This is a genomic window from Dehalobacter sp. DCM (assembly GCF_024972775.1).
Taxonomy (GTDB): domain Bacteria; phylum Bacillota; class Desulfitobacteriia; order Desulfitobacteriales; family Syntrophobotulaceae; genus Dehalobacter.
Window position 1 is genome coordinate 47,501 of record NZ_CP092282.1, and the last position, 57,671, is coordinate 105,171.

The window sequence follows — 57,671 nt, forward strand, 5'->3', positions numbered from 1 at the left end:
GGACGCAAGTGGCCCTGGATTCTGCCGACGTCATTCTGACCCAATCAGATCCGGGAGATATCGAATCCTTCATTGAATTGTCCCGAAATACCACCCGTAAGATGAAGCAAAATCTTGTCTGGGGAGCGGGTTATAACTTTATTGCTATCCCGATAGCCGCTGGTATTTTGGCTCCTATCGGAATAACTTTGAGCCCTGCGCTTGGAGCAGTATTCATGTCCCTCTCCACTGTTATCGTTGCGATCAATGCAATGCTTTTGAGATTAGACCCGAAATAAAACGAAGCAGGAACAAAAAAACACTGGCTGGTGTGCTGTACAAGGATATACGTACACCCACGGATTTCTGAGAAAAAACAGGACTCCATCATTTTAATCTGGACCTGATTTCAAGGACAATATCGGATAGTAATTCTTAACACAATTTTACCCGCAGCTCTTTTTATTGAGTTGCGGGTTTTCTGCTTGTAAAGATTTCATTGTGGTTAGAAACCAAATGGTTTATAATATTTTCTAATAAGGCATGGAGGGACTATTATGAAAAACTCGGACATGATACGACAGCTATGTGAACAAATGAATATCAGTGTCTCCGAATTGGCTAGACGATTAGGTCAGTCGCCACAGAACTTCGGGAAGAAGCTGAAGCGTGAAACGATTACCTTAGAAGAACTTAAGACCATAGCAGATGTGATGGATGTAAAGTTTGAACAGGCTTTCATTCTGCCTGATGGGAAAGAAATAAAAACAGGAAATGAGTAAAGGCGGCGGTCTACTATGATGATCAGCCCGGAAGGATATTATGAAGAGTATCTCAAAGGAAAAACAAAAGAGCAGATTATGACCGCTATACGTGGGCTTAAGCAGGAAATAGGCCGTCTTAAAAATACGATGGAAAGCCCAGACTATGGCCAAGAAGAAATTGTGCATCCGAGTGAAGATACGCGCCTTCACTGGACTCGTGAGTATTTGGAAAGAGCTAAGCAAGGTTATGCTGAGGTTGGTGGAACTTATACTTTATCAAAATCAGAAGAAAAGGCTGCTGACTTTGATTCAAACATGGATTTCATCAGCAAGATTATTTTTAGCATTGGCGGTTACTTTGGTGGTTATCGCAGCTATGTAATAGAGCTATCAGATGGATTGAGAGCATATACAAAGTTATGGGAAGATGAAGAACCACTTGTTCTGCTTGATGAAGATGATGAACCTTTCACAAAGGAAACCTTTATAGCTGCTCTGGCTGACCTTCACATTGGTGAGTGGCGCAGAAGATATTCAACACTGCGTTTTGGTTACACAGTATGTGATGGCACGCAGTGGGAGTTAGAATTTGAATATTATAATGGCCACAAGACGGTAAAGTTTGACGGTGATAACTCATACCCGTATAACTTCGATAAGTTTCAGATGCTATTTGGCATTGATGATACGGAGGAGGATGATGAGTAAAATCGATTATGTAAAGGAGGTTCAAAATTGGATAAAAACAAATTGAAAGCGTTATCATTTGATGAGCTGCGCACTTTGTATAGGAACTTTCTACATAGCCAAGACATTTCAAAATTAACGATCGATACTGCTTATAGTGACACCTTCTACCTATGGAGAAAAGGCAGCAAAGACCTTTTCTGGGATACAGTGACGGATACTGATTTTGAAAATGTGGCAAAGAGTGAACTAATAAAGACTCTTTCCGAGCACTCGACTGGAAACGTTAAGTCACTAGCGAGTAATTACTTGTCCCATTTAAAACGATTTCGTTTATTTTTGTCATCAAATGGGACAATGGAATCCGTTGAGATTAAAAAACCAATTAAAGTAAAGCAAATAAATATGAGTCGAGAAATAATAATTAATAAAATGTATGTTGGAGGCTATCTGTTAGAGGGCGATAATATAGGCCATGAAATCATCAATCTCTATAAGGCGGATGATGGAAAAAACTATATCTATCTCAATTCACAAGGAACAATAGACTTATCTCATGGAAAAAATAGAATAACTGTTTTGATGGTGAGAAAATTTGCAACGAAAACATATAAAGTGCTGGCCAAGGCAGATGGGGTTATGATTCTTGATTTTGCGGACAGCAGACTACCGCGAAAAGAGAGATATAAAGGGCAAGTTGCATTAGGACTGACATATGGCGGAATAAGCCTTGTAGATCTATTTAATGAGAATTCTTTTCGCGGTAGTCTAGAAGATGAAAAAAATGCTTACGCAACGTTTATTGCAGATAAGGTTATAAAGCCGAAAATGCAGATATATATTACAGATGATGCGTCAGCAAGTGGTGACAACACCTTTTTCGTTCGTACATATAAAGGATTTGGCAAACAAACATTAAGGGAATTCTATAACGAAAATGAAAAGCCGGATTCTTTCGTTGATTTGAATAAGATAATTGAGAACAAAGAGTTATGGGAAGAGGCAAACACGACACAAGCAATTTCTGAATTACCTGAACCTCAAAAAGATCCATACTTCAATTTCATGAAAATAATCAAACATGAGGACAATGAACTCGCTTTTTCGAACATGTTTGCTTACTTTTTCAATCTCAATAGAGATGCCTTTTCTCTTTTTGCTAACGATGTTCTGCATATCGAGATGCAAGCAGATTTCACTATTGAGAGAGAAAAGAAAAACATTGACCTGCTTGTATCAGATATAAATAATGTCGTCGTAATAGAAAATAAAATAAAATCGAGCATCAATGGTATTAATGACCGTCACGATATCTACAGTGATCAAGTACAATCACAACTAAAAAAATACTTTCAATTTGTTACCTCTGATGATGATTATTGCTCGAAAACAGCAAGTTGCTTTATATTTTCACCCAATTACAATCGCATTGAACTGAGCAAATTTTCGTGCGGTGAAAAATATACTGTTATTTATTATAGAGAAATTTATAATTTCTTCATTGAACATAGAAAACTGTTTGATGATGTGCCTTATTTTAATGACTTCATTAATGCAATGTACAAGCACACAAAGGACTATGATAATGAGTTAGAGGAAGAGATGCAAAGAAGATTTCAAAATACGATTTACAATGCAAAGAATCGGTAGAAATAAGTGGAGGGATAAAATGAATAAAATAACCATCGAGTTTTTTCATGACGTCATATGCAGTTTTTGTTTTCCAATGTCCTATCGGATGCGGCAGCTCCAAAAACTGATGCCGGAAATAGAAATCGTGCATCGCTCCTATGCCTTAGTGAAATCGGAACGCGATTTCGACGCGATGTTTGGTTCAAGAGCAGCAGCCAAGGCTGAGATTATGAGTCATTGGGAACATGCAAATCATAATGATGACCACCATCGGTTCAACATCTCCGGAATGCGCCAGACAGACTTTTTGTTTCCGTCTTCTATGAAAGGCCTTATTGCATGCAAAGCGGCATACTTCGTAGCGGGCGATGCTGGGTATTGGGATGTTTTTGACGCGCTGCAAAATGCCTTGTTTGTACAAAATCAAAATATTGAGGAAAACGAGATTATCGAGGACTGTGTCAGAGAAAGTGGTATAGACTTTGAGTCCTGGGTGCACCATTACAATAGCATAGAGACAAAAGATGCAGTAGAGAGTGACTTTCTTCTTGTAAAACAATATAACATTCAAGGGGTCCCGGCACTCGTCATAAATGGGAATCAGCAGATTAGCGGCGCACAACCCTTATCTAAAATTATCCAAGTCATAGAGGAAATTACAAAAGGAAAAGAACAGCCGACATCTGACGGAGCTTCCTGTCGCTTGGTGGACGGAAAAATCGAATGTGAATGATCCATTTGAAAAGTATTGATATGTTCTCACGAACAGACAAAACCATTGCTATGTTCCCTCGTCCCTAGAAAGAGCAAAAAAGGTCGTTGACCTGTTTCCACTAACGTAAGATACCAAAATTGGCAACTGACATCATAAAAAATGACTCGGGCCATCCAGAACATGGAAACATGTCTATGTTCTTTTAGATTGTTATCCAGATCAACAAGTTGCTTGGACACCCGATTTGGCTAGTTGGCTATATTATCGATTTTATTGGTTATTCATATTCTATAGAACCCGCTCTATTTTTTTATCTTCTGGGCATGAGGCTCCCATAATAAGATCGACGTTGTTTTTTATGATTACAGATTGTTTCATAATGCTCTTCATAGACCTATAGTCTGCTGATAGCGATTTTTTCGCACTCGAGCACTTCCGGTATTCTAATTGAAGATTTTTCATGGCAGGTATTTGCTTTGCTGAGAGCAAACTGAATGCTTGTTTCGCAGATTGATGAAGCAAAATATCCTCTGTGTTTGCTTCATAAAACCTTCCTGAAAATCCGGACTCTCGATATGCTGTATATATCTCCTTCGTTTTCGCATAGTTAATGATATGCTTCTTCAACTCAGTAATCTCCGCCATTCGTTTTTCAAGATCCTTGATCTGCTGTGACAGCTCGTGATAACGATCCGTCGCAGCTTTTGTTTTTTCAACGAGTTTTTCATAGTCGGTGATGTTATTCTCCGTCAGAAAATTGATGGTCTGAGCCATCTGTTTCAGATTGAAAACTTTTGCCCAGCGCTCGTAGCCAGGACCTTTACCAGCTTGAAGTCTGGCCTGGATATCCACCAGAAGATTAATCTTGTCTGGATTTTTTCGATAAGGTCTTTTGACTTTTGGAGTGTGGACGGTCTTTCCGAGTATCGCTGATCTCAACTCTTCCTCAGAATATCCTTCTCCGAGGGATCGCAATCTTGTGAATTTCTGCTGACCAATAGCTTTAAAAGCGAGATGCTGCCCCTGTTTCACTTCATAACCATTCACCACCATCAGCTTCAGGAAGGTGTCAAAATCAGCTGGCTTTTGAACCATGACAGCATCGATGGTTTGTCTCAGCTTCTCCTGCCAGGATAGTGGTTTCTTATCGCCCAGCCACTTGCCGTAATGGGATGGTCCTTGCTTTGGCGCTTCAATGATAGAGAGCCCGTTCTCAAGGCAGAGTTTGTCGCTGATTTTCCGGATCACTTCACTGGAGCCAAGGAAATTTCTGAATTTTTGCGTATGGTCGATGGATGTAGAATTGAAAATGATGTGATTGTGGATATGGGCATGATCGGTATGTGTGGCGACAATAAATTGATACTTGCCTTTGGTAAAGCTCATGGCCAGCTCATAGCCGATCTCCTGTGCCCTCTCTGGGGTGATCTCACCTGGCTTGAAGGACTGCCGGATCTGATAGAGCACGATGTCGCTCTTCTTCTCTTCACTGCGTCCAATGTAGGTCTCATATTCTTTTTTGCAAAGCAGCATCTCTCCAGCAGCGGTTTCCGGTTCACAGCCATAGGCTTTGACGAGCTGTCCGCTGTTGGTTTTTTCTGGATTGATGGCATAGGAAAGGCGCTCATGCACCGTATGGGCCACGGTCTGACCTTTGATAACGTGCATGGGGATTAATCTCGTGGTTGCCACAGCGGACACCTCCTTCCAAAAGAAAAAGGCGCAGCAGATTGCTCCACCGCGCCCTTCACAGGATTATACTTTATCTTCTTAAATAGCTTTCAGGGAATCATTAAATACGCCAAGCAGTTCTACCAGGAATGCTGCGATCAGCGGCAGTCCGAAGGGACTGATCAGCCAGGCCAGGCCCATCAATTTCAGACCTTCCGGGACATCCTGCAGCAGGACTATGGTTCCTAGTGCGATGGCAAAGCAGACAAAAGCCACGATCCCCAGCACCATGGTAGACAGCTGACACAGCAAACGGCAGGCTGCAACAAGGATTGTTAAAGCCAGTGTGATTGGGAATAAGAACAACTTCATGAGAAATCTCATGCTGCACACCTCCGATCATTAGAGAATTTTCTTCTACCCTGATCGTAGCAAGGAATCCAAATATCGTCCATGTTGTCGAAAAAATTTTTAATCTATGGTGGAAAGGCGGGTCATGATCTGGTCCGCCTTTTCCCATACGCTCTTCAAACTGCTCTGGACATCCTCAATATCGGCTTCATAGATGCGTCCGGTCTCATGAGCCCGCTTGGCGTATTGATTCAGATTGTTGCTGCTTCTTCGAAGGAGCGATACCAGTTCAGAAATATCGGAGAGGTCCAGGCGGACTACATAGCCGTCAATGGCCATCTTCCTGATGTAAGCCCCCATGTTTTTTGTCCCTAACTGGCGCATCTTTTCTTCGATCAGCGCTTTTTCACGCTCATTGACCATGATAATAATGGGGATCTGACGCTTTCTGTTTGCCAAATTATCACCTCCACAAGTACCCACCACCCTTCTGCAGCAGATGCTCTGCTTTAGTCGTCTTCTTCTTTGTAGTCGGGAACCAGGATCAACTCTCCATATTCCTGATCACTCATGGCCGTCAGCTTCTTCAAGGCACTTTGGATAAGTTCGGAGAGTTCCGCGTCGTCAGGGGCAAGCTCCAGGTCGATTTTTTCAAGTCCTGCAATCAGACCGGACCGGGTGCCGGTATCATAAATACACATGAGGTTAAGCTCTTCAATACTGAATCTATCCATCTTTATCTCTCCATTTCTGCAGTTTTGTGAGGCGGCGTTTTGCTGAGCTCTGGTTTTTCAGAAGACTTTTTCAGCCGCTGCTTTACCGATTCCTTCTGTGGCTTTTTCTCTTCACGACCTTCGACAGCCTCTCTGGTCTTATCCGAATCTTTGGTAGGGACGTTATTGATCAGTCCATCAAATTGATTGTCATTTTGCTCCACCGTATCCTCGATGCTCCGCAAGGAGTTGATGGGTTTGATGAACTCCGGCACTTCCTTGAAGCCGATGGCATCCACATAATGAGCCGTGTAGTCACCGTGTTGCTTCAAGACAATGACATCGCTCATGGATAGGCTATGCCCTGTGAAGTCCTTGGGTCGGTCTTCATTGAACTTTTCATAGATGTCGTTCAGCGTCCCGTTTGTGTCCGAAGCCGCCTCAAAATGACCGGTATAGGTCAGATCATAATTCTTATAGTCCACAGTCAGACCAAGCTTCTGCAGGTGATACAGGCTCTCAAATTGATGGTTTCGCAGATTCTCATCGTTTCTCAGCTGATAGACGGCATAGGTGTCATCCGGACCTGTGAGGAATTCCACCTCCTGCAGGCGAGGAGAAGGATTCTCATCAGTCTCCGTCTTTTCGTTTTGCTTTTCTATGTCAGCTGCAGAAATCCCGCGCTCCTGGGTGATTTCCTTAAAATGGCGGTCGATGTCATCGATTAGCTCTGCTGAAGTCTTGCTGATGGTCTCCAGGGAAGCCTTCAGTTCAGGCAGATCCTTGTCCTTGCTCCAGGCAGCGATGTAACCAAAGCTGTTTTCGTCGGTTGCAATGCCATAATAGGCGCATACTGCAAAGGAAACACTTTCTGCCTCCACTTCTTCAGTTCTTCGATCCTTGGGTTTATCCGGTGCTTTCTCATCTTCTCTGTGATTCTTTTCCTGGTCAGGCTTCAGATTATGAAGCTTGGCGTGGGCGATCTCATGGATAGCCGCAGAGACTGTCTGGATCTCGCTCATGTCTTCCCGAATGGCAATCTTTTGCCTGTCCTGGCTAAAATAGCCGTCGGTGCTGGCAGACATGGCTTCAAAGAAGATGGGAACCGGGGAGGATCGCTTCAGAGCCTCCATGAAGACATCATATTGCTTGACATCGCCCGTCAAAGTACTCGCCAGCTGGGGAAGGGGCTTCCCGTCTGTCTGGGAGACATCAAAGACAGAGACGACCCGGAAACGGGGGATCTTGATCTCCACTTCCTCCGTCAGTGTCTTGCCAGTGACATCCCGCAGGGGTTTCTGAGTAACAGGATCAAGCTTTTCAACTTCCTTTTTCGTTTTGACAGGGGCTGGGGCAATGATGCGGATGCCTTTTTCACCCTTCAGGACATTGCGCTGGAACTGATCCTGCCAGCGATTATATCCAGCCACTAGTGTGGCATCTGGTTTTTGCATGGCAATCAGGATCGTATTATTCAGGGAATAATGATGGAACCTTGACATGGTACGCAGGTAGTCTTGGTATTTGTCGCCGCTGAAGAAATCACGGATGCCTTGTTCCAGTTTGTCCGTGATTTCCTTGAGGCCATCCTTGATGTTTTTCCCGGATGTCGCCTGAGCTGAGGATTCCCTGACAGCTTCCTTTTGGCCGTAAGCTGCGGGTGCTTCCAGCACGCCGTGGGCCTGGAAGGAGTAGTGATCCTGCTGATTGATCCCATTGATGATCAGGTGGTCCAGCACCTGGATGCCCAAAAGATTGCCCGTTTCCTTCAGTCTTTTCGTCACGGTGAGGTCTTCGGCGCTTGGCGTCAGATCACCGGATGGGTGGTTATGACAAAGGATTACCGCATTAGCCTTATTGACGATGGCATTTCGGAAGACCTCTCTGGGATGGACAATGGAACTGTTGATGGTCCCCAGGGATACGACCTCATGGTCGATGACGCGGTTTTTGGTATTGAGGAAGGCCACGACAAAGGCTTCTTTGTCATGGACCTGATCCATCACCGAGCGAAAGAAGGCCGCTGCCGCATCTGGTGAATTAATGACCGGGTTTTTCGAGTTGATACCGCTGCTCATGCGGTAAAGATCCAGAAAGGCCTGATGCTTTTCCCGCTGAGCTGGCGTGCTTAAAAGCTGTGTGGCATTCTCCACCAAAGCGCCGATGCCTTTTCTCTGGGCGTATTCAAGCGCGTCATCCTCCTTGACGCCGATGATACGGGCAAAGGCCTGGACATAGCGAAGTTCATCCGTGTTGTTCATCGCTATCCACCTCCAGCTCGGCCATCATCTCAACTAAGAGAAACAGATCTCCCAGTTTGTCGGCATCTTCCGGCGTTGAAACGTATTCTTCCGGATTCTCCCAGATCTCCAGCAGATTATCCGTGCTCACCTCAATGCCGAGGAGAGCCCTGATCCGTTCTTTGACATTCATGATTTTTCCATCCTTTCCTTGGATTTTGTCGATGTTTTGTGCTTATCCTTGGTTTCACCGGGCGAGAATTCCAGCCTGAAATTGACGTACTTGCCGCCGGTATCCTCCATGATGATTCGGGCATCATAGGTCTTTTGCGTCTTGGGCGAATACAGGTTTTTCATCAGGATGCTGCCTTCCTGAAGAAGAGCAGCAGCTACCTCGCGAGTCAGGACTTTTTTCTTGTCCTTGAAGAAACGATTCTCTTTCCACAGAGCGAATGTACAGGTTTTGTTCTGGCAGAAAAAGCGACGTTCCCCTTCCAGCACCTGATCTCCGCAACGGGGGCAGGAACCGATGCTTTCCGGATTTAAGGCCAGCTCGCCGGGGGCTTCAGAGACCGCCCGATAGGTTCCGACCAGATCTTTCAGGTGCTGAGAGATCTCCGTCATGAAGATTTCAGGAGAGAGCTGTCCCTTTTCGATGCGCTTCAGCTTTTCCTCCCATTCCGCCGTCATCTGTGGGGATTTGATCTGCTCCGGCAGGATCGTGGCCAGAGCAATTCCCTTATGGGTGGGCTGCAAGGTCTTGAGCTTTTTGTCGCCGTGGCGTTCCACTAGCTCAGTCTTGATCAGCTTTTCCAGGATGCCTGCCCGTGTGGCCGGAGTCCCCAGACCTTTTCGCTCAGCATCCTCTGGAAGGTCCTCCAGGCCAGCATTCTCCATGGCAGAGAGCAGCGTATCCTCGGTAAACAGCTTGGGCGGGGTGGTTTTTCCCTCCTCCAGCCGGACGGAAACCGAATCAAAGTGCTGATCCTTTTCCAGTCTGGGCAGCGGGGTTTCTGCTTTCTTTTCCGTTTTTCGAGTGGTAATCGTGCTGCGATAATGCTCCTCCACAGACTTCCAGCCCGACTGCAGGATCGTCTTTCCCTTGGCGGTGAATTGTTGGCCAGAGCAGTCCAGCGCAACCGTCGTTTCAGAATAGCGATGAGCTTCTCCAGCAGCTGTGATGAGGCGGATAGCCAGTAGCTTTAAGAGCTCCTGCTCGCCCTTGGGCAGACTCTCCAGGATATTTTCCTTCAGTGCATGGGTCGGGATGATGGCGTGATGGTCGCTGACCTTGGAATCATTCAGCAATTGCTTTAGATCCGTCGAATATCCCTTCGTCAATTTCTCTGGCAAAAGGAAAAGTGCTGACTGAATGACGTCTGCAGTGGACTGCGCCATGTCAGCCGTCAGGTAGCGGCTGTCGGTTCGGGGATAGGTGATGAGCTTTTTTTCATAGAGGCTTTGGGCATAATCTAGCGTTTGCTGGGCCGTGTAGCCAAGAAGTCGGTTGGCTTCCCGCTGCAGGGTGGTCAGATCATAGAGCTTAGGCGGTTTTTCCGCCTTCTCCTGGGTCCTTACTTCAGTGACTGCGGCGGACTTTCCATGGCATTGAGCCAGGAGTTTTTCAGCCTCGGCCTTGATCTTCAGCTTTTCACTGGCTGCCTCAAAACCGGGGAGTTTCAGTACAACGGTGTAGAATGGCTCGGATCTGAAATCCTGAATGGCGGACCAGCGATCCACGATCATGGACAGCGTGGGAGACATGACGCGTCCAACATTAAGGGTCTGACGATACAAAACAGAAAAGAGTCTCGTTGCGTTGATTCCAATCAGCCAATCCGCCTGTGCCCGACAGAGGGCAGATTGATAGAGCGGATCATATTCCTGGCTGGGCTTTAGTTTCTTGAAACCTTCGCTGATGGCCTGATCCTCCATGGAGCTAATCCATAGGCGCTTCACCGGTTTCTGACATCCCGCCTGGCGATAGACCAGACGGAAGATCAGTTCCCCTTCACGTCCGGCATCCGTGGCGCAGATGATCTCCGTCACTCGGGCTTCACCCAGCAGGCTTTTCAGGATTTTGAATTGCTTTTGCTTGTCCTTGGGTATCTGGTATTTCCATGGCTCCGGAAGGATCGGCAGATCCTCGAAGCGCCATTTGCCAAAGCGCTCGTCGTAGACATCTGCCGGTGAGAGTTCCACAAGATGGCCGACGCACCAGGAAACCAGGACATCCGTTCCTTCCAGATAGCCGTCCTTTCGGTTGTTTGCTCCCAGCACAGAGGCAATAGACTGGGCCACACTTGGTTTTTCTGCGATCACCAGTCTCATTTGTCCACCTTCCTTTTCTTGTGGGGGAGGATCAGCTCACGGTAACAGACACCAGTACAGCAGTTTCCCTGCAGGTAGCTGCAGCCATGGCAGGGATGGGTCTTGGGCAAGACAGGAGAGAGCTTCTCCTGCCGCTGCCGGGGCTTTTGCTTCATCAGTCGTTCAAAGGGACTGTCCGTAAAATGCGTCATTCGTCATCACGCTCCGATTCGAAAGCTTCCTGATCCTCTTCAACTAGCAGTTTTTCTTCATAGTCGTCATCATCAAAGCTGTACTCATCCAGATGGCTGCTTCCCTTGACGCTTGGCTTGGGCTTTCTCAGCTTGAAGTACCACAGTCCGCCGCCGCCCAGAAGAATCAGAAGGACCACGACGATCGGTAAAGGATTCATGATTTTTGCAGGTACGGGTTCCTCGACTTCCGTTTCTGGCTCCGGTGTAGGTTCGGGTTCCGGCTCGGGAACGGTTGGAACGGCACCTTCACCCGGCAGTGGCTCCAGGGTGCCGTCTTCCTCCATCAGGGCTCTGAGGTCTGCTTCATCCACCATGTTCAGAAAGTAGACGTTATTTTCCTTGCCGGCCCGGTCGATAATCAGATAAAAGGTGTTGCCCGCTTTGGTCTTGACCGTAATGAACTGCTTGTCCTCGGTCTGTTCGCCTTCCAGGTCATCCACAATGGTCAGATTGCCTTCCGGAGTCAGGGGCACAGCTGCTTCCGGTTCAGTTTCTTTGACGGGCTCCGAGGCTGCGGGCTCGGCAGTCGGCATCAGAGCTTCCTCTATCGGATCAGAGCTTGCAGTGATCGCCTTGGATTCATCGGTCTGAGCATAGGCCGGGACTGAAAGAATGGAAATGCAAAGCAGCATGACCAGCAGTAGGGCTGAAGCACGAGGCCATTTTTTACTCATTTTCATTGGTGTTATCCTCCTGTGTTTTAAAGTAATCGGGCGCTCCGCCTGTTTCGCGAAACGCCCTGATGAATGCGGCCAGCTCTTCCGGAGTCGCGGAGACACTGCGGACCATTTCCACGATCTCGGTCTTCTCCAGCTCGTCTTTTTGTGCCTTAAGCTCGATGAGTCTGGCTTCGAGGCTTTTAATTCGATGGGTGATCTTATCGATCTCCTCCGTCAGTTTTTGGATCTTTGGATTCATGGTTACCTCCTTGGCAAACGCCCGAAGGCGTAAAAATGGGATTGGAAATACGAGGTGTTCATGGAGGCGTACTGGATCGGGTTTCCGGCGTGGATCATCATGCCGTCGCCCACGTAGATGGCCACATGGGAAACCGGACCGATACTGTCGTAAGTGCCGGTGAAAAACACAATGTCGCCTGGCTTGGCCTCCGAGGGTGGGATGATGGCGCACTGGTCAAAGATCCCCTGGGCAGTGGTCCTTGATAGTGGATAGACGCCCGAATTTTTGAACACCCAGCAGACAAAGCCTGAGCAGTCAAAGGACGTCGATGGCGTGGAGCCTCCCCAAACATAGGGATAACCCAGATACTTTTCAGCTTCCTTGATCAGGGCCGCGAAAGTGGGATCTGACAGCGCTTCCGGCGGGATGTCATAGTCCGTATAAGCGCCATTGGTGCCGCCGACGGCTGGCGGGGTGTAGGGGTCAGTCCCCTCGATGAAGAAATAGGGATTGAGATACTGGCCATTTAAAGTCAGTTCCAGGTGCAGATGGCTGCCCGTACTGGCACCGGTGCTTCCGGCCTTGGCGATAGCCTGTCCCCGCAGGACGCTCTGTCCTTCTGTTACCAGAATGCTGGAGCAGTGGGCATAGGTGCTACGATAGCCATCCGTGTCCGCAATGACCACATAGTTGCCATAGCCGCTGGCATCGTAGCCGACACGGACCACTTCGCCGTCATGGATGGACTGGATCGGAGTTCCCAAAGGCACACCCAAATCCAATCCACGGTGGATCTGCAACCGGTCTGTGATGGGATGGACACGCCAGCCGTAAAGGCTAGTGACATGGCTCGGCCAATTGAAGGTAAAGGGATTACCAAAATACTGTTTGTTGCCCTTGGTATCCATGTACACGAGATACATTTCCCGTTGGTCAGCGCTCATGCGGGGATAGACCACCGAATACAGGGACTGGCTGCTCAGGTTGATGTTCAGGATGTAGAAATTATAGGGGACCTCCACCTCATAGCTTTCGCGAATGATCTGGACCTCTCCGGTTTCCGGATCAGTCACGGTATAGGTCCGGTAACGGGTTTCGGTGCGGTATCGCACCTCGACGGTCTCTGTGATGCTTAAGCTGTACATGGAGGAAAAGAGAGATCTCAGCTCAGTTTCGACCTCCGCGTAGGTAAAATCTTCGAATCTTGCTGTCAGATAAGCGATCAGCTCATGAGGATCATGGCCGATGGGATCAACGGTGTAGCGGTATTCATCAAAGCCGGGATAATCCCGTTCGATGTTGAGCAGGTCATACTGCAGCTCTGCCTCCAGCCTTGTGTACTCCAGATCAGCGGCAGTGATGTCCTCATCGGATGCGGTGTAGGAAGTCGTGAGAAAGGCGTTGAGTCCGCCTACGGCCATCTGGGAGCAGCTGGCAAAGGTATTCAGGATCAGCATGACAACAAAGAAGATGCCGATAATCCCCAGAAAAACCTTGCTGTGCCGGGCAACGAAAGCGGTCGCCTTCTCCAGCGCTTCCTTCGCTTTCTTCGCGGTCTTCACGGTGGTTTGGGCCGTCTTCTGAACGGTTCCCGTACCTCTTCCGGCTTTAGCCGCAGCGTATTCCTTCTTGATGGCTTGTTTTTGCTGCCAACGGGACAAGGGATTGGTCGAGAAGAGCGGCTGCTCCCTGGCTGCCTGTTTTTGAAGCAGGCTGACATTGGCCTGGTCCAGCTTTTTCTCCGCCTTCAGGGATTTTCGCTCCGCTTTCAGCGCATGGGAGCGGTGAGCATTTTGGGCGGTCCGGACAGTGCCTTCAGCGGTTCCTTCCAGGCGGTGGGCAGCCTCCACGCCGACATTGTCATCTTCGGATCTTGCAATCTGCCGGTGGACCTCCGCAGCGGGCAAGGCTGTCGCAGCGGACTTGAAAGCTGAGGGTGTTTTCTTCACCTGAAGCTCTTCAAACTGCAGTTTCACTGGCTTTTTCATGGGACCAAAGGAAATGCTCTTCTCGTGGGTTCCCAGCGATTCTGTCTTGGACTTTTTTTCAGCTTTCTCCAGCCTGGTCGCGGCCTTGTCTGCCTTCTGCGTGGCTTTTTGAAGCTCCGGGGTGCTGCGTTCCTCTGTGAACCGAAGCCGGGTTATGGTTCGCTTGGCTTTCCTGGCGCTCATCTCACACCCCCTTGACCTCAGCTGGCTTCGTCGTCATGATGCGGTAAAGCTCGGTATCCTTCGGGAAACGGTCTGCAAAGGGCAGGATCACATTCCCATAGAACAACAGGCCTTCACCTTCACCGGAATGGGTAACATAGGACAGCTGGTGGGGAGAGATGTTGAGCTGCTTGGCCAGGATTTGGCGGTCCCCGCCTGCCTGGTTCAGCATGTAGACGAAGTCGCTGTTTTCAAAGATGTTTTCGATTTCCCGGGAAGACAGCAGGTCTTTGACGTTCTGGGTGATGCCCGTCGGAATGCCGCCCCACTTTCTGAATCGCTTCCAGATCTCGACCGAGTAGGCGGCGGTCTGCTCTTCCTTGAGCAGCAGATGGAATTCATCGATGTAGTAGCGGGTGCTTCGGCCTTCCGCCCGGTTGGTGGTCACGCGACCCCAGACCTGGTCCTGGACGATGAGCATGCCCAGCTTCTTCAGCTGCTTGCCCAGTTCCTTGATATCAAAGCAGACCAGGCGGTTCTGGATATCCACATTGGTTCGGTGGTTAAAGACGTTGAGCGAGCCGGTGACGTAGATCTCCAGCGCCGTCGCGATCAGCCGAGCTTCCTTCTCCGGCTGCTCCAGTAGGATTCGGTGCAGATCTCCAAGGATAGGGACATTCTCCGGCTTTGGCTCATTGAGATAAGCCTGATACACCATGCGAACACAACGGTCGATGACGGTCTTTTCGATGGGTTGGAGGCCCTCTCTGCCGCCGACGATGAGCTCACAAAGGGAAAGAATAAAGTCAGACTTCAGGGACAGTGGGCTCTCATCCTCGGAATAGTTCAAGTTGATGTCCATGGGATTGATGTAATGTCCGCTGGTGGGTGAGATCTTGATGACCTGGCCCTGCAGGCGCTCCACCAGAGGATAATATTCGCCCTCGGGATCGCAGATGGTGATGTCGTCCTGAGTAATGAGAAAGGCATTGGCGATCTCACGCTTGGCAGAAAAGGATTTGCCGCTGCCAGGGGTGCCCAGGATCAGTCCGTTGGGATTCTTCAGGGCTTTCCGGTCCACCATGATCAGGTTGTTAGACAATGAATTAAGCCCGTAATAGAGAGGCTCGCCTTCGCGCTGGAACAGTTCCTGGGTGGTGAAAGGCACAAAGATGGCGGTGCTGGATGTGGTCAGGCCCCGCTGGATCTCGATCTGATTGTGACCAAGGGGCAGGGATGAGTTAAGACCGGATTCCTGCTGGAAGTCCAGCCGGACCAGCTGACAATTGTATTTCTGGGCAATGCCCTGAGCCTGAAAGATGTTGTTGTCCAGTGTCTGTTTGCCGTCGGCAGTATTCATGATCAGAAAGGTCACCAGGAACATGCGTTCATTGTGGCTCTGCAGATCCTGTAGCAGCTTCTTGGCTTCGCCACCGTAGGTGGCCAGGTCTGACGGGATAATGTCCATGTCATAGCCGGAACGGACAGCCTTTTTCTGTTCTTCGATCTTCATCCGGTCCAGATCGGTGATCTTGCGCTTGATGGTCTTGATAGCAGAGGTTTGATCGATGGACTGGATATGGAGGGTCACCACCAGGCTGTTGTCCATGGACAGAAAATCCGCCAGCATGCGGTCGTTGAGCTCGGGGGCGAGGATCTGCAGGAAGGAAACGGAGCAATGCTTTCTGCCCATCCGAAAGTTCCTGCTCTCAGAAAAATCAAAGGATGAGGGTGCAATGTAATCCTTGGTGGAAAGGCCCGATAGGGGCAGCCAGTCCCAGTCAAAGAGAAAGCGCTCCTGACCGTCCAGATGGTAAATACTGTGCAAAAGCTTCAGTCGATCTTTTCCACTCAAAGGATCTGCTGCGACGCCGAGGCGCTTGAAGCTGTTCAGGAGATCATTCTCGATACGTTCCAGCCGGGGCTTGGCCGTGCGAAGATTCTCCGCTTCGATGCCAAAGGTGATGAACTTGGTCTTGGACAGGCCGTTGTTGCCCTTGGCCAGCTGGCCTCGGAGCATATTGGCATATTCTTCACGGATGTCATCAAAATCATCGTTCTGGTTAGGAATCAGGATGGACTGCTCGAATTCCTCGATGCTGGCGCTCAGATTCAGGAAAGAGAACTGAAAGCGGATGGAGCTGTCAAAGTAGTTGAGGAAATCACACCAGCCGTCAAAGATGGCCGTCTTGTCCTCGTTCTGCGCCAGCTGGTAGTTAATGTCCTGAAACTGAATGGTCTTGGTATATAAGGCATCTGTTGCCTGGCAGATGCCGTCGGGATGCATGCGCAGGTAAGGGATCGTCTGCTGGGCCGTTGCCGGAACCTTGCTGTCACGCTTGGCTCTGGCGATGGCGCTTTCAATGCGATTTCTTTCCTCGCGGCTGAGTTTTCTTTGGATGGTTTTCTGGTTGGACAATCGCTTTTACCTCCTTGTCCAGATTGGTTTGTCGCTCTACGGCGGCATAGAAGTTGTCGGTCCGGTAGGGCCGCTTCTTCGGTCGGATGAATCGGCTCTGAATGAGCTGATAGAGGATTTTTTCCAGGGGCTGACCATTACGTTCGTACATGGCCAGCAGGAAAAACGGCAGCATGGACAGCACCATGAGCAGCGCTGCTGTGCTGACACTCATGTGGGGCTTGGCAAGAAAAAACAGCGGGACGCCCAGAAGAGCTCCGCTGCCAAATGAAATCAGTTGTCGCTTGGTGAGATTGAGCATCACCTTGGTTTTGATCTTGGTCAGATCCTTGGGTACAGGGACATAGGCCACAGGCTTTCCTCCTTTCGTTTAGTGGGCATTGAAGATGGATTTGGCAAGACTTCCGGTCTTGAACAGGGTGAAACAGAGTAGAACAGTATAGCCGAGGGTGGTCCATACGGCCTTGATGATGTCGGTTTCCGTAGCGATGTTCTGCACCAGTACGGCATAAATGCCGACGCAGACCATGATGAGGAAGGCCTGGAAGGCCAGGGCCAAAAGAGAGCGAAGATAATTCTGTCCCATACCGCCCCATTCCCGGTTGACCATGGTGGCCATGGGGATGGGCCCTACCGACGTGACCAGATAGATCTCGATCATGCGGCCATAGATGACCAGGAAAATACAGATACTCAGGGCTTGCATGGTAAAGCCAATGAACAGGCTCTGAAACCAGAGTCCGAAGAGCGGACCCAGTTCCATGGCGCTCAGCCTTGTCTGAAGGTCTGCCACTGTAGTGGCAAGATCCACTGAAGCGTCCGCTGATATGACACCGGAAGCGCTGTTAACTACCGATTGCGCCATATCGAAGATGCCCATGACGATGTCAAAGGTGTGGGTTACCAGAAGAACGGCCACGAAGGTTTTGAAGATCCATTTGAAAAAGATCCAGGTATCGATGTCATGAAGATTATTCCGGTCGATGACCATTTGGATGAGCTCGTAGGTCATCACAAAGGCAAGGATCACACCCGCGATGGGGATGATGACGCTTTCGGAGAGGCTGCGGATCATGGAAAAGACGCCGGCATTCCATGCTGCCGGCGTCAATCCCACTTGACCTGCGATTTCGCCAACCTGTTGGTTGACGTTATCAAACATCCCCGACAAATTTGTGATGATGCCTTCTACAAGCATCGTCTTCAGCCATTCGGTGATTTTGTCGAGTATGCTTTCCATCGCTTTCTACCCGATTAACCGAACAGACCGGAAAGCAGTGGCACTAGGACGATGCCGATGAGAGCGACACCGCCGCCCGCCATGAGCTGCTTCATGCCCTGGGATTTGGCACCGGGGTTGTCGTTGCCGTAGCCTTCGAGAAGGTTGATGACGCCCCAGATGGCAAGACCTGCACCGAGAGCGACGACGAGGGTTTGAAGTACATCTACTGCACTGTTAAAGAATTCCATTGATTGACCTCCATTATTTTAAATTTTGAGATGAAAAAAGCCGCTCATTCGGCGGCTTCGGGTTCGACGGACAGATCCATGTGGTAGACCTCATAGATCTCATCCGGCTTTGGCTTGAGACGGGTGGACAGGTACTTCTCGATGTTGAAGGCATTGCGCGGGTCCGCATCGGAGAGATACTTGTAGTTGGGGTGTTTCGTGATGTCGTACTTGCTCGAGAGAAAAGGCCGTACCCCGCGCAGCTGCAAAATACACTTGCCGCCGTCCAGCACGGCCAGTTCGTCGATGCTCATCAGCTCCTTTCCGAGTTTCTGGTAGTTCAGACTGTGGGAAACCTCACGGCCTCGGCTTTCCCCGGTGTTGAAGGTGTCGATGGTCTCCTTACCAAGGGTTTCAGAAAGCTCTTTTAATGTGGTGCGCTCCTTACCGCCCAGAAAGATCGTGCTATCCATATTGCCGATGATGGTATCGCAGTGATCCTTATAGAGAGCTTTCAGCTGGGATTGGGCCTGCAGCACCAGACAGGCCGAGATCTCCCGGCTTCGGATGGTGGCTACCAGCTTTTCCAGCTTGGGAATTTGACCGATATTCGCCGCCTCATCAATGAGACAGCGCACATGCACAGGCAGACGTCCGCCATAGACGTCATCTGCCTTGTCGCACAGCAGATTGAAGAGCTGTGTGTAGGCCATGGAAACCAGGAAGTTGAAGGTGTCGTCTGTATCGCTGATGATGATGAACAGCGCCGTTTTCCGGTCACCCAAGGCATCCAGTTCCATTTCGTCATAGGCCGTCAGGTCTCTGAGCTCCTTGATGTCAAAGGGCGCGAGACGTGCCCCGCAGCTGATGAGAATGGATTTGGCGGTCTTACCGGCAGCCAACTTGTATTTCTTGTACTGCCGGACTGCAAAATGCTCCGAGTCACGTTCTTCCAAAGCGGCGAACATCAGATCCACCGGGTTCTGAAAGTCCTCGTCATCCTCGCGGACCTCTGAGGCATTGATGAGCTCGATAAGGGTTGTAAAGTTTCGCTCGCTTTCTGGAGCCTCATAGTGGATGTAGCCCATGAGCGCGGTATAGAGCAGGGTCTCCGCCTTGACCCAGAAATCATCTCCGGCTTTGCCTTCACCCTTGGTGTTGGCAATGAGGGCCGTCACCAGCTTGAGGATGTCTTTTTCGCTCTTGATGTAGGCAAAGGGGTTGTAGTGCATGGATTTGTTGAAGTTGATGGTATTGAGGATCTTGATCTTGTAGCCTTCCCGCAGGAGAAGCTGTCCGCATTCCACCACGACACTGCCCTTAGGGTCTGTGACCACATAGCTGGAATGGCACTGTATGAGATTAGGCTTCAGCCAAAACCGCGTCTTGCCAGATCCGGAACCACCCACCACCATGACGTTTTTGTTGCGTGCCAGGCGAGGGTCCTTGGGCCGGTTGTTCATGGTCAGGAGCTCAGTTTCCGTGAGGATAACGTTGTTGCGAAAGGATGGATCAATGAAGGGCTTGATGTCCTCAGGCTTGCCCCAGCGGGCTGAGCCGTATTCGATGTTTTTGCGGTACTTTTTGGCGTTCCTGCCTTTCACATGGACTGCCACCTTGATGGCGACAGCGATCCCAATGCCCGGGATCAGGTCCTGCTGGAGCAGGCTCGGCCAAGGTGACTTGAAAGCAAAAGCAAAGCCGTCCATGAGATGCAGCACTTTTTGTGAGACATCCAGTCCAGGAGAAGATCGCCAGGCCTCTCCAAGCTTTGAAGTAGCGAGAGCAATCAGAACATAGGGGAGGTTTATAAGGAGCAGTCGCTTGATTTTTCCTGTCATCGCGTCAACTCCTTGTCTTTGTTTTTCACCCGGTCCATGACCTTGGCCTGGACCAGAGCCTTGAATTTGGCAAGCTGCTCCAGGATGGAAGGTTGCTTGTCCCTCTTGAGGACCTTCGCCGTATATTCTGTGAAGGCTGCGGTGAGGGCATCGGCATCCCGGGCCTTGAAGAAGACCAGATATTTGGGCTTCTCTCCGGTGGTGTCCTTCTTGAGGGCGTAGTCTACGCCGTACTTTCTGGCGACTTGCTCAAAGGACTTGATGTTCTTGTCCGTAATCTCAATGTTGGAGACTCCGGCATTCTGACCGATGAGTTCCTTCACGGTCTGCTTGCCATGGGGGATCTGCGGCGGACTGTCCCGGCTCTTCTTCATTTCAGCCAAAAGCTTGATGAGTGCGGCCTTCAATACACGACCGGTCATTCGTGTGGTACTGACAGCCAGGGCGACGGTCCTGTTTTCCACCTCTTCCTGCATGAAAAATTCCTCCTTTCATGGTTTGGTGAATTCAATTTACAAAACTACGTATCTTTAGCATGAAATAAGTAAACTCGTAAGCTCTGTAAGATTTAGAGCTCAGGTTCCGTGGACTTCTGTTTCGGTTTGGCTACATACAGATCGTCCTTGGGCTTGATAGGGATGGCGACGATGCGGCTGCCCATCTTCATGAAGATCTCAGGATCTGCAAATTTCTCGCGGTACTTCTCGGCCAGCTCAGGCGTCAAGGAATCAAAATCCTCTTCACCAAGCCCGCAGACGATGAAGGTCCCGGCGATGATGTCGTAGTCCTCAAGTTTTCGGTTAAGGGGGAGTCCGATGAGCTTGCCTTCTTCATGACAGACAATGGCAACCGGGTCATCATAGGGATAGACGGCTTCGATGTAACCGCCGACAACCTGCTGCAGAGAGTTCAGGTCACCGGCGATACTGGCCATACGCGGCGATTTTTCAGGTTCAACAATCAATACATCCATAGATTTTTTCTCCTTTTCTGTTTTTGAAATTGCACGAAACATTCCTTTTAAGCCATGTTTTGTGCATAATCAGGAATTATGCTATTTGGGGGTCTTCTGACCGTGGCTTTTAACCGTCAGGATGCCGCTTAAGGTTGTTGACGGGATGCGATATCGCTCAGCGATGGCAATGTCGTTTTTCACGGCTTCGTCGATCCGAGAGCCGCAGACCACAAGGACGTTGGAGCGTCTGAGGTAATCAAGCTCAATGTCCTGTCTGTCCTTATGCTCCTGGGGAATACCGTCATCTATGAAGGTTGAAAGCATCAGGATCGGACAGATGGGATTGTAGCCAGCGTCGAAAACCTTCCGGCTGTATTTGGCGGCAATCTCCGTATTCTCAGTTGGATCAACGCCCCATGAAGCGGTGATATAGGCGAGAGGTCTTTTCATTTTGAGTAACTCCTTTCAGAAAAGATGAACTTTTGAATCAGGTTCTTATGGCTGGGTGAAACTTTGAAATTTGATTATCGTGCTAATTTGATTTGCGAAACTTGCATGAAAGTAAACCCTATCTTATTTGCCGGGCTTAATAAGGCTCCCCAGATCCTCGTAAAAGTGGGAACCTGCTCCGTAAAGATCATGTTTAACCAGTGCTGTATAATAGCTATCGATGGTGGATGGGGCATTGAATAACGTTGTTAGGAGGTATTTCTTGATATTCCGAATGAAGGTGGTGTTTTTATCCAGGCATTCAAAGACATATTCGATGTGAGTGCTGTCGATGCGCTGCAACCGTTCCTTGACCAATGATGCAGGGTAATCATCCCCGGCAACGGTGATATAGTCTCGCTTGGAACAGAGGGTCTCCACCATCAGGTCCACGATTTCATCCAGCCGATCCTTGTCATAACGCTGAACAATAAACTCGTATTCGATTTTCTCCTGGATGGTCTCCTTGATGGAATGAGCGTCCAATCCAATCTCATCCTTCTCGATCGTGGCTTCTCTTGATGGATCAGGGATTGATCGATGTTTACTTAATCCCTTAGTCATTAATGGATCTTTATTTGTTTTCTTAGTATTTAATTGCGTTGGATTTTCCAACGTAGGTTTCTCCAACACTGGAATATCCAAGATTGGATTTTCCAACATAGGTTTATCCAATGCAGGATTCTCCAATATAGTCTCCAGGTTTTCTGTAGAATTTGTCGCCAGATGAGGCTTTTCATAAATCGTGTAGTCCGTACCCTTGAGGTGACCAAACTCATTTCTCTCTCTGACTCGGACGATGTATCCAGCCCGTTCCAGTTCACGAACCGCTTCCCGAATGGCATCGATGCTCTCCCGGTTGATCATGGAAAGTCCCTTGAGGGTGTAATCCCAGTCTTCCGGGAGTGACAGCATCTGAGATAGTAGCCCTTTGGACTTCAGCGACAGATCCTTGTTTTTCAGATGATGATTCGCCATAACGGTGTAATCCCTCGTTTTCTCAACTCGAAATACAGCCATCTGCATCCCTCCCTTCGTCCGGTTGAATAAAAAAAGCGCTTCGCATTGAAGCACTTCGGAGAGGAATTACCTTTCCTGTGATTGCTGGCGCTTCCGCGACCAGCCTTCCAGCAGCTTGATGATGGTTTCCTCCATCTGCTGGGGTGTATAAGACTTCGGAAAATACTTCTTGAGTTTCTCGCCGGTGAGGGTAACCTTCTCCGGCTCGCCTTTTTTCTCTTCGGACATGATGGCGGTCATGACATCTAAGGTCAGTTTGCCGTCTTGACTGTACTTTTTCAATCGCTGGGCTTGAGACAGGGAAGGGGTAGATTGCTCCATGTCCATGGCTTCCATCAGCTGGACCTGTTCATGGGGTTTCAGGTAGGAAAGCTCAACAGCCGGATTGAAGGCTATCTTTTTAGCATCAACCATATCCAATAGCTCAGGTACGAGCTCTGTGAGGCGGATAAAGCGTTGGACTTGCTTATAGCTTTCGCCGGTTTGATCACCAATAATTTCAGTGGAACGTTTGCCTGAATAAGTAGGGACAACTTGTCCCACATTTTCTTTTGGCGGTCGACCAAGCTGCCTATCAAGAGCTTCCAACTTCAACTTGTAAGCGAAGGCGCGCTCACTGGGCAGTATGTTCTCACGTTGAATGTTGCTGTCAACCATGATAATGGTGGCAGCGTCATCGTCGAGATTCCGGACAATGCAAGGAAGAGTCTCCTTACCGGCCAGCTCACTGGCGCGCTTGCGCCGGTGGCCGGAGATCAACTCATATCCACCTTCTTCACGGGGACGGGCGATGACCGGTACCAGGACGCCGTGCTTGGTGATGCTCTCAGCGGTCTCCAGCATTGATTCATCATCTATCACCTTGAAGGGGTGATTCTTGAATGGATGAAGCTGTGTAAGAGGAATGTCGATGACCTTTTCCTGTGAGGCTTCGATCCTTGTTTCTTCAGTCTGAAAGATCTCATCGTAAGAGGTCAGATTTAGATTTCTGCCGCTGGGTTTCAAGCTTCATCACCTCCTTCGTCAGATTTCTGTAGGCTTCTGCTACTTTACCCTTGGGATCATGGGCAAAGATGCTTTTCCCATAGGAAGCAGTTTCTGCCGCCCTCACGGAGTGGGGGATGGACGAGTCGAACACCTTCAGCTTGGTTCCATAGGTTTCCCGCAAAAGGGTACTTATTTCCCTGGCGTCATTCGTCCGGTTATCTACCATAGTCAGCAGGATGCCATCGATCTTCAATTTGGGATTGATTTGCTTGCGGACTTTGTTGACGGTTTGAAGCAGCTGCTCCAGACCTTTAGCGGACAAATACTGGGCTTGGACAGGAATCAGGACACTGTCTGCTGCAGCCAGAGTATTGACCGTCAGCATGCCAAGGGAAGGCATACAGTCAAGCAGGATGAAGTCGTAGCCAGATTTGATACCGTCAAGATAATCTTTTAGGATCTTTTCCCGGCTCATCACATTGACCAGCGAGACCTCAAGTCCAGACAATTCAATGTTAGCTGGCATCAGATCCACACCTTCAGGATGATGCAGGATGCCTTCCTGGGGAGAAAGCGCGGTTTCATTCATGGTCTTACCTAGAACAGAGGATAGTGTCACGGGCAGTTGATCCGGCTGAGAATGACCCAAGCTGATCGTCAGGCTGCCCTGGGGATCGCAATCCACAAGCAAAACCTTCTTGCCTTCGGTGGCCAATCCGATGCCCAGATTGGTGCAGGTGGTGGTCTTGCCGACTCCGCCCTTCTGATTGGCGATGGCTATTACATTGGTACTCAAATATTTTTACCTCCTTCTTTTCAAATTTTCCGAATTTACGTTTGACATAAAATCCATATCTCCCAGAAATATGTATGAATTATCTACATATTTTGATAAGATTTATGTGTAAACCAACTTATTATTTGTGTTTAGTTAAATACCTGATTTAGGCCTACTATTACGAGGTCTGATCAGTAAGTCCATTAAATAATGAGGATTTAACATTTTGGGAGGGATATTTATGAATTATTTTGTATTTAACATAACTGAAAGCTGTGAACGTGATACAACAATTAATGATAAGAAAATCTCAAACCTGGATAAGATAATTGATTCAATTCTTGGTCACAGCGGAAACGGGCTTCCAGGAGAAATTCAACACTTCAAAATATCTGACGATGATGAATCCAATAAAATAAAACTTCTTAGAGACAAATATTTAGACTTACATAAAGTGGACTCCTCATATGAAACATTTATAAGCGGTCTCGCAAATGACTTATTAAAAGCAGAGTTAGTTGAAGAGAAAGATGGTTCTAAAAGAAGGCACAAAAGAATCACTCCAGGGATTCTGATAATAAAACATGAAAAAGGAAAGCTAACTTTACTAAAACTTGAAGAGACAAGCAGCATTGATAAGCTCACATACGAACTGAAAAGTGCATTTATGACCGATAGACGATACTATAAGGCTGCCATAATTTTAAACAAAACGATTAATGTTATAGACAAAAATCGAAAAGTAGCAAATTACTGGGCATATGACTTCTTGCATTTGGAAAGAGAAAGGGATGACAAGGAAAATACAAAATATCTAGTTGCTAAAATTAAATCAGATGAGTTAGTGGCTAGGGAGATCACTGATAGCACTTTACGAAAAATAATATCCGATTTGATGCGTGAGAAAATCTTAACAGAATCACGTTTCGAGCCAGATGAATGGTTGGAGGAGATTAATAATTCGATCAAATCGGAAGATCTATCTTTCAAGAAAATTGAAGACATATTTTCTACGGAGGCTTTGGATTTTCTAGATGAATCTTTTGAAATTGACAAAAAATTCGCCCGACAACAATTCAAAACTGTAATAGAGATAAGTCCGGATTTAAAAATAGAAGCGATAAATATAGAAGTTGCAATCAGAGCTCAAAAGATATCATTTGATGATGGTTACATACAAATACAAGTGCCTGAAGAATACAGGGCAAATATTCGTCAGCTGTTTAAATAAATGAGGTGATAAATTGAAATGTTCATGGTCAACTTCCGAACTTAATTTACAACTGGATGAGCAAGTGTCTGATGATCTTATTATGCATTTAAATGGATGCAATCCATTTTGCAATGGGGAAAATATAACAGCCTTAAGAACCCATATAGATAGAGGCGATGCTTTTTCGATATATCCATCAGCAAGTAATTTATTTATTTGTGATGAGCAATTCATTAAAAGTTGTACACATCCAGTTGCACTGTTCAAGTATTACGAGAAAAAAATCGGCAATGGGAAAATTCCTATTACCATAGGCAAGCGGGATGATATTCTTGATATTGAGCCTGTGACATACTCAGATGATTTAGGGCATACCTATCAAGAATTATTGGATACAGTGATTCTTGATGTTGGGTCTTTAAAAAAAACTGCAGTAACAACACCCCCAGATATTTTTTATTACCTGTCAAATCATAATGGTAATAGTAATCCCTTTTGCAGATTTCTTTCAGAATTTCTAAGTTTAATGGCGATTTCAGACAGAGTGATTGCATCAGACGAAAACCTAAATAAATTTGAGTTTCAAATATTCACAAAAGACAATGTAAAAAAATTTAGATTTACTTGGCAAGATGTCGAGTCTATGAATAATAATTTTTGGTATTCGTGCTACAAATGGATCACATCAGATGGGCAAAAATCCGTTGATGCAAAATTAAAGCGTAATATTGTAAGAGAAGCGATAGCCAAACACTATTCCGAGGATAGCGTTAAATCTTTTAACGAAGAAAGTAAATCAGAGTTAATTCAAATTTTCGATAATATTCTTAGGTTGATTGTTTCAGGGAGAACTACAGAATATTTCGAGACACAAAAGACTCTTAAGGCTGAGTATATTGATATTTACTCAAAAAACTTTGAGTCCTTCTCCAACGTTATAAATGCAATTTTGGCTTTGATAGTGGCTTTAGTTGCTGGCATGTATGGAGTCTTGTTTGCGCAGGGAGAAGTTTTTGATGTTTTCAGCCCCAATAAGTCAGTTGGAATACTTTTAATCCTAATGTTGGTAGCTGAAATCTTCGTTTTAATTTCTTCAATTGCCAAGTTCATCAGTCATAACTCTTATATAAAGAAGCTAAGAAATATTAATTCAGACAAGTTGATGATTTCGGACGAAGACCAGGAATACCTAAAAAATAATAGAACAGGTTTAGTGACATTCGTTTACATTACATTGACCGTCATAATTGCTCTAACAATAGGGGGAATATGTTGGTTTATGCGTTCGTGATTTTTTAGTTATCATCATAAAGTGCCTTATGAATACACCATTTAGTGAGATAAACTGACCCGATTCAAAACGCCTGTCAGGAATGAGGTCAGAAAGCAGCTGTAAAAAATGCTGGGCCTCTGCTCCATGACAATATGGCAGTCGATTTCTTCAGGCATCTGGCTCCCCATGATTTCGTGCATCATCCCGAGAAACACAGCAAATTGCTCATCACCCGTGATGGAATGCATGTAGAACAGGGTATCGACGAATTCGCCGAGGCTATCCAGATCATCAAAGGATTCAGATACCGCCTCGGCAAAAGCTTCACCTTGCTGCTCAGCCAATTGGTAGACTTGATTGTAACGTTGATTAAAGGTTTTTTTCATGGCGACCTCCTTAAATTTTGGCAAAATAAAACCGCCACGTTTTGTGACGGCCTTTTCTTGGTTTGCTATTCAATTCCTTGTTTCCTAGTCGATTTTAGATTTCAAGCCCTGAAAGTAGGGACTCAACATAAATTCCAGGAGAGATGGCTTTGGGATCAGATACCTGTTTCCCATATTGAAACATTGCATCAGATCCTTGGTACACCATTTAGCAACCGAATTTCGATGATAGCCAGTGATCTCGGATGCTTCGATGACGGAAAGAACGTCGGGGTAATAGGCCATCCTATGAGAATAGACCGTTGCCAACTTAGCTCTTTCTTCTTCCGTTAACACTTTTAGTTCCCGATTGTATCCCTTGTACGTAGGTCCTCGTTTATACCATCCAATTGGAGCCATATAGCTCTCAGGAGATATATCCCGGCCTTCAAGATACTCGATTACGTCGGTCATCTTGAGTTTGTACTTTCTGGTTTTCTTTCCGTTGTTGACACAGGGGACCAAGCCATTATCCAGAAGATGCTTTGCAGTCTTTTTACTGATGTTGCAGATCCGGTAGAATTGGTCCTTGGTAATAACAGCCGGATATTCCTTGAGCAGATAATCGTATTTACTGTTTATTTTCTTCATTGAATCACCTTTTCCTTAATTGGATTGTCAACGGCAGGTGATGCTGAAGCTCTATATTAAACAGTTAGAAAAGCCCTTTGTTCTCTCCTAAATCTCTCTTGTTCTCTCCAAATTCTCTCCTTTTTCCAAAAAAAGCGCCAAAATCGGGGTTCATTCGAACTATTGATTTGTCAAGGCCTTTCGGTATTCGGGTCCAGAAAACGCTGAAATTAGTGGGTTTGTAGATACTTCCATGTGCTTTTATCTTCTTCTAATTTCCACCATAGTGTGCATAAGACAAACGACTCGAAATCGTTCGGTCGGCTTAAAACCGGCTCGTGAGTTCGAATCTCACCGCCTCCGCCAGCCTACAATGCTGTCAGTCCATAGGATTATGAACTGACAGCTTATTTATTTTACATTAGCACTGGTTCAGGTAACTGTAACTGTGGCGCTATTGGTTCAGGTGGTAACTGAGAGAGAGAAGTTTTGTCAATCCACGTCATGGCATTGGCCGACGCCAATTTAGAGTTAAACTCCAGATGGGCGTATGTATTGGCCGTAATTGCAAAGTCACTGTGTCCCAGCCATTCTTGAATTTGTTTTAGCGGTACGCCGCAAGCCAACAGCAAACTGGCACATGAATGGCGCAGGTCGTGAAAACGCATTCTGCGAAATTCATGTTCAACCATAAAAACAGGAAACTCGCGTGTCAGGTAATCGGGCTTTATACGATTGCCAAGCTGATCCACATAGATGTAAATACCTTCGGCTTTGTTGTAGGATTTTCCGCAGAGCTTCTTATAATACTGCTGTTCCTCCCGGATAGCCAACAGCTTTGCCCGAAATGTCGGCACAAGCGGCAATGTACGATAGCTGGACTTTGACTTCGTTGTGTCGGCCGCCACTACAATCCTTTTTCCATTAATCGTCGCCATCGTTACGGTATGCTCGATGGTGATCGTATTGGCTTCAAAGTCGATAGCCTCCCACTTCAATCCTACAATTTCGCTGCGGCGCAGCCCATAAAATGCACCCAGGATGACTCCTAATTCCAGTTTATGACCCTTTACTGCTTCAAAAAGTTCAACAACCTCGGATTGTTTGAGAAATTTTCCGACAAAGCGTTCCTTTTTGGGCCTTTTCACTTTATCCATAACAGAATAGAGGATAAAGTCTCTTTCAACCGCATATTTGAGCGCCTTGCTGATGTTCGCATGATACTTGTGAACCGAAGTTGCCTTTACACGTTTGAGCTGTTCGGCGTAAAAGTCATTGATATCCAAAGCAGTCAGGTCTTGCAGGTAAATACCCTTTTCACGGAAATACGGTGCAATTACAGTTTTTACATTCATGCAATAGCCGCCATAGGTAGTCAGTTTGATGTCCGGCCTGATCACGTCAAGCCACTGCTCCATGAAGTCAGCAAATAATATCTTACGATCTTCATCTGGATTTTCTGGCTGCTCTTCTTTTTCTTGCTGAGCTTGCATCAACATTTCTTCGTATTCTTGCCGGGTTTTCTGGAGCATTGTTTCAGCCCGCTTCTTGTTTCCTTTCACCGGCAAACCAGTGGATACGCTTTTACGGTTACGTCCGCCATTACAATCTGCCCAACTCAATGCCATCTGGTAAATGCCTCGTTTTTCTTCCAGATGCCCCGCAACCTTAATAATAAGCTCATTATTTTGTAGATGATCTGTTTTCACAATAAAATCCTCCATTTCTAACAGATAGATTTCACCTACCATTGACACTTATAGTTTAGTAAGAAAAATCTATCGCGTCTATATGTGTTGCACTTTTATTGATTGTTTTTTGATATATCCGGGATTCCAAAGGCTCTCATATATTTCATAACCGTAACCTTTAGTATCCGAAATTCACGCCCTACCTTTAAGCATGGCAAGGTTCCGTTATTTATGAGCTTATAGACAGTCTTTGTGCTTATTCCTAACAGCTTGCTGACCTGCTTTACATCAAGAACGTCGGGATATTCCTTGAATACCAAACGGTAGATTTCATGAGTGCTGACTTCCACCTGATTCACCTCCGGATACTTATTTATTACCTGCATTAACATCACAAGAATAGGCTGGCTCCAGCTTTAAAAAGCGAAAGCCAGCCCATGGTTTCTAATGTTAATTCCACCGCATTTGCCACGCGTCCCCGGTGCGGGAATACTCCAGGCTGCCGGTGGCTCCGGCATCATAGCTCCGCTTGTACCGCCCTTTGCCAGAGTAGCGCATACAGCAGAAACTCCCCCCAAGTCTTTAGGGGGCCGTGAGGAAGTATCATTATGCCCATGCTTGTTGTCGCGTACTGGCTTGCCACAGCCAGATTAAAGGCATCGTTTATCGCTCCTGCATATGCTATCGTCGCGCCGATCCCTTAATCGCTTGCTCTTTTGGAGCAGCATGGAGAACGTACCTGAAATACTGTATATTCAGTTTTCAAAGTTCAAGGGCCGGAACCTGTTTGCCGGCCTGTAAAAGCTCATCGTTGGCCGATGGGCTTTTACAGATAGGCAACACAAATAGCCCGTAAAGCGGGAGCATGGAAAGGGACATGCCCCCGTACAGGCTATGGTTATGCTACTTTAAAAGCAAGGATTTTGGTAATAAGCTTGGTTTCCAGCCTGCGCCTAAGTTCCTCATCAACACATAAATGAGGGTTGCCGTTTTCATCGTAAAGCCGCTTGGTAGACAAGGCGGCTATGTAACCCTCATAATGTTTCAGCACGGCATTGATAGCGTCAATATTGCCGTCAGCCGCCATTCTGATGACGGGGAAAGGAAGCAGGCTGGTATTTTGAGATTTATGTTTATTCATCAGCTTTTCCCTCCAATAATTTTTTAAGCTGCCTGAGCGAGCTTGTCCGTTGGTATTGGACTGTGCGCCGTACCATGTTCAGTTTTTCTCCAATCTCCTGATCTGTCATATCAAGAAAATAGGATAGCAGGATAATATCGCGTTTTTGTTCCGACAAAGCTGCCAAAGCTGTGCCGATCAAATCGTCCTTTACCGCAATGTCGTATCCCAACACACTGAAATGGTTACTATCGGTGGAATATTCATCCATAACGTAAAGCTGATCCAATTCCTGCGGAGACAGTTCCGAAAAAGATATTTCATATTGCAAACGCCGTTGGGCTTCACGCACACAATCACGGTATTCTTCTCGCAATATCTTTTTGCAGAAGCTGTCAAACTGGTGCCGGATAGTTTTCCTTTGGGAAGAAGATAGCTCCATTGAGTTCACCTCCTTCCGTACCCGCAAGGCGGTGTTCTTTTCCCTTTCACTCACTATCCCGTTTGAAAAACGGATTTTGGCAAACTTCAAGGTAAAAATTTGAATTTTATTTTTTGAACTGTGGTCTTTGGGTAGCCTGCTCCAATTTTGAGGGCTTGTCCGTGCCTGATGGTCAGGTACGATAGCATCTTTGCTTGTATATACTTTCATAACCTTTTCCTCCGATCTGTTTTTGCATAAACAGTGCAGAGGGAGGCGAGCGTCCACCAAAAAGTGATAAAAATCTTCTATATTTGACATTAAAAAAGCGCACCCGCTTTAAATCAGGTACGCTTGCAAGGAAAGCCATGAATAATGGCAAATTATTTATGTTAATGTAAAATCGTGTCGATATAAAAAACGCCGCAATCCTATAATGGATCGCAGCGTCTTGACAGCTTTTAATTTTTCGTTTTCGTATTTGATTTTGCCTTAACTTTAATAGTAAAATATATATCATTCCGTAACCTCCCCAATGGGGAATCGGAATGACATTATTACCATAATTCCCCATATGTCACAATGGGGATTATATCGTAGAAACTTGTCAAAAACTTATAAATAACTTGTCAAATACCTATAAAATACCGCAAGTTTAGACAGAAAAAATAGCTTGTTTGTCGTAATCAAGCCGTTTTTAAAGTTTATTCCAAAACCATGTCGATAAAGTAACCTACATCCCGCACGGTTTTGATGTATTCAAATGTATCAGGGAGAGAACGAGTTCAAGATGTGCCTGGAGATAGGCGCGAAAGAGAAAGACATTTTTAAGTGCGGTTGACAATGCACCTTAGCCCTACTACTTGGCATACTCCCACTTGAGCTTTAGCTGCGTTTCAATATTGGTTGGCGATTTATGAATAACGTTTTTATTGAGAATAAAGATTTTGCATAGATATGGTTTAAAAATGCATCCATATCTATTTATTATTTGACAGATATCTGTTATAATAATTTTTGTAATTTTGTATAAGGAGCGCATGTGATGTCAATACATTGCAGATTATCCGTGCTGATGGGCGAAAAAAGATACAAAATAAAAGATGTGCATGAGAAAACAGGGCTTGCCAGAACGACAATCTCAAACCTATACCATGACAAGATGGAGCGGGTTGATTATGAAACTCTCAATAAGCTTTGTGAATTGTTCGAATGCAGCGTCGGAGATATATTAAAATACGATAAAGACTAATATTTAATATTTAATTCACTTTGCTGTCCATCTTATGGTACAGTAAGCCTGATAAAATAGAGGAAGTAAGGGGGTGTTTTGTTATGTGGTGCAAGAGTTGTAGCAGGGAAACTAATAGTGAAACCTGCGAGATTTGCGGTAACGCCACTGAGCAGGATACTCCTATTATGATTTATTGGTGCAACAACTGCAAGACACCGATCATAAAATCAGCAAGCAGAATCGACAAAAACATCTGTCCTTTATGCGGAAAAGGAACCTCTTATTTATGTGCTGATTTGCGCCCAGTATTTCCTGAAGAGCGGTTGCTGATTGAAATGTTAACCGCAAAACCGTTTGAATACATAAACAAGACCGTTTGGGCGGCAGATAACCGTTATTACATTGACGGTGAATCGAAGATGATCCCAATCAGTGCGTATAAAAAGCGCTCTGCCAACAAAATTATGGAGCTGCTTGAAAAGTACAAAGATCAAAACAGCTATGACGTTTTTAATCAAACTATAGATAAGTTTATCAAAGCCAATACAGAAAGACTGCATTACATTTTTGATGAAGCCACAGAGTTTATCAGGGATACCGCCAAAGCATACCCAAGTGAGAATATAGTAATCTCATTTTCAGGGGGCAAGGATTCAACCGTTACCGCCGATTTAACCGTGCGAGCTTTGAGTAATCCTAACTTAGTACATATATTTGGCGATACTACGCTCGAATTCCCCTTGACAATCGAGTATGCTAAGAGATTTAGAGAAAACAATCCAAAAGCGATATTTAAGACAGCAAAAAACAAGGAGCAGGACTTTTATGAAGTTTGCGAGGACATTGGCCCCCCTGCTCGTATGCTTCGCTGGTGCTGTTCTATGTTCAAGACCGGACCGATCACCCGTGTACTGAACAGTATGTATCGTGACAGGGACATTTTAACATTTTACGGCATCCGCAAAAACGAGTCCGTAAGCCGTAGCAAGTATAACCGTGTTGAAAATAATGCGGAGTCGGTCAAGATACAAAAACAAAAAGTCGCTTCCCCTATTTTCCTTTGGAAAGATATCGATGTTTGGCTTTACATATTGAGTGAAGGTATAGACTTCAACGATGCTTACAGGCTTGGCTATGACCGTGTGGGCTGTTGGTGTTGCCCGAACAATAATGAAAGAGCACAGTTATTATCACGGATTTATATGCCGGAGCAGACCAAGAAATGGCGTGAATTTTTGATAGATTTTGCTGTTAAAATCGGTAAGCCCGATGCGGAAGTCTATGTTGACAGCGGCAAGTGGAAGGCTCGTCAAGGCGGTAACGGCATTGCCGCCGCGGAGGATGTCAAAATCAAGTTCACCAACTGTGCGACTGAGGATAATGCAAAGGTATATAAGCTAAACCGCTTGGTTGATGATAGCTTTTTAAGTTTACTAACTCCATTTGGCAAGGTTGCCAAGGAGCTTGGTCGAAAGCTCATCAACGAAACCATTGTCTTGGATATAAAGACCAATGTGCCGATTTTATCTGTTCAGCCCTTTTCGCAGGACGGATATGATTATGCAGTAAAAATTAAGACGATGAATGTGGCAAAGCATGATGATCTGCAAAGAATGGTCGGTTATCAGGTGAGAAAATTCAACGCTTGCCGCAAATGCTTAAAATGTGAGTCACTGTGCAGATTTGGTGCAATCTCCATTATCGGTGACGAATATCGCATTAACGAAAGCAAGTGTAAACACTGCAAGATGTGCGTTACAGCTAAATACCTTGAAGGCGGCTGCCTGATGGATAAATACCTAAAGACAAAGGAGTAATTATGAGATTTAGAGCACATGACACCTTTTTCATACGAAAAGGCTGGCTATACAAAGGAATGAAAAATGTTGTCCGTGATAGAACAGTCTTCATGGGCGACAACGGAAACCCTATGGACATTTTAGGCATAGGTGCAAATATGGTTAAATCCCTACGGTATTGGCTGCAAGCTGTCGGGCTTACTGCTGAACCGCCTTTGGGGAAGAAATACCAAACCCTTACCCCTTTCGGTGAAATCGTCTATGAAAACGACAGATACATCGAAGAAATAGGAACACTGTGGCTTCTGCATTATAAACTTGCAACCAACGAAGCTGACGCAACGGCATGGTATTACTTCTTTAATGAGTTTACTCGTAATGAGTTTAACCGGCATGATTTTGTTAAGCAGCTCAACACCTACATTCTGCTAAACGAATCAGAGGTTTCCGATCGTTCTTTAGATGATGATTTTAACTGCATCATCAACACCTATGTGCCGAGAATCAAATCCAATCCCGGCAAGGTGCATCCTGAAAGCAATATCGATTGTCCGCTTGGCGAGCTATCGCTTGTAGACATCGCAAATAAAAAGGCAAAGACCTTTAAAAAAAGTGTTCCTAAGCTTGATAGTATACATCCGCTTGTAGTCCTTGCGGTCATTATTGACCAGGCTCAAGGGGAAAAGCAAATTAAGATATCTTCTATTCAGAACGATAAGTGTAATGCCGGTAAAGTGTTTAACCTCGATATTATCACACTAACCAGCTTGCTTAATAAAATAGAACTTATGGGATATATCAAGGTTGTTCGGACGGCTGGACTTGATTATATAGACATTGAAAGAGAAATTGACTTTTTAGGGTGTGTCAGAGAATATTACGGCGCAATCAACAAATAGACAGACCCTCTAAGAATGGAGATAGAGTATGTTCGATGAGAAAATATGGGTAGAGAAAGGTTTTCAAACATCAATCAATATCGCCTATGATCTACACAATGAAAATAAAGTGAAAAGCTTTATTCCTACGATGTCATCTATTGACGTCATTGAGGATGTCATTCTCAGCACCAGTGTGCAGGATAGAGGCAGAGCAAGAATATTGATTGGTGCATATGGCAGAGGAAAATCACACATCGTACTCATGCTCATGTCGCTTCTTTTTAAGAAAGACATAGCTTTGTTCGAAGTGCTTTTGAATAAAATTAAGGAACAAAATCCGAAGCTGTATGGGTTTATTACAGACTACATAAACAGCGATAAAAAACTACTCCCGATTATTGTCAGCGGAAGCAGCACAAGTATTACACAATCGTTTTTGAGCGCATTGCAAACAGCTCTAAAAAACGAAAAATTGACAAATCTCATGCCTGAAACCAACTTCAAGGCGGCTGTCAATACCATAGAGCTTTGGGAAAATCATTACCAGGATACGTATAAAAAGTTTATTTCAGAACTTAATGTACCAGTCAATGACTTTATCGTTTCCTTGAAAGAGTACGATGTGAGTTCGTATGAAAAGTTTAATAGGCTTTATCCTACACTCACATCCGGCAGCGCTTTTAACCCTTTCCTCGGCTTTGATGTAGTAGAGCTTTATGAAAAGGTCGTAGATAAACTAAAGGACGAAGGCTTTAACGGTGTATACGTCATTTATGACGAGTTCAGCAAATATCTGGAATCGAGCATTGCAAATACTACGATCAGCGACATAAAGCTGCTGCAAGACTTTGCGGAAAAGTGCGACCGCAGCGGCGACAAGCAAATGCATCTAATGCTGATTTCTCATAAGGATATTGCGAACTACATTGATAAAAGTCTTCCAAAAGATAAGGTAGATGGCTGGAGAGGTGTTTCCGGTAGGTTTAAACATATTAATCTGCATAATAATTTTTCTCAGATGTATGAGATTATCTCGGCTGTTATTAAGAAGGACGGAGACTTTTGGGCTGATTACTGCCAGAAGAATGAAACACACTTTAAAAACTTAATTGAGCGTTTTGAGGCAAACGGTATACTCGAAAAGAATGATAATGCCACAGCTCAGACGGCAGTAAAGGGCTGCTATCCGCTGCATCCGATTTCAACTTTCATCCTGCCAAGATTATCCGAAAAGGTAGCGCAGAACGAGAGAACGCTGTTTACATTTTTATCATCGGATAACAAGCATACCCTAACCGCATTTTTAGAAGATGCGAAGGGTGATTTCCCTATGCTTACCCCCGATTATGTGTATGATTATTTTGAACCACTTTTAAGAAAAGAGCCTTACACAAGCGAAATTCACAAGCTTTATGAAACCACTTCAAAGGTGCTTCAGAAGCTCGACGAAGACTCGCTGGCTACTAAAATCATTAAAACCATTTCGCTCATCTACATTGTTGAGCAGTTTGAAAAACTGTCCCCAATTAAAGACATGATCGTAGACACCTTCAGAGACAGCGTTTCCGATGTTAAGGTTATTGATGATGTACTTGCCGAGCTTATTGAAAAAGAGTGCATTATATATCTCAAGAGAAGTAACGGCTATCTGAAAATCAAGGAAAGCTCCGGCGTTGACATTGGTGCGGAGATTCAGAATGTTATTGAAAAGACCAGACTGACTTTGAGCGTAAAGGACATCTTGAATAAGTCCTCTTTTGACAGCTATATGTATCCCACTGCCTACAATGATGAAATGGAGATTACAAGATACTTTGATTTCACCTTTATAGACAGCATGGAGTTTTTCTCAGTTACAGATTGGGGAAGAAAGATTGAAAACCTAAGTGCTGATGGCGTGGTGTATGCGATTATTCCTAGTAACAACGAAGAAATCGAACAAATCAGAGAAGCTATTAAAAGCGGCAACTGTTACCACAATAGAATTATTTTCGTGCTACCTGTACGCTTTATGGATATTGAAAAAATAGCTTTTGAGTTTAATGCCGTTATGATCCTGAAGGACATGGTTTCTGATGATGAGCTTCTCTCTGATGAATATGATATTTATATTGAGGATTTAGAAGAAGTTATCAGTAGATATATTTCAAATTTTACTCGCCCGGAAATAGGAGAAGCCGAGTATTATTGGAACGGTGAAAAGCAGCCGTTCAAGAGAAAAGCACAAATCTCTGCCAAACTCTCGGAAATTTGTTCATTAACTTATCCGAACACCCCCATTATCAATAACGAATCCATAAATAAGGATAGTTTGCCGACTGTGGCAATAAATAGCAGAAGCAAGCTCATCTCAGGTCTGCTTGAAAACGAGCTGAATGTGAATTTAGGGCTTACCGGAACAGGCCAGGACGTTTCATTTATGAGAAGCACTTTGATACAGACAGGCATCCTATCTAACGAACAGGTAAAGCCAGTTTTGACGCTTACGCCTGATTATGAGAAAATGGCAAATACTCTTCGTGAAATACAAGAGTTTTTTAATAACGCTAACGCAAATGATGGGCAGAATTTCAAAGATTTATATGATAGGTTGACTCTGCCCGAATCTGGTTACGGCATAAAAAGAGGGGTTATCCCCATCTATATCGCCGTTGTGCTTCATTTTTTCAAGAAGTATCTTGTTATCAAGAATAAGACTGAGGAAGTTAAAATAAACGCGGATCTCTTAAATAGCATCAACGAAAATCCGAAGGCTTTTACTACCTTAATGGAGGATTGGAACGAAGATAAGTCAGCTTATATAAACAGCTTGGCAACCTTATTTTCAGATCATATTATTTCAAAAGAAAAGGATTACAACACCTTTACTTATGTAGTGTCTGCCATGTCACGCTGGTACATGAGCTTGCCTAAATATGCAAAGGAGTTAAAGACTAACTATAAAGGCAAAGATGCTCCTCCAGAAAAAATATCTCCTTCACAGATAAAATTCATCGGGAGCTTAAAGCAGACTGATATCAACGCAAGAGAGTATTTGTTCGAAAAACTGTTTGATATTTTTGGGTTTAAAGAATTCAATGTCGACATTATTGACAATATCAGAAGCTCAAAGGCTACCTTTGATGGAGCCAAAAACGACCTCGCCAAGCATCTGATAAGTGATGTAAAAGAGATTTTCAAGGCTGGCCAAGCCGGCAATGCCACCTTGACGTCCATTATCAAAGATTTCATTGAGAGATTAAAGCCAACTACTCTTAGCTACTTGTTCCCTAATGAAGAACATAAGGTATTGCAGCTCATGAGCAGTATTGGCAATGATGAAAAGACATTTATCGAAAGGCTTGCAAAGGCTGTTACCGATCTGCGAATTGACGATTGGACGGTAGATACGATTTCTCAATTTGCAGGAGAATTGGAACAGATAAAAAAATCTGTTTCAGAGTATGACTTAACTGCTGCACAGTTTGATAATTCAGCGGTAAGCTCAAGTAGTTACAAGGTGTCGTTCATTGGTAAAAATGGCAAAGAGGTTGTTAAGTCATTTGATAAGACAACTTACAGCGATAGAGGAAAACTTCTCTACAACGAGATAGCTACGGCTCTCGATGAAATGGGAAAGTCTATTCCAGAACAAGAAAAAAGACAAATACTTATGGAATTCATTGAAAAGATGTGCGGGGGAGGAATCTAACACTTGGACAGAACAGCCTATTTTAATAACGCTGCTACCACTTTCCCGAAACCGGAGGAAGTGTATAGCTTTATAGATAAATATTATCGTGAGTCAGGAGTTAACTCCGGCCGTGGACAGAACAACTCCGCAAGCAAGCTCACTCAAGATACGAGATATCTGATGTTGGAGCTGTTTCACTGCCCTGCCAAAAAGGTTGTATTTACTCCATCGGCAACTGAAGCAATCAACATCATTTTGCAAGGACTTCCCATATCGGATAACTATAACATCTATGTTTCACCCTTTGAACATAATGCGGTTACCAGGGTGCTGAATTATTTGCAGGGATTATATAAACTGAACATTATTACCCTCTCCGTTAACGAAAAGGGGCTTGCCTACGATTTAGAGAAAACTAATTATCAGTTTGCTGAGAATAAACCTAACATCGTAATTATTAGCCATGCAAGTAACGTGTGTGGCGTGGTAGCGCCTATAAAGGATATTTGCGCAATGTCGCACCAATACGGATCAATCAATGTAATTGATATGTGCCAGACCGCAGGTTTAATAGATACGGATTTAAGCAGTAATATCTACGATTTTGTGGTTTTTGCAGGGCATAAGACTTTATATGCTACCTTTGGCATTGCAGGATTTATTAGTAATGGGGACATCAAGCTTAAGCCTCTTATTTACGGCGGCACCGGAATTGATTCTGCAAATCCTAATGTGCCTGATACAATTCCTGAAAGATATGAGATCGGCAGCCAAAACATAATGGCTATAGCAGGTCTGTACGCGGCTTTGAATTGGATAAAGAAAACAGGTATTGATCGTATCTATGCAAAGGAAAAAGAAAACCATAACAAGTTAATTTCTGTTTTGAGCAAGTACAATAACATTAAAATTATCACTCCATCAGTAGCAACCGAAACTGTTGGCGTAGTGTCCTGTATTTTTGATGGTTACAGCAGCGATAATATCGGCCAGATATTGAGCGAACAAGGTGCCGAGGTCAGGACAGGACTGCATTGTGCGCCTTCTGCTCACAGGTTTTTAGGTACATATCCTGCCGGAACAGTTAGATTCAGCGTAAGTTATTTTAATACCGATGATGACTTCGCAAAGCTAAGACAAGCATTAGATTATATTGACGAAAACAGTTAGGAGTGATAAAAGTGAGAGAACAAGAATTTGAGAATTATTTACTTTTGGATGATAATATAGTCAGTAAAGTGAAGGCAGTGCGTTCAAGAGTAAATAAAGCACGAATGATAGAGCGGCACTTTGATACTTCGCTTGACTATATCGTATCGGATAATAAAAGGATGTATGAATCCTTGCTTAAAATAAAAGCTGAAATGAATGACATAAACGGAAATATCTCAAATGCTTTGCGAAAATATTATCATTTTGCAAACGGTGTCTTGTTTCCTACGTTGTCAAGCTACGAGAAGTGATTTAGGAGGTGGGGTTCGTGGGTTTAAAAGACGTAGAACCTAAAAGCGAATATCGGTCTTTACTGGATGATATAGTAAGGGATTTCTATATTCCTTTACTTAGACAAGCTGTATCATACAAAAGGGCCGTCGGTTTCTTTTCTTCCTCGGCTTTAATTGAAATATCGAAAGGGATATCAGCCTTAGTGAAAAATGGCGGTAAAATCCAATTGATAGTATCTCCTAAGTTATCAGAGGATGATATAGAGGCCATTGAAAAAGGATTTGAGATGCGTTATGAAATCATTGAAAGATGTTTGGAACGCTCATTCGAACCGCCAAGAAATGTCTACGAAGAAAAGCGGCTGAATCTTTTAGCCAATTTGATCGCTAATGGTCAACTTGATATTAAGGTTGCTTTTTTAGAGAGCAACAATAAAATTGGCATGTTTCATGAAAAAATGGGTCTTATAACAGATGTGGATAATAATGTAATTGCTTTTACTGGCTCTATGAATGAAACCCAAAATGCTTTCTCGCACAACTATGAATCTATTGACGTATTTTGCTCCTGGACACATGATTCAGAAAGAGTATTTGCTAAGGAAGCAGCATTTAATGCGTTGTGGAATGATTATGAACCCCATATCAAGACCATCGATTTTCCTAAAGTTGCAAAAGAGCAGTTTCAAACATACAAAATTAATAATTCGATTGATAACGAAATTGATTATGTGGAATTTGGAGTTTCAGATAGTCAGCCAGAACCTCAAATAACAAAAAGCACTCGGCAACCGATGATCCCCGCTGACGTAGAAATCAGGTCATATCAATCAGAAGCGATTGATGAGTGGGAAAAAGAAGGCTTCCGAGGCATTTTTGATATGGCTACAGGTTGGATACGCTACGAATTAAGCTTACCAAAAACATTACCAGCGATATGAGAAAAGTATACCAAATTTGTGGTATACTTTTTTTAGCATGCTAAGAAAATTTATTGCCACAAACATAGCCACTAAAATATGAAAAAGTCTTGAAGGTTTTAACGTTAAATGTTACCAGCATTTAACCCTTCAAGACTCCCAAAGACAAATTGATAATAACATTGATAGATACCAAAATCAATATATACAGCAACAATTTTTACTGCAATTTAGGACAAGAGATCTTAGATAAGCTTAAAAGCTGCTCATTGCTTAGACGGAAAAGTTTGGTTTACAAATTCTTCATTAACAATCAGGAGAAGCAGCTTTTTTGTCCCATGCTGAAGTTTCTTGAAAGGAAAAATGTCGTCCTTTGGCCATCCATTAAACTTCCAAATAGAAAATACCCTGTGAACGTATATCTTTACGGGGTAGCATTGTATCTCACCTCAAAAATCAGCATGAGGGAAGCTGCTTTGAAGATACGCCAGAAATTTGGCCTTGAAAGTTTCAGCCACTCGACCCTTTCCCGAACTCTTCGGAAGCTTTCTCTGAACATTTTTGAACTTTTATCAATAGCAAAATCAGTTTCTCCATCTGCAGTTTCAAGTCCTCCTCTGAATGAACGTGCCCACTGGGGTGTTGATCAAACTTCAATATATAAAAAAATACTTTCGGTAATTCATCCCGTTTTTAACAAGAGCAATGGAATTGCATTTAGCAGCACCTTAAATTACCAATACTTCAATAAGACACAGAAATTTTTAATTTAAGACGATAAATTCATAAACCCATATCGCCTTGCACCAAGTTTAAAGATAAGATGCTTATCAGGAGGTGGTTATGGGTGAATATCATAAAATATCCCATAAAAGAAGTAAATATTAAGACGATTCCAAGTAACAAGATGCTTGGGATGGGAATATCCAGGAATCAAAAGATACTGTGCAAAGAAAGCATTAGACAGTATGGCCTCGTCATGCCCATTGTCACAGTGGAAAAACCTTCGGGCGGGCTGATGGTTTTAAAAGGGGACAATGAACTTTCTGTTTTAAAGGAAATGGATGTAGAAAAGGCTGAGGTATTCGTGACAAGTATCCAAACATCTGCCGACATCGGCAAGGCAATTCTCCTTTTATCTTCCTTACAAAAGGAGCTTAATCATATTTCTGAGGGGTTGATTTTAAAGGAGATTCTTAAATTCGGCCAGTACAACCAAAAACAACTGGCAGAACAGCTAATGAAATCGGAGGCATGGATTTCGAAAAGGTTATCCTTGGCCGAAAAGCTCAACGATAATGTGGCAACCATGGTATTGGATAGAACTTTATGCCCTTCCGTAGCCCAAAATATTGCCCGCCTTCCCAAAGATCGGCAGCATACCTTTGCTATGAAAATTTATTCGAATAACATCCCCAAGTTGGCGGTGGAGAAGCTTGTCAGTGCCTATGGAAATAAAAATACTCCTGATGTGTTGAAGGAGGAAATTATCAATAACCCCCTCAATGCAATGGAAAACATAAATACTACCGGCGTTAAAAATGTTGGCAATAAAGGAGAAGATGATTCTAAATTTCAAGGCTCATTACGACTTTTAATTAAACTGATTGCAAATTTAGAAGCCTTTTTTGCGAGGTGGGAAAAGGAAAAGCTTCTAAAATATTCGGCCTTACTTGGAGCGGTGGAGACCTCTCTCTCCCGGTTTTTGGTCTTGATACAACAAAGGGGAATTTCCCCAGGGAAATCAAGTTCCCAAGAAGGAGGTAATGCTCATGGCAGTTGTTGATACCAATACCTACAGGCTGATCCGCAGGCTATACACGGTGGAGGGTTTAAGCCAAAGACAAATTGCGAAACAGTTGGGGGTCTCCCGGCCCACAGTAAGGAAATATTGCCAAGGTTCTTGCCTGCCGGGAGAAAGAAAAGAATATCAAATAGATAAAACTCCCTTAAGGTTAGCTATAGAAACAGAGATTATCCAGATTTTCAATGAATACAAAGATGCTCCTAAAAAACAAAAAATCAATGCAAAAATCATTTGGGAGATGCTAGTAAGATCCGGCTATATCATAGGAGAATCTACGGTTAGAAAATATATTCAGGAGATGAAGATAGACAAGCCTGAAATCTTTATTCCTCTTGAATTTGAACCAGGTGAGGCCATGGAATTTGATTGGGGCGACGTTTATGCCTACATTAATAAAATTAAAACCAGGGTATCTGTCTTTTGTGCCGTCCTCCCTTACAGTTACGGCATATTTTGCGCGGTCTTTCCGGATAAGACAAGCTCCAGCTTTTTTATGGGGCACGTAATGGCTTTTGAGTATTTCGGAGGTGTTCCCCTCCGGTGCATTTATGATAACCTGAAGAGTGTTGTCTTAGAAGGCTCAGGGAAGGATGCCATTAAGCAGGAAAAGTTTAAAAAACTTGAGGCCCATTATGCTTTTGAAGGCATCATGTGTAATGTAGCAAGCGGATGGGAAAAGGGCGCGGTTGAGAACCTTGTTTCTGTGATCAGGAAAATTGCTTTTACGCCTATGCCCTGGGTAGAAAGCTATCAGGAACTCCAAGAGCATGTTACCCAAAAGTGTATCCAGTACTCTATGACCCATAGGATCAAAACCCGTACCAGGACAATTAAGGACATGCTGGAAGAAGAAAAGAAATTCCTGCTCCCCCTTCCGGCATATCCTCTAGATCCATCTGAAGAAGTTAAGGCTAATGTCTATTCGGATCTTACCGTTAGAATTGGCGGGATTAAGTATTCTGTACCACCCGAATACGTGGGTATGTCTGTAACAGTTAAAGTGTCGCCCTTCAACGTAGATATTTATCATCTTGGTAAACTGGTTTGGCAGCATAAAAAAGGGATGCATTCCTCAGATCACCAATATATTCCGGAGCATTACCTGGAAATCCTTCAGCGGAAGCCTCGGGCCATTAAAAATGCTGTTCCTATCAATAAAGGTGTCATGCCTGTTGAACTAGCTGATTTTCTGAAGCTTTGTAAAGACAGGGATAAGAATGTCCAATTTGTAAATCTTTTGCTTTTGGCAAAGAAGTTGGAGCCGGCAACCTTGCTTTGGGCTGTAAAACAGGCGAACCTCACCGGCTGTCCCTCCTATGACAGGGTTTGCTTTTACCTTGAAATACTCGAAAAGAAAGCTGATGAAAAAAACCTCCAAGAAGAAGTCATTAAAGTCAGATCCGCCGACCTGAAGCAATACGATCACTTGATAGAAAGGAGCCGAAATACGAATGAAAAAGCTGATTCATGATCCGGCATCCTTGTCTCAAGATATTATAGCCATATCAAAAAGTCTTAAGCTTCATGCTTTTAACAACTATAAAGAATATATTAAAAACGATCTGTCTACCGAAGAAGTCCTCTACCAGCTTCTAAAGGCTGAACAGTACATAAAAGATGAAAATAAATATAAATACCGGATTAAAACCGCGGGCTTTCCCATCATTAAAACTCTTGATACCTTTGAGTTTGATTCAAAACGCCTGCCTGACCTTAATAAAGATGTGGTCATGGAGTTGGCAACCTGCAGATTTGTGGAAAATAAGCAGAATATAGTTGCTGTTGGAAATTCTGGGACAGGAAAAACCCATCTTATGACCGCAATTTGCGTTGAAGCCATTACCAAGGGCTATACAGTCAAATTTAGAAGAGCTGCGGATCTGGTGACCCAAATGACGGAGGCAGCAGATGAAAAACACCTTTCCAAGTACATTAAAAACATCAACTCCTGTGATATTTTATTTATCGATGAACTTGGTTTTTTATCCTTTGACGCAGCAGGTGCCAGCCTGCTGTTTCAAATATTTGCCGCCAGGTATGAAACGAAAAGCACTGTTGTCACCTCAAATCTTGAATTTTCCAAGTGGGTGACCTTCCTTGGCAAGGATGAGCAAATGACTTCCGCTTTAATAGGAAGGCTAGTCCATCAATCAACAGTCTTAAATATGAATGGCGAAAATTATAGAATTCAAAAACATTAAGGTATAAATACAAAGGGCTTGTTTAAGGACAGGCTCTTTTTGTTTGAAAAATTAGGTTGAAATTGAGTTAGTCAATATTATTTCCATTGGAAAGCTAGTACAGGAAAGTCATGGATACAAGGTTGCGGGTATAGCCTTTGGAGAGGCTTGTTATTAAAGGTTTTGAGGTGGTAAACTTACGTGTAGCGATATTTTCGAAACTTCAGTTGTTCAGTGGTATAGTCTTAACATAGCGTACCCAAAAAAGACATCAATGTTGAACTTAACGATGGAAAACTTATGATTTCTATTACTAGGGATGAAAACAGTGAATCAAAGAAAAAGAATTTCATCCACAGAGAGAGACGTTATAGTTCTATGAGTCGTTCAATTTATTTGGAAGATGCCAAGCCAGATGGTATTAAAGCAAAACTGGAAAATGGTTTACTTAAAGTTGTAGTTCCTAAAGAAGAAAAGCCAAACAACAGCATTACAATTGATGTTGAATAAGGCAAAATAAGAGGACGTTTAAACTTTCGTGTAATTGGTAATAACTACCATAAAGGAGATGTTATCAATGAACGAAAGAGCAAATGAATTAGTGAAACTATTGGCACAGGAATGTAACAGCATGGAAGATATCCATACAATGCTAAAAAATCTTTTTAGTGGAACAATTGAAGAGATGTTAGAAGCTGAAATGGATGAACATTTGGGATATGATAAACACAGTCCGGCAGGAGATCTGAGCGGAAACAGCCGGAATGGTTATAACAAAAAAACGATTCAAACGCAAATGGGAAAAACAGAAATAAAGGTTCCGCGAGATCGAAACGGCGAATTTGAACCACAGTTGATTGAGAAATATCAAACAAAATCCAATAACCTAGAGCAGCAAGTGATAGCCATGTATCAAAAAGGCATGTCTACCCGTGATATAGAGGCCCACCTTCATGATATCTATGGAGTAGATGCATCACCGGCCCTGATCAGTCGAATTACAGACAAAATCATGCCGCAGCTTATGGAGTGGCAATCAAGACCGTTGGAGAGCATATATCCTGTAGTATTCTTTGATGGAATAGTCTTCAAAGTGCGAAAGGACGCCAAGATTATCAACAAATGTGCCTATACTGTGTTAGGGATTAATATGGAAGGTAGAAAAGAGATATTAGGTATTTGGATCAGTGAAAATGAGAGTGCAAGCTTTTGGGCAACGGTGGTCAATGAGATGAAAAATCGGGGCATAAACGACATTTTAATTGCATGTCATGACAATTTAAATGGATTATCGACAGCAATAAACAGCGTATTCCCGAAAACGGAGCAACAACTATGCATTATCCATCAAATCAGAAACTCAACAAAGTATGTTTCGTATAAAGATTTAAAACCTATTATGGCAGATTTAAAGTCAGTCTATCAGGCTCCATGTGAGGATGATGCACTTTATCATCTTGAGGAATTTGGAGAGAAGTGGGGTAAAAAATACCCCCAGATAGCAAAGTCATGGCGAGATAACTGGAGCGAGCTTTCGGTGTATTTCAAGTATCCGGAGAATGTTAGAAGGCTAATTTATACAACAAATGCAGTAGAAGGATTTCATCGGATGTTACGGAAATTTACAAAGACCAAGACAACATTTCCCGGTGATGAAGCACTCAAGAAATCAATCTACTTATCTGTAATGGAAATTGAGAAAAAATGGAGTTTACCAATTCGTGATTGGGGAATAATAATGGGACAGATATCCATATTCTTTGAGGAGCGTCTGTTAGGTGGCAAAAGTGCATAGTTCTCGGGGGCTCTGCCCCCGAACCCCCGGAGTTTACCGGGTTGGGAATCTAAGCAATAGAAAAGAAAAAACAGCCCATTTAAGACTGCCTTTTCCATTGCTTGAGTTCCACAGTCAGACCCTCAGGTTGCCCTCCGGCAGAGCCTTGTCTTTCTGGCTGTACTAAAATTTTACCCATTATTGCAAGGTATTAAACCTTGTTGGGAATAACTAATTACACGAAATATGAAACATTCCCCAAAATAAAGCACATCGGGTTATTCACCCATGTGCTTTATTTTTTATACTATCAATTGCTTTTTTTATTTTTCTTGTTTGTGTTCATTTTATTTACTGCTTTTAAATTAATTAGTGTTTCTTTATGTAATTTTGACGTTATATTGGGGAAAGCAGCAAATACTCTTTTCACAAACTCTTTATTTTGTTTTGATATATCATTAAATTTTTGGTTAAGCTCATCGATTTTATTTGTTAATACCCTAATCTGAGACAGTTCTTCGTCAGATTGTATTGATTTTAATTTTATAAAAAATTCCTCTGACATCGTCTCTTTGATTTCATCCGCAATCATATGAAGCTTCGATAGGTTGGTATTCAATTTTAAAGCATTTAGAGTAGATATTATATTATCAGTCAAGAATATGGATAGTAATATTAAACTTGATGTGTAACGCATGCTTAATGGCAACTTGTTAATCATATTAAGTAAAATAGGATTTAGAAAATATATTGCGATTAATGATAATCCTCCAAAAATCAACGAATTATGTAATACGACTCTTCCATGAATATTCAACTTATAATTTGAATAATCCCACCATTTTAAATGGTATATTCGTTCTAATAAATATCCCGTAACATATTCCAAAAGACTAGTTACAATCACTGCAAGAAAATAAACTATTATAGGATTATCTGAAAAAGGTGTCAAAATATTTATGACTGCAAGTGCTCCAAAGCCATAAATAGGACAATACGGGCCTATTAAAAACCCTCTGTTCACAAACTTTTTATCCGGAAACGAACAATATATTACCTCACATACCCAGCCAATAAAGCTGTATGTTAAAAAAAGCAAAAATTCTTTTATTATATACTCCATAACGATCCCTTTCTATAATTCAATATTATTCGAGAAACTTTTTCCTAATCCGCATTTTGTCTCAACAACTCTTTTAAAGCTTTCCTGTTCGATATTAGCCATACAGATGAAAAAATCTCTGATTTAAAAGCATCCGAAAAGCTCTCGGACTTAATAAAGCAAAGGAACTTATCCGATGAGCATGAACAAATCCAAGGCAATACCAATATTTTATTTGCTGTAATATCATTTTCCATCTGATGACATCTTTGAAAATAATATATCTCCACAGACGACGGTCTCTTTACTCCTTTTTTGCTTTGTAAATAGTATTTAGAAATCTTCTTTGCATTTCTTCTTCTAAATCATTATCGTAGTCCTTTGTGTGCTTATGCATTGCATTAATGAAATCTTCAAAATAAGTCACATCATCAAACAGGCTCCTGTTTTCAATAAAGAAATTATAAATTTCTCTGTAATAAATGACAGTATACTTTTCACCGCACGAAAACTTGCTTAATTCAATGCGATTGTAATTAGGTGAAAAAATAAAGCAACTCACAGATTTCTTGCGATACTCATCATCAGTTGTGACTTGTTGATAGTATTTTTTAAGCTGTGATTGTACCTTATCACTGTAAATATCGTGTCGGTCATCAATACCATTGATGCTTGATTTGATTTTATTTTCTATTACAATGGCATTGTTTTTGTCAGAGATTAGCAGGTCAATATTTCTCTTTTCTCTCTCTATGTTGAAATCTGTTTGTATCTTGATAGATAAAACTTCATGCGCAAACTTAGAAAAAGCTTCTCTATTTATATTGAAAAAGTAAGCAAGCATATTGGAAAAAGCGAGTTCATTGTCTTCCTGCTTAATTATTTTAAGGAAATTGAAATGTGGATCTTTTTGTAGCTTTGGCAATTCAGAAATTGCTTGGGTCGTATTAGTATCTTCCCATAGCTCTTTGGCCTCAATTATCTGATTCAAATCAGCAAAGGAATCCGGCTTTTCATTTTCGTTGTAGAACTCTCTTAATGTTTGTTTGCCAAATCCTTTATTTGTACGAATGAAAAAAGTGTTATCTCCACTTACAGATTCATCGTCTGTAATATAAATCTGATTTTTTGGCTTAATAACCCTATCCGCAACAAACGTAGTATAAGCATTTTTTTCTTCTTCAAGGCTACCTTGATATGAATTTTCATTAAATAAATCAACAAGGCTTACTCCACCATAGGTCAGCCCTAATTCAACTTGCCCTTGATATCTCTCTTTTCGCGTAAGTTTACTGTCGGCAAAATCAAGAATTTTAACACCCTCTGCCTTCGCTAGTATTTTATATGTTTTCGAGGCAAATTTCCGTACCAACAAAACGGTTATACAACTTTCTCCATGAGATAATTCTATTGTTCCTTGTGAATTCAGATAAATATAGTTCTTTCCATCATCAGCCTTATATAAGTTAATTATTTCATGACCTATATTATCGCCCTCAGACAAATAGCCTCCAACATACATTTTGTTGATTATTATTTCTCTACTCTTATGTTTTGGCTTTTCTGTGATTTGTTTTCTATTCTCAACTGGAACTAATTTCCCATCTGATGACAAAAATAAACGAAACCTTCTTAAATGAGATAAGTAGCTATTAACAAGTGAAACAACGTTACCGGTCGAGTTATTAGAAAGAGCTTTTAATAACTCTTCCTTTGCATCACTCTCAAAATCAGTAGATGTCACTACATTCCAGAACAGCTCTTTACTCCCTTTTTTCCAAAGATAGAAGGAATCAGAGTAAGAAGTGCTGACTGTTGATTTGGAAAGGTTCAGGCTATGTAAGAATTTTTTATATAATGATCGTAACTCTTCATAAGATAAAGCTTTCATATTGTTTATCTCCAAGGTTGCTCCTCCCTTACCCAATCAAATCTACTCATCCTCATCCTCGTCCTCCTCAGTAACATCGATACCAAATAACATCTGAAATTTATCGAAGTTATAGGGGTATGAGTTATCACCATCAAAGCTTACCGATTTATGGCCATTGCTATATTCAAATTCCAGCTCCCACTGTGTACCATCAAGTACCATGTATCCGAAACGCTTTGTTGAGTATCGTCTACGCCACTCACCGATATGAAGATCTTTAAGTGCAACTATAAAAGTATCCTTTGTACACGGCTCCTGGTTATCTTCATCCCATAATGAGAGAGGTTCTTCATCTTCCCATAACTTTGTATAGGCTTTCAATTCATCAGTTAGTTCTACAACATAATTACTATAGCCACCAAAGTAACCTCCAATGCTAAAGGTTATCTTACTGATGGCATCTATATTTGCATCAAAGTCAGCTGCCTTTTCTTCTGCCTTTGATAAGGTATACGTTCCACCAGCTTCAGCATAGGCTTCTTTGGCTTTCTCTAAATATTCACGATTCCAGTGTAGGCGAGTATCTTCACTTGGATGCATAACAGTTTTAATGCCACCATGCGGGTTTTCCATTGAGTTTTTTAGACGACCTATTTCTTGCTTAAGTCCCCGGATAGCGGTCATTATCTGTTCTTTAGTTTTTCCTTTAAGATACTCTTCGTAATAACTTTCTGGACTGATCATCATATTAGACCGCCTCCTTTACTCATTGCCTGTCTTTATTTCATTGCCATCAGGCAAAATAAACGCCTGCTCAAACTTAATATCCAATACATCGGCTATAGCCTTCAACTCATCCAAGGTTACAGTTTCACGTTTTAATTTCTTATTGAAATTCTGTGGAGTCTGACCAATACGTCTAGCAAGTTCCGCGACGCTAATATTCATTTGTTCACATAGTTGCTTAATCATATCTGCCGTAGTCATACAGCACCTCCAATTTACACTAAAATATATTATAAACCATTTGGTTGATAATAACAATAGTTTTTTCAATATTGCTACAATTATAAACCAAAAGAAAAACCCACAACTCTACGTTAGAGTCATGGGCCATCTAAGTTCCTTTTTTCATACTTCAACTTCAATGCCAGATTTAAAGCATATTACAAAGTGGTCATTGTAAACAGTAACATTCTGTATTAACTTTCTTACAAGTGCATCATCATATCTTTGGGTACGGTATTTATTGTTGCGGATAAATTCTATCAGCTCGTTGATCCTCTCATTCTCTCCACTTAAGGATGCATCCTCCACAAGAAGGTTCTGCCGTTTTTCACGCAAGTTATCAATCTCATCTGCAAGAGGTTCATAGTCTTTCCCTTTATTCGCAAGGCTAATTAACTCTTTCTGCTTTTCTTCAAGCAAGGTGTTAATCTCTGAAATTTGATAATCTGTAGCGTCACCGATTACTGCATGAATGTTTTCTTCCAGTGTTTTTATCATGTTGTCACCGCCAGCAAGTAATCTATTAATGGCGGTCATAACAGCATCATATAAATCGCCTTCCTTTACTGTTCGGCTCTTACAAACTTCGGGGCCTTGCTCGATTCTTGTTACGCATCGCCAAACAATTTCTTTTCTACCGTGAATGTTCCAGTAAACTCGTCTGTAAATATCACCACACTGTTTGAAACCGCGAATTTTCACGCGTTACCCCACGCCCGTTTCTGGGGCGAAAAGTGGTAGAGATTTAGACCCCCCTACCCCAGAAACTGCAGAAAATCTCAGAAGTTAAGCTAATCTTAGGATTTTGTGAGATTTTTGCATCTATTTAAAGCCGTTAATCGGCATAGTTTTCAAATTTGAGTATTAACCCTTTTCTAGAAAAGAGGTGAGTATTTTAATTTATCTGTCAATCAAGCGAATTATCTGACAATTGACCGTTATTCTATCTAACAGAGTCTGACAAAGATGTTTGTCTTCCACTACATCTAACCACGCAGATATTTCACGATTGGTAATAAAAATGATACTTCTTGTTTCATTAAGAAAAGTAACTGCTCGATAAAAAGCCTGCAACTCTGACCTTGTTGGTTCTAGATAAAATACATCATCAATTATGATCAGGTTGCACTCCCGCATATAGGAGAAGGCTGCTCCTGCTTTTGGGTTTATATCTTTGTTCTCCACAATAGATACAAAAGTATCAGTGGATGCATAATAAGTTTTATGTCCCTTGTCGATCGCTGTTTCTCCAAGATGAACAGCAAGACTAGTTTTGCCTGTCCCGCATTTACCAAGCAGAATAACGTTTTGTTCTTCATTGAGCCATGTCAAATGGGATAATTGTTTTATCTGCCATTCCAAACCTTTGTTTAAATTCGATAATTCAAATACCTTGTTGGGTAGTTTGCTTGCCCTTCTTAGCTTGATCTGTTTTTGTCTGGCTCGTATCTCTAGTTCTTTATGTAATATCATCTGAAGATAATCTAGGTTGGACAGCTTCTCATCATTCAAATCAATATATCCCCTGGCAATATTCCATAGATTTAGCTTCCTAGCCAACTCGCGGATTTCAGTTATATCAGCCATCAATTTCCCTCCTTATCTCCTTGCTATGTGTCAGATGATTGAAATACTGCTGATTTGGTAAGAACTTCTTCGCTATCTGCTCACCATACTTATACATTATGTAAGCCAAAAGTTCATAGGCATTGCAGCGTTCAGTCTCAATGCAGTATCTTATCCCGTCAAGCATTTGCTCCATCGAATAAAACTTCGTCATGCGATTTAAGCGAATGCAATGGCTATTAAAATATTTTGGTTGTTCTTGTTCCATCCGCCGTATAAATTCCTGAGCGATTTCATGCTCTGCAAAATATTGTTTTATAAGAGCATGAGAAACCCTGTTTCTGTTGTTTTTTCCCTCAGCTTTGAATATCTGTCCAGTATCTTCTGTTACTGGATACTTAGCTAATAATTCATTAGTATCAGTATCATAAAATAGAAGCATTTCACCATCATCCTCTATACGTATGCGTTGATGTGCATCCATCACACCGACATCAATCTGATAACGATTCCCTTTATAGCTGACCACTCCATTGGAATCAAAGGATACTACAGTACTTGATACCTCTGAATATGGTTTAACATGAAAAAGCTGTTTTTGTTCTTCAATAAACATTTCTCGTGGCACTTTTCTAGTCACAGTATGAACTCTCCCGTTGCCTTCTCTATCCAACCATGCAAGAGCTGCACTGTTAAGACTGTCAATTCCGGTATATACCCTCCCCTCCAGAAAACTTTGCTTAACATATCCAATTACCTCTTCTACCTTCCCTTTACTCTGAGGATCTCTTGGCCTGCATAATGAAACACTGTAGCCGATACGCTTTACATATTTTTCAAAGGCCGGTACAAATATAATATTACCTAGATTTTCGCTAACCACATAGACCCGATCAAGATCATATAGAATAGTCTGTGGTCTTCCTCCAAAATATTGAAATGAATAGTTATGAGCTTTTATGGCTGTTTCAGTCGTGAAGGGATCCGGTGAAAAGCAAACAAATTTCATTCTGCTATAACTCAGAACCATACAAAAGAAATATACCCTTACAATTCTTCCATACATATCTTTAAGTTTATATTGACCAAAATCAGCCTGTGCTTCATATCCTGGTGACGAGACTCCACGTGGCGAGATTTTCCGCTTACTGGTATGCTGATAACCGTGCTGTTCCCTTAAAGCTTTCATGTAGCGATAGAAAGTAGCTCGTTTAACTTGTAAGTCAGGAAAAACTTCCATTAATTTGAGATAGATATTCGTATCCCGGATTTGCGGGCATATTTTCAATTGCTCTAATATGTACTGTCGATAATTATCCATATGGTGCTTTTCCTGCTCAGCTTCCCTGGCATAATCCTCTTTGCTCATATTCCAGTATTTACTGACAGAAGTATAGGTGAGCCCCAGCGCTTTAGCAGTCTTGGTCTGGGCAAGTCCAAGTTCTTTGTATTCCTGGATTTTTTGATATTGCTCGAAACCGATCATTTTTAATTCCTCCTTTTGTTGTGTTATCCAAGTAATAATGTGTATATCAGTGCAAGCAAAAGCATCACCCCCTTAAAATAGCACGCTAAATAAGCTACTTAAATATCCTGTAGGATTTAAGTAGCGTAATTGTCAAAAAATCTACACATAGCAAACGCCTTTAGGAACTGAGATAATAACCTCAAGACTATTTGAGGAGGAATTATCTATGACTCTTAAAGAGCAGTCCATGATTAGGCGCCAGCAAGTAAAAGATTATCTTGCTTCCGGCCAAGCTGCAGCCGCATGGTGCTTAGAAAACAATCTAAACATCACTACACTCCGATACTGGGTGACCAAGTGCAACCGCGAAGCCAATGCTGATCCCCAGCAAAAAACCTTTATCGAGTTGAAGCAAACATCGATAAAGGAAGTTCCGGTCATTGTTAAGATCGGGGCAGTTTCCATCGAGCTGTATTCAGGCTTTCAAGCAGAGACTCTGCGCGAAGCTATTGCTGCTATTTATTCCATATGAGCCTAAATACTGCTGGCCTTAGAATATTCCTTTCTTGCAAGCCCTGCGACATGCGAAAGAGTATCGAAGGTCTTGCTACATTGGTCCAGACGCAGTTACAGATGGACCCTTTTGAAAACTGCCTTTACGTGTTCTGTAACCGGGCCTGTGATAAATGTAAGATCCTTCATTGGTCGAATAACGGCTGGTGGTTATATTATCGCAAATTGAGTCGTGGCGTTTTCCGATGGAAGTTTTACGAAAACAAACAGGTCCTTGAGGTCTCTGAACGGCAGTTTAGGTGGCTTTTAGATGGTTTATCAATGGATCAGCCATCCGCACATAAGCCTGTTAAGCAGCGGATAATTCTTTAACCGGTTTTGCTAAAATAATTTAATGAAATTGCCGTATTTTCCCCTGTTTCAGGGCTTTTTACCGCTATTATCCTGTAATTTTACGTTAGGTTCTTATATAATAAGGATATGAATAACGTGATAAAGTTACCTCAAAAACCACAACTGAATTACAGAGAAATGTCACAAGCAGACCTGGCTGCCCACTGCGAAAAGCAGGATAAGGCCATTGCCGAACTGACTCAAAACATGAATCGCCTCATTGAGATGATTCGTTTGAATAACCATAAGAAGTATGGTTCCAGCGGTGATTCTGTATCCTATCCCGAGGGAATGGAACAACTCTGCTTATTCAACGAAGTTGAAGTCACTGCTCAAAAAGGAGCGTCAGAACCAACTTTTGAAGAAGCAACGGCGAAGACCCCTAGAAAACCCAAACAAAAGGGTAAGCGTGAACAAGACTTCAAAGATTTGAAGGTCACCGTCATTGAACATGAGCTTCCGGCAGAACAGCAGGTTTGTCCAGTGTGTGACAGTCCCCTACACGATATGAAGGTTGAAATTACTAAGACACTGAAACTTGTACCGGCCCATTTCGAAGTTGAGGAACACCGCCGTCATGTCTATACCTGCCGTACGTGTGAAAAAAATCAAGGCGAAGGTGATAAGATCCCTTTTGTTCGTGCTGACATGCCCAACTTGCCGATTCCCGGAAGTTTTGCTACCCCGGAGTTGATCGCTGGCATCATCAATAGCAAATATACCAATGCAATGCCACTTTCCCGGATTGAGCGGGAGTTTGACCGGATGGACAGCGTCAGGATCTCTAGGCAGAACATGAGCAATTGGGTACTCCAATGTTCGGAGGAATACTTTTCAAGGATCTATACCCATATGAGAAGTGTCCTTCTGAGCAAAGACATCTTGCACGCCGATGAAACTTGGACCCGTGTTGTGCAGCAGGATGGCAGGGACTCCAAGAAAAAATGCTATATCTGGGTTTACTGCAGCGGGGCCCATGATGAGCCAATTATCTATTATGAATTCCATGAAAGCCGGGCTACGGAATCGGCCAAGGAATTTCTAAAGGACTACTCTGGTTTCTTGCACTCCGATGGCTACGAGGTTTACCATCGTTTGGGGCCGGGAATCACGGTTGTTGGATGTCTTGCCCATATAAAGCGTAAATTTACGGATGCTATTAAAGCATTAAGTCCGGAGGAGCAAAAGAAAACCGTTTGCTTCAAGGGACAGGAATATTGCGACTACTTGTTCCATATCGAAAAGAAATACAAGGATGCTACCCCCGAGGAGCGTCATAACAAGCGCCTCACCCTGTTAAAACCGGTGATGGATGCCTTTTTGTCGTGGCTTAAAGAGACCAAGCCCCTCATTGTACCCAAATCCCAAGCTTATGAGGCCGTAAATTATGCGCTGAACCAGTGGCCATACTTTGAGAATATCCTTTTAGATGGTCGCTTAGAGTTGACAAATAATTTGGTGGAGCGAAATATACGTCCGTTTACAATTGGCCGCAAAAATTGGGTCACCATGAAAACTGATCGGGGTGCACACGATAGCTCGATGGTTTACAGTATCATACAAACTGCATTGGCCAATGACCTAAAAGTTTATGAATATCTGGTCTATTTATTGAAACAGATGCCGAATACAAATTTTAACCAATTTCCGGAACTGATTGAGAAGTTTGTTCCTTGGTCTAAAGAGCTTCCGGCTAACTGCTACAAAACTAAAAATTGAAAATTCCCACGTCCAACCTTTGGGTTGGGCTTTTTTGTTTATTTTAAGTGCTTAGGATTTGACAATTACGTAATAGGAGGTTATACTTTAAATGACGCCAATTGAGGAGTTTAATAAAGCATGTAATGAAAGAGCACAAGATTTAACGTTTATGAAGGCTAACAGTAGACGTATTGGCTCAATGCATTTTGGAGGTATTGTGATAGAATGTTTACTAAAATATATAATCGTTAAACATTACGGAATTAGCCAAAGACAAAGCATACAAGAATGGGTTTGTACAGCAAATACAGCAACATTAAATAATAACATAATTATTTGTTGTAAAATGAAAGTTGCAAGTTAAAAATCCATAGTATTGCAACTACATTTTCCACAATGTTGCAATACTATGGAAAAATTACTTGCAACTTTTTGCAAAAAGTTCTTGCAAAAAACAATGTAATTGTGCGTGATAATAACCCCAAAAAAGACAAAGTAATCCGTATTTATATTCTGAAGAGGCATGCAATTAAAGTGAAAATACGAATACATAAAATAATAGGATAAAACATAGGACAATAAACCATCAATTAGATCAAATAAGACAGTTCGGGGCTTAAAAACAAGTCCTGAATTGTCTTTTTCAAAACAATCAATAAATTTCTCAACGAAAAACCGTAGGCCTTTCAGTGACCCCGCTAAATCAGCAGGTGTTTTTATTATTTGTACATCGTAACATATTCTAATTGTAAAAATTGAAGGCGTCCTGTGAGTAATAAATTTAGTGTTATTCCGTATTACCTTTGAAGCTAAATATGTCAAATAATGAAAGTAGAATAAGGACTCCAGCGTTTGTGTGAATAAGCGGTGAAGGTTGTTATAGCATAAAGAAGGCGCCTTATCGTGTTAGCTTGGAATAACTGATAATTTGTTAAATACTTAACAGATTTTGATTGATAGGTTCTATATAATTATATAGATATGATTGATGAGGGGATGGTAGTGGTGCAAAGCAATGATAAAGCTTTAAATAAAATAAGTACCATTATTGACAGGACATATCACTTAGCTGAGATTATTTCTCGGGAGACAATGCTGGAGATCAGCAAAATGTTTTTTAATGTCATAGGGATTAACATTGTCTTTGTTGATAACAGAGCGGTTCCCATATCTCCCCCATTAGGGTCCTTTCCAAATTGGTGCCAGAGCCACTTTTCAGACAGAAAGCACTTTTTTCAATGTTTGTGCTGCTTTGAAACAGGTTTAAAAAACAGTTATCATAATGACCGTTCAAAGGTTTATCAGGGAAAGTGTGGC

The 57,671-nt window shown here is 43.1% G+C and carries 60 protein-coding genes and 2 pseudogenes (2 of these 62 running past the window's edge); 25 read left to right on the forward strand and 37 right to left on the reverse strand.

Translation table 11 applies throughout. The features are described 5' to 3' along the window. From LPY66_RS00205 to LPY66_RS00225, 5 genes are all read left to right on the forward strand, one after another. Positions 1-278 carry the 3' end of a heavy metal translocating P-type ATPase gene (locus LPY66_RS00205; RefSeq protein WP_312654630.1) on the forward strand. It extends 1,921 nt beyond the left edge of the window, so the window shows 278 of its 2,199 coding nt (coding positions 1,922-2,199); its start codon lies off the left edge, out of view; the stop codon is at positions 276-278. 258 nt (positions 279-536) lie between these two features. Continuing rightward, complete coding sequence (locus tag LPY66_RS00210; protein WP_312654629.1) at positions 537-761, forward strand: helix-turn-helix domain-containing protein; 225 nt, start codon at positions 537-539, stop codon at positions 759-761. Positions 762-776: 15 nt separating this feature from the next. Then, positions 777-1,451: a hypothetical protein gene (locus LPY66_RS00215; RefSeq protein ID WP_337986187.1), complete on the forward strand. Its 675-nt coding sequence runs from the start codon at positions 777-779 to the stop codon at positions 1,449-1,451. Positions 1,452-1,478: 27 nt separating this feature from the next. Next, a complete protein-coding gene (locus LPY66_RS00220) occupies positions 1,479-3,080 on the forward strand; it encodes a PD-(D/E)XK nuclease family protein (protein WP_337986188.1) in 1,602 nt (533 codons plus the stop codon). Positions 3,081-3,099: 19 nt separating this feature from the next. Next, entirely contained in the window at positions 3,100-3,795 is a 696-nt protein-coding gene (locus LPY66_RS00225) for a DsbA family oxidoreductase (protein WP_312654626.1), read from the forward strand. 270 nt (positions 3,796-4,065) lie between these two features. On the opposite strand, the gene LPY66_RS00230 is transcribed toward LPY66_RS00225, so the two are convergent. The 24 genes and pseudogenes from LPY66_RS00230 to LPY66_RS00335 all read right to left on the reverse strand — a co-directional run bounded on the left by LPY66_RS00230 (position 4,066) and on the right by LPY66_RS00335 (position 24,322). Then, positions 4,066-5,469, reverse strand: a complete 1,404-nt coding sequence (locus LPY66_RS00230; protein WP_084234482.1) for a relaxase/mobilization nuclease domain-containing protein — start codon at positions 5,467-5,469, stop codon at positions 4,066-4,068. 78 nt (positions 5,470-5,547) lie between these two features. After that, the gene (locus LPY66_RS00235) at positions 5,548-5,832 is read right to left on the reverse strand and encodes a CD1845 family protein (protein ID WP_337986189.1); all 285 of its coding nucleotides are present in this window, start codon (positions 5,830-5,832) and stop codon (positions 5,548-5,550) included. 87 nt (positions 5,833-5,919) lie between these two features. Then, positions 5,920-6,222: a plasmid mobilization protein gene (locus LPY66_RS00240; protein WP_443112509.1), complete on the reverse strand. Its 303-nt coding sequence runs from the start codon at positions 6,220-6,222 to the stop codon at positions 5,920-5,922. A gap of 86 nt (positions 6,223-6,308) precedes the next feature. Then, a complete protein-coding gene (locus LPY66_RS00245; RefSeq protein ID WP_337986191.1) occupies positions 6,309-6,533 on the reverse strand; it encodes a transposon-transfer assisting family protein in 225 nt (74 codons plus the stop codon). A gap of 2 nt (positions 6,534-6,535) precedes the next feature. After that, positions 6,536-7,114 (reverse strand): YodL domain-containing protein, encoded by a 579-nt coding sequence (locus LPY66_RS20920; protein ID WP_397428546.1) that lies wholly within the window; start codon positions 7,112-7,114, stop codon positions 6,536-6,538. Positions 7,115-7,222: 108 nt separating this feature from the next. After that, positions 7,223-8,107: pseudogene (locus LPY66_RS20925) on the reverse strand (ArdC-like ssDNA-binding domain-containing protein); the annotation flags it as partial. Positions 8,108-8,191: 84 nt separating this feature from the next. Next, positions 8,192-8,773 (reverse strand): annotated as a pseudogene (gene radC, locus LPY66_RS20930) (RadC family protein); the annotation flags it as partial. Beyond that, complete coding sequence (locus LPY66_RS00255) at positions 8,757-8,945, reverse strand: hypothetical protein (protein WP_313120877.1); 189 nt, start codon at positions 8,943-8,945, stop codon at positions 8,757-8,759. The pseudogene radC and the gene LPY66_RS00255, both read right to left, overlap by 17 nt. Further along, positions 8,942-11,083, reverse strand: coding sequence for a DNA topoisomerase 3 (locus LPY66_RS00260; protein WP_337986193.1), 2,142 nt, complete (start codon positions 11,081-11,083; stop codon positions 8,942-8,944). The genes LPY66_RS00255 and LPY66_RS00260 overlap by 4 nt, the downstream gene beginning before the upstream one ends. Beyond that, the gene (locus LPY66_RS00265) at positions 11,080-11,274 is read right to left on the reverse strand and encodes a hypothetical protein (protein ID WP_089608980.1); all 195 of its coding nucleotides are present in this window, start codon (positions 11,272-11,274) and stop codon (positions 11,080-11,082) included. Before LPY66_RS00265 ends, LPY66_RS00260 begins: the two co-directional genes overlap by 4 nt. Further along, entirely contained in the window at positions 11,271-11,996 is a 726-nt protein-coding gene (locus LPY66_RS00270) for a CD1107 family mobile element protein (RefSeq protein WP_337986194.1), read from the reverse strand. Before LPY66_RS00270 ends, LPY66_RS00265 begins: the two co-directional genes overlap by 4 nt. Further along, positions 11,983-12,234, reverse strand: a complete 252-nt coding sequence (locus LPY66_RS00275; protein WP_211802818.1) for a DUF4315 family protein — start codon at positions 12,232-12,234, stop codon at positions 11,983-11,985. Before LPY66_RS00275 ends, LPY66_RS00270 begins: the two co-directional genes overlap by 14 nt. A gap of 2 nt (positions 12,235-12,236) precedes the next feature. Further along, positions 12,237-14,387, reverse strand: a complete 2,151-nt coding sequence (locus LPY66_RS00280; RefSeq protein ID WP_337986195.1) for a CD1108 family mobile element protein — start codon at positions 14,385-14,387, stop codon at positions 12,237-12,239. A gap of 1 nt (position 14,388) precedes the next feature. Then, positions 14,389-16,785 (reverse strand): VirB4-like conjugal transfer ATPase, CD1110 family, encoded by a 2,397-nt coding sequence (locus LPY66_RS00285; RefSeq protein WP_337986196.1) that lies wholly within the window; start codon positions 16,783-16,785, stop codon positions 14,389-14,391. Continuing rightward, positions 16,727-17,137, reverse strand: a complete 411-nt coding sequence (locus LPY66_RS00290) for a PrgI family protein (RefSeq protein WP_211802820.1) — start codon at positions 17,135-17,137, stop codon at positions 16,727-16,729. Before LPY66_RS00290 ends, LPY66_RS00285 begins: the two co-directional genes overlap by 59 nt. An 18-nt stretch (positions 17,138-17,155) precedes the next feature. Next, positions 17,156-18,025, reverse strand: a complete 870-nt coding sequence (locus LPY66_RS00295) for a VirB6/TrbL-like conjugal transfer protein, CD1112 family (protein WP_337986197.1) — start codon at positions 18,023-18,025, stop codon at positions 17,156-17,158. A 14-nt stretch (positions 18,026-18,039) separates the two neighbouring features. Then, positions 18,040-18,255, reverse strand: coding sequence for a Maff2 family mobile element protein (locus tag LPY66_RS00300; protein ID WP_084234496.1), 216 nt, complete (start codon positions 18,253-18,255; stop codon positions 18,040-18,042). Positions 18,256-18,299: 44 nt separating this feature from the next. After that, positions 18,300-20,075, reverse strand: coding sequence for a VirD4-like conjugal transfer protein, CD1115 family (locus tag LPY66_RS00305; protein ID WP_337986198.1), 1,776 nt, complete (start codon positions 20,073-20,075; stop codon positions 18,300-18,302). Next, on the reverse strand, positions 20,072-20,551 hold the full coding sequence (locus tag LPY66_RS00310) for a PcfB family protein (protein WP_337986199.1): 480 nt from the start codon (positions 20,549-20,551) through the stop codon (positions 20,072-20,074). Before LPY66_RS00310 ends, LPY66_RS00305 begins: the two co-directional genes overlap by 4 nt. Positions 20,552-20,643: 92 nt before the next feature. Next, positions 20,644-21,090, reverse strand: a complete 447-nt coding sequence (locus tag LPY66_RS00315) for a DUF3846 domain-containing protein (RefSeq protein ID WP_337986200.1) — start codon at positions 21,088-21,090, stop codon at positions 20,644-20,646. 39 nt (positions 21,091-21,129) lie between these two features. Then, a complete protein-coding gene (locus tag LPY66_RS00320) occupies positions 21,130-21,480 on the reverse strand; it encodes a DUF7768 domain-containing protein (protein ID WP_337986201.1) in 351 nt (116 codons plus the stop codon). Between the two features lie 123 nt (positions 21,481-21,603). Next, positions 21,604-22,539 carry a DUF6017 domain-containing protein gene (locus LPY66_RS00325; protein WP_337986202.1) on the reverse strand — a complete coding sequence of 312 codons (936 nt, stop codon included), beginning with the start codon at positions 22,537-22,539 and terminating at the stop codon, positions 21,604-21,606. Between the two features lie 66 nt (positions 22,540-22,605). Beyond that, positions 22,606-23,544 (reverse strand): ParB/RepB/Spo0J family partition protein, encoded by a 939-nt coding sequence (locus LPY66_RS00330; RefSeq protein WP_337986203.1) that lies wholly within the window; start codon positions 23,542-23,544, stop codon positions 22,606-22,608. After that, a complete protein-coding gene (locus LPY66_RS00335; protein ID WP_211802751.1) occupies positions 23,501-24,322 on the reverse strand; it encodes a ParA family protein in 822 nt (273 codons plus the stop codon). Before LPY66_RS00335 ends, LPY66_RS00330 begins: the two co-directional genes overlap by 44 nt. Before the next feature lie 223 nt (positions 24,323-24,545). Between LPY66_RS00335 and LPY66_RS00340 the strand changes: the two genes are divergently transcribed. After that, positions 24,546-25,535: a hypothetical protein gene (locus tag LPY66_RS00340; protein ID WP_337986204.1), complete on the forward strand. Its 990-nt coding sequence runs from the start codon at positions 24,546-24,548 to the stop codon at positions 25,533-25,535. Positions 25,536-25,548: 13 nt separating this feature from the next. Continuing rightward, positions 25,549-26,808 carry a hypothetical protein gene (locus tag LPY66_RS00345; RefSeq protein WP_143806909.1) on the forward strand — a complete coding sequence of 420 codons (1,260 nt, stop codon included), beginning with the start codon at positions 25,549-25,551 and terminating at the stop codon, positions 26,806-26,808. A gap of 41 nt (positions 26,809-26,849) precedes the next feature. Here LPY66_RS00345 and LPY66_RS00350 read toward each other — a convergent pair whose 3' ends face one another. The 6 genes from LPY66_RS00350 to LPY66_RS00375 form a co-directional block, all read right to left on the reverse strand. Further along, a complete protein-coding gene (locus LPY66_RS00350) occupies positions 26,850-27,200 on the reverse strand; it encodes a hypothetical protein (protein ID WP_337986205.1) in 351 nt (116 codons plus the stop codon). A gap of 60 nt (positions 27,201-27,260) precedes the next feature. Then, the gene (locus LPY66_RS00355; protein WP_084234509.1) at positions 27,261-27,806 is read right to left on the reverse strand and encodes a helix-turn-helix domain-containing protein; all 546 of its coding nucleotides are present in this window, start codon (positions 27,804-27,806) and stop codon (positions 27,261-27,263) included. 395 nt (positions 27,807-28,201) lie between these two features. After that, positions 28,202-29,536 carry a site-specific integrase gene (locus LPY66_RS00360; protein WP_337986206.1) on the reverse strand — a complete coding sequence of 445 codons (1,335 nt, stop codon included), beginning with the start codon at positions 29,534-29,536 and terminating at the stop codon, positions 28,202-28,204. 53 nt (positions 29,537-29,589) lie between these two features. Next, positions 29,590-29,862 (reverse strand): helix-turn-helix domain-containing protein, encoded by a 273-nt coding sequence (locus LPY66_RS00365; RefSeq protein WP_337986207.1) that lies wholly within the window; start codon positions 29,860-29,862, stop codon positions 29,590-29,592. Between the two features lie 512 nt (positions 29,863-30,374). Next, on the reverse strand, positions 30,375-30,617 hold the full coding sequence (locus tag LPY66_RS00370; RefSeq protein ID WP_337986208.1) for a helix-turn-helix domain-containing protein: 243 nt from the start codon (positions 30,615-30,617) through the stop codon (positions 30,375-30,377). After that, on the reverse strand, positions 30,610-31,248 hold the full coding sequence (locus LPY66_RS00375; RefSeq protein WP_337986209.1) for an RNA polymerase sigma factor: 639 nt from the start codon (positions 31,246-31,248) through the stop codon (positions 30,610-30,612). Before LPY66_RS00375 ends, LPY66_RS00370 begins: the two co-directional genes overlap by 8 nt. Before the next feature lie 814 nt (positions 31,249-32,062). Here LPY66_RS00375 and LPY66_RS00380 point away from each other — a divergent pair. The 13 genes from LPY66_RS00380 to LPY66_RS00440 all read left to right on the forward strand — a co-directional run bounded on the left by LPY66_RS00380 (position 32,063) and on the right by LPY66_RS00440 (position 46,751). Beyond that, positions 32,063-32,269, forward strand: a complete 207-nt coding sequence (locus LPY66_RS00380) for a helix-turn-helix domain-containing protein (protein WP_337986210.1) — start codon at positions 32,063-32,065, stop codon at positions 32,267-32,269. A gap of 83 nt (positions 32,270-32,352) precedes the next feature. Continuing rightward, the gene (locus tag LPY66_RS00385) at positions 32,353-34,068 is read left to right on the forward strand and encodes a phosphoadenosine phosphosulfate reductase domain-containing protein (RefSeq protein WP_337986211.1); all 1,716 of its coding nucleotides are present in this window, start codon (positions 32,353-32,355) and stop codon (positions 34,066-34,068) included. Between the two features lie 2 nt (positions 34,069-34,070). Next, positions 34,071-34,949, forward strand: coding sequence for a DUF4007 family protein (locus tag LPY66_RS00390; RefSeq protein ID WP_337986212.1), 879 nt, complete (start codon positions 34,071-34,073; stop codon positions 34,947-34,949). A 28-nt stretch (positions 34,950-34,977) separates the two neighbouring features. Continuing rightward, positions 34,978-38,622: a hypothetical protein gene (locus LPY66_RS00395; RefSeq protein WP_337986213.1), complete on the forward strand. Its 3,645-nt coding sequence runs from the start codon at positions 34,978-34,980 to the stop codon at positions 38,620-38,622. A 3-nt stretch (positions 38,623-38,625) separates the two neighbouring features. After that, positions 38,626-39,774, forward strand: a complete 1,149-nt coding sequence (locus LPY66_RS00400) for an aminotransferase class V-fold PLP-dependent enzyme (protein ID WP_337986214.1) — start codon at positions 38,626-38,628, stop codon at positions 39,772-39,774. A gap of 11 nt (positions 39,775-39,785) precedes the next feature. Continuing rightward, complete coding sequence (locus LPY66_RS00405) at positions 39,786-40,067, forward strand: hypothetical protein (RefSeq protein ID WP_337986215.1); 282 nt, start codon at positions 39,786-39,788, stop codon at positions 40,065-40,067. Between the two features lie 17 nt (positions 40,068-40,084). Next, positions 40,085-40,990, forward strand: coding sequence for a phospholipase D-like domain-containing protein (locus LPY66_RS00410; RefSeq protein WP_337986216.1), 906 nt, complete (start codon positions 40,085-40,087; stop codon positions 40,988-40,990). A 317-nt stretch (positions 40,991-41,307) separates the two neighbouring features. Beyond that, entirely contained in the window at positions 41,308-41,742 is a 435-nt protein-coding gene (locus LPY66_RS00415) for a hypothetical protein (RefSeq protein ID WP_337986217.1), read from the forward strand. A 221-nt stretch (positions 41,743-41,963) separates the two neighbouring features. After that, complete coding sequence (locus tag LPY66_RS00420; protein WP_337986218.1) at positions 41,964-42,755, forward strand: hypothetical protein; 792 nt, start codon at positions 41,964-41,966, stop codon at positions 42,753-42,755. After that, entirely contained in the window at positions 42,742-44,247 is a 1,506-nt protein-coding gene (istA, locus tag LPY66_RS00425) for an IS21 family transposase (protein WP_337986219.1), read from the forward strand. Before LPY66_RS00420 ends, istA (LPY66_RS00425) begins: the two co-directional genes overlap by 14 nt. Next, a complete protein-coding gene (gene istB, locus LPY66_RS00430) occupies positions 44,228-44,977 on the forward strand; it encodes an IS21-like element helper ATPase IstB (RefSeq protein ID WP_337986220.1) in 750 nt (249 codons plus the stop codon). Before istA (LPY66_RS00425) ends, istB begins: the two co-directional genes overlap by 20 nt. Positions 44,978-45,226: 249 nt before the next feature. Continuing rightward, positions 45,227-45,466 carry an Hsp20 family protein gene (locus LPY66_RS00435; RefSeq protein WP_337988162.1) on the forward strand — a complete coding sequence of 80 codons (240 nt, stop codon included), beginning with the start codon at positions 45,227-45,229 and terminating at the stop codon, positions 45,464-45,466. Between the two features lie 67 nt (positions 45,467-45,533). Further along, a complete protein-coding gene (locus LPY66_RS00440; RefSeq protein WP_337986221.1) occupies positions 45,534-46,751 on the forward strand; it encodes an IS256 family transposase in 1,218 nt (405 codons plus the stop codon). A 289-nt stretch (positions 46,752-47,040) separates the two neighbouring features. Here LPY66_RS00440 and LPY66_RS00445 read toward each other — a convergent pair whose 3' ends face one another. The 7 genes from LPY66_RS00445 to istA (LPY66_RS00475) form a co-directional block, all read right to left on the reverse strand. Then, positions 47,041-47,853, reverse strand: a complete 813-nt coding sequence (locus LPY66_RS00445; RefSeq protein ID WP_014315038.1) for a putative ABC transporter permease — start codon at positions 47,851-47,853, stop codon at positions 47,041-47,043. Between the two features lie 283 nt (positions 47,854-48,136). Next, positions 48,137-49,759, reverse strand: a complete 1,623-nt coding sequence (locus tag LPY66_RS00450; protein WP_337986222.1) for a PD-(D/E)XK nuclease family protein — start codon at positions 49,757-49,759, stop codon at positions 48,137-48,139. Between the two features lie 6 nt (positions 49,760-49,765). Further along, on the reverse strand, positions 49,766-50,452 hold the full coding sequence (locus tag LPY66_RS00455; RefSeq protein WP_014315040.1) for a hypothetical protein: 687 nt from the start codon (positions 50,450-50,452) through the stop codon (positions 49,766-49,768). Between the two features lie 15 nt (positions 50,453-50,467). Beyond that, positions 50,468-50,692 carry a helix-turn-helix domain-containing protein gene (locus LPY66_RS00460; RefSeq protein ID WP_066085379.1) on the reverse strand — a complete coding sequence of 75 codons (225 nt, stop codon included), beginning with the start codon at positions 50,690-50,692 and terminating at the stop codon, positions 50,468-50,470. A gap of 144 nt (positions 50,693-50,836) precedes the next feature. Then, entirely contained in the window at positions 50,837-51,415 is a 579-nt protein-coding gene (locus tag LPY66_RS00465; RefSeq protein WP_337986223.1) for a recombinase zinc beta ribbon domain-containing protein, read from the reverse strand. 198 nt (positions 51,416-51,613) lie between these two features. Continuing rightward, on the reverse strand, positions 51,614-52,300 hold the full coding sequence (locus tag LPY66_RS00470; protein WP_337986224.1) for an ATP-binding protein: 687 nt from the start codon (positions 52,298-52,300) through the stop codon (positions 51,614-51,616). Next, positions 52,293-53,765, reverse strand: a complete 1,473-nt coding sequence (gene istA / locus LPY66_RS00475) for an IS21 family transposase (protein ID WP_337986225.1) — start codon at positions 53,763-53,765, stop codon at positions 52,293-52,295. Before istA (LPY66_RS00475) ends, LPY66_RS00470 begins: the two co-directional genes overlap by 8 nt. 208 nt (positions 53,766-53,973) lie before the next feature. On the opposite strand from istA (LPY66_RS00475), the gene tnpA reads away from it, so the two are divergent. The 5 genes from tnpA to LPY66_RS00500 all read left to right on the forward strand — a co-directional run. Next, the gene (tnpA, locus tag LPY66_RS00480; protein ID WP_089609048.1) at positions 53,974-54,279 is read left to right on the forward strand and encodes an IS66 family insertion sequence element accessory protein TnpA; all 306 of its coding nucleotides are present in this window, start codon (positions 53,974-53,976) and stop codon (positions 54,277-54,279) included. After that, entirely contained in the window at positions 54,276-54,632 is a 357-nt protein-coding gene (gene tnpB / locus LPY66_RS00485) for an IS66 family insertion sequence element accessory protein TnpB (protein WP_089609049.1), read from the forward strand. The genes tnpA and tnpB overlap by 4 nt, the downstream gene beginning before the upstream one ends. Before the next feature lie 117 nt (positions 54,633-54,749). Continuing rightward, a complete protein-coding gene (gene tnpC / locus LPY66_RS00490; protein ID WP_157677299.1) occupies positions 54,750-56,372 on the forward strand; it encodes an IS66 family transposase in 1,623 nt (540 codons plus the stop codon). Between the two features lie 91 nt (positions 56,373-56,463). Beyond that, positions 56,464-56,718, forward strand: coding sequence for a hypothetical protein (locus tag LPY66_RS00495; RefSeq protein WP_089609065.1), 255 nt, complete (start codon positions 56,464-56,466; stop codon positions 56,716-56,718). 617 nt (positions 56,719-57,335) lie between these two features. After that, a protein-coding gene (locus tag LPY66_RS00500; RefSeq protein ID WP_337986226.1) for a sensor histidine kinase crosses the window boundary here: on the forward strand, positions 57,336-57,671 show its 5' end (the start). It continues 960 nt past the right edge of the window; only the first 336 of its 1,296 coding nucleotides appear in the window; it begins with the start codon at positions 57,336-57,338; its stop codon lies off the right edge, out of view.

Bases quoted from the DNA above. Each gene is read 5' to 3' on its own strand.
- LPY66_RS00235 (WP_337986189.1), bottom strand. From the start codon at position 5,832: ATGAGATTTCTCATGAAGTTGTTCTTATTCCCAATCACACTGGCTTTA.
- LPY66_RS00310 (WP_337986199.1), bottom strand. From the start codon at position 20,551: ATGCAGGAAGAGGTGGAAAACAGGACCGTCGCCCTGGCTGTCAGTACC.
- LPY66_RS00265 (WP_089608980.1), bottom strand. From the start codon at position 11,274: ATGACGCATTTTACGGACAGTCCCTTTGAACGACTGATGAAGCAAAAG.
- LPY66_RS00325 (WP_337986202.1), bottom strand. From the start codon at position 22,539: ATGGCTGTATTTCGAGTTGAGAAAACGAGGGATTACACCGTTATGGCG.
- LPY66_RS00260 (WP_337986193.1), bottom strand. From the start codon at position 11,083: ATGAGACTGGTGATCGCAGAAAAACCAAGTGTGGCCCAGTCTATTGCC.
- LPY66_RS00395 (WP_337986213.1), top strand. From the start codon at position 34,978: ATGTTCGATGAGAAAATATGGGTAGAGAAAGGTTTTCAAACATCAATC.
- LPY66_RS00300 (WP_084234496.1), bottom strand. From the start codon at position 18,255: ATGGAATTCTTTAACAGTGCAGTAGATGTACTTCAAACCCTCGTCGTC.
- LPY66_RS00360 (WP_337986206.1), bottom strand. From the start codon at position 29,536: ATGGTAGGTGAAATCTATCTGTTAGAAATGGAGGATTTTATTGTGAAA.
- LPY66_RS00275 (WP_211802818.1), bottom strand. From the start codon at position 12,234: ATGAATCCAAAGATCCAAAAACTGACGGAGGAGATCGATAAGATCACC.
- LPY66_RS00240 (WP_443112509.1), bottom strand. From the start codon at position 6,222: ATGGTCAATGAGCGTGAAAAAGCGCTGATCGAAGAAAAGATGCGCCAG.
- LPY66_RS00385 (WP_337986211.1), top strand. From the start codon at position 32,353: ATGTGGTGCAAGAGTTGTAGCAGGGAAACTAATAGTGAAACCTGCGAG.
- LPY66_RS00270 (WP_337986194.1), bottom strand. From the start codon at position 11,996: ATGAAAATGAGTAAAAAATGGCCTCGTGCTTCAGCCCTACTGCTGGTC.
- LPY66_RS00440 (WP_337986221.1), top strand. From the start codon at position 45,534: ATGAACGAAAGAGCAAATGAATTAGTGAAACTATTGGCACAGGAATGT.
- LPY66_RS00455 (WP_014315040.1), bottom strand. From the start codon at position 50,452: ATGATGATCAGTCCAGAAAGTTATTACGAAGAGTATCTTAAAGGAAAA.
- LPY66_RS00495 (WP_089609065.1), top strand. From the start codon at position 56,464: ATGACGCCAATTGAGGAGTTTAATAAAGCATGTAATGAAAGAGCACAA.
- LPY66_RS00320 (WP_337986201.1), bottom strand. From the start codon at position 21,480: ATGAAAAGACCTCTCGCCTATATCACCGCTTCATGGGGCGTTGATCCA.
- tnpB (WP_089609049.1), top strand. From the start codon at position 54,276: ATGAGCCTAAATACTGCTGGCCTTAGAATATTCCTTTCTTGCAAGCCC.
- LPY66_RS00280 (WP_337986195.1), bottom strand. From the start codon at position 14,387: ATGAGCGCCAGGAAAGCCAAGCGAACCATAACCCGGCTTCGGTTCACA.
- istA (WP_337986219.1), top strand. From the start codon at position 42,742: ATGGCAGTTGTTGATACCAATACCTACAGGCTGATCCGCAGGCTATAC.
- LPY66_RS00245 (WP_337986191.1), bottom strand. From the start codon at position 6,533: ATGGATAGATTCAGTATTGAAGAGCTTAACCTCATGTGTATTTATGAT.
- istA (WP_337986225.1), bottom strand. From the start codon at position 53,765: ATGATCGGTTTCGAGCAATATCAAAAAATCCAGGAATACAAAGAACTT.
- LPY66_RS00380 (WP_337986210.1), top strand. From the start codon at position 32,063: ATGTCAATACATTGCAGATTATCCGTGCTGATGGGCGAAAAAAGATAC.
- LPY66_RS00415 (WP_337986217.1), top strand. From the start codon at position 41,308: ATGCTGAAGTTTCTTGAAAGGAAAAATGTCGTCCTTTGGCCATCCATT.
- LPY66_RS00375 (WP_337986209.1), bottom strand. From the start codon at position 31,248: ATGAAAGTATATACAAGCAAAGATGCTATCGTACCTGACCATCAGGCA.
- LPY66_RS00225 (WP_312654626.1), top strand. From the start codon at position 3,100: ATGAATAAAATAACCATCGAGTTTTTTCATGACGTCATATGCAGTTTT.
- LPY66_RS00340 (WP_337986204.1), top strand. From the start codon at position 24,546: ATGAATTATTTTGTATTTAACATAACTGAAAGCTGTGAACGTGATACA.
- LPY66_RS00355 (WP_084234509.1), bottom strand. From the start codon at position 27,806: ATGAAGAAAATAAACAGTAAATACGATTATCTGCTCAAGGAATATCCG.
- LPY66_RS00255 (WP_313120877.1), bottom strand. From the start codon at position 8,945: ATGAATGTCAAAGAACGGATCAGGGCTCTCCTCGGCATTGAGGTGAGC.
- LPY66_RS00305 (WP_337986198.1), bottom strand. From the start codon at position 20,075: ATGACAGGAAAAATCAAGCGACTGCTCCTTATAAACCTCCCCTATGTT.
- LPY66_RS00370 (WP_337986208.1), bottom strand. From the start codon at position 30,617: ATGAATAAACATAAATCTCAAAATACCAGCCTGCTTCCTTTCCCCGTC.
- istB (WP_337986220.1), top strand. From the start codon at position 44,228: ATGAAAAAGCTGATTCATGATCCGGCATCCTTGTCTCAAGATATTATA.
- LPY66_RS00295 (WP_337986197.1), bottom strand. From the start codon at position 18,025: ATGGAAAGCATACTCGACAAAATCACCGAATGGCTGAAGACGATGCTT.
- LPY66_RS00390 (WP_337986212.1), top strand. From the start codon at position 34,071: ATGAGATTTAGAGCACATGACACCTTTTTCATACGAAAAGGCTGGCTA.
- LPY66_RS00215 (WP_337986187.1), top strand. From the start codon at position 777: ATGATGATCAGCCCGGAAGGATATTATGAAGAGTATCTCAAAGGAAAA.
- LPY66_RS00470 (WP_337986224.1), bottom strand. From the start codon at position 52,300: ATGGCTGATATAACTGAAATCCGCGAGTTGGCTAGGAAGCTAAATCTA.
- LPY66_RS00445 (WP_014315038.1), bottom strand. From the start codon at position 47,853: ATGGAGTATATAATAAAAGAATTTTTGCTTTTTTTAACATACAGCTTT.
- LPY66_RS00315 (WP_337986200.1), bottom strand. From the start codon at position 21,090: ATGTTTCGTGCAATTTCAAAAACAGAAAAGGAGAAAAAATCTATGGAT.
- tnpA (WP_089609048.1), top strand. From the start codon at position 53,974: ATGACTCTTAAAGAGCAGTCCATGATTAGGCGCCAGCAAGTAAAAGAT.
- LPY66_RS00460 (WP_066085379.1), bottom strand. From the start codon at position 50,692: ATGACTACGGCAGATATGATTAAGCAACTATGTGAACAAATGAATATT.
- LPY66_RS00210 (WP_312654629.1), top strand. From the start codon at position 537: ATGAAAAACTCGGACATGATACGACAGCTATGTGAACAAATGAATATC.
- LPY66_RS00365 (WP_337986207.1), bottom strand. From the start codon at position 29,862: ATGCAGGTAATAAATAAGTATCCGGAGGTGAATCAGGTGGAAGTCAGC.